Annotated in this window: 55 protein-coding genes; 51 read left to right on the top strand and 4 right to left on the bottom strand. The window is 29.4% G+C overall.

Translation table 11 applies throughout. The features are described 5' to 3' along the window. The first annotated feature begins 70 nt into the window (after positions 1 to 70). The 27 genes from LJD32_RS03290 (at position 71) to LJD32_RS03160 (ending at position 29,124) form a co-directional block, all read left to right on the top strand. The gene (locus LJD32_RS03290; protein WP_117867700.1) at positions 71 to 1,015 is read left to right on the top strand and encodes an NAD(P)H-binding protein; all 945 of its coding nucleotides are present in this window, start codon (positions 71 to 73) and stop codon (positions 1,013 to 1,015) included. Positions 1,016 to 1,477: 462 nt separating this feature from the next. Then, on the top strand, positions 1,478 to 3,079 hold the full coding sequence (locus tag LJD32_RS03285; RefSeq protein WP_032091527.1) for an ABC-F family ATP-binding cassette domain-containing protein: 1,602 nt from the start codon (positions 1,478 to 1,480) through the stop codon (positions 3,077 to 3,079). A 393-nt stretch (positions 3,080 to 3,472) separates the two neighbouring features. Continuing rightward, entirely contained in the window at positions 3,473 to 4,303 is an 831-nt protein-coding gene (gene dapF / locus LJD32_RS03280; protein ID WP_227391773.1) for a diaminopimelate epimerase, read from the top strand. An 11-nt stretch (positions 4,304 to 4,314) separates the two neighbouring features. Next, positions 4,315 to 5,019: a 2,3,4,5-tetrahydropyridine-2,6-dicarboxylate N-acetyltransferase gene (gene dapD, locus LJD32_RS03275; protein ID WP_022002193.1), complete on the top strand. Its 705-nt coding sequence runs from the start codon at positions 4,315 to 4,317 to the stop codon at positions 5,017 to 5,019. Between the two features lie 9 nt (positions 5,020 to 5,028). After that, the gene (locus LJD32_RS03270; RefSeq protein WP_227391772.1) at positions 5,029 to 6,159 is read left to right on the top strand and encodes a M20 metallopeptidase family protein; all 1,131 of its coding nucleotides are present in this window, start codon (positions 5,029 to 5,031) and stop codon (positions 6,157 to 6,159) included. Between the two features lie 2 nt (positions 6,160 to 6,161). Beyond that, positions 6,162 to 7,346, top strand: coding sequence for an aspartate aminotransferase family protein (locus tag LJD32_RS03265; RefSeq protein ID WP_032091525.1), 1,185 nt, complete (start codon positions 6,162 to 6,164; stop codon positions 7,344 to 7,346). 66 nt (positions 7,347 to 7,412) lie between these two features. Next, positions 7,413 to 9,473 carry a cysteine peptidase family C39 domain-containing protein gene (locus LJD32_RS03260; protein WP_052011137.1) on the top strand — a complete coding sequence of 687 codons (2,061 nt, stop codon included), beginning with the start codon at positions 7,413 to 7,415 and terminating at the stop codon, positions 9,471 to 9,473. Next, entirely contained in the window at positions 9,451 to 9,912 is a 462-nt protein-coding gene (ybeY, locus tag LJD32_RS03255) for an rRNA maturation RNase YbeY (protein ID WP_032091524.1), read from the top strand. Before LJD32_RS03260 ends, ybeY begins: the two co-directional genes overlap by 23 nt. Position 9,913: 1 nt before the next feature. Beyond that, positions 9,914 to 10,309 (top strand): cytidine deaminase, encoded by a 396-nt coding sequence (cdd, locus tag LJD32_RS03250; protein WP_022002188.1) that lies wholly within the window; start codon positions 9,914 to 9,916, stop codon positions 10,307 to 10,309. Continuing rightward, positions 10,306 to 11,202 (top strand): GTPase Era, encoded by an 897-nt coding sequence (gene era, locus LJD32_RS03245; protein ID WP_119363078.1) that lies wholly within the window; start codon positions 10,306 to 10,308, stop codon positions 11,200 to 11,202. Before cdd ends, era begins: the two co-directional genes overlap by 4 nt. Continuing rightward, on the top strand, positions 11,192 to 11,941 hold the full coding sequence (recO, locus tag LJD32_RS03240) for a DNA repair protein RecO (RefSeq protein ID WP_227391771.1): 750 nt from the start codon (positions 11,192 to 11,194) through the stop codon (positions 11,939 to 11,941). Before era ends, recO begins: the two co-directional genes overlap by 11 nt. 78 nt (positions 11,942 to 12,019) lie before the next feature. Further along, positions 12,020 to 13,852, top strand: coding sequence for a YgiQ family radical SAM protein (locus LJD32_RS03235; RefSeq protein WP_119363080.1), 1,833 nt, complete (start codon positions 12,020 to 12,022; stop codon positions 13,850 to 13,852). After that, on the top strand, positions 13,852 to 14,763 hold the full coding sequence (locus LJD32_RS03230) for an alpha/beta fold hydrolase (protein WP_227403802.1): 912 nt from the start codon (positions 13,852 to 13,854) through the stop codon (positions 14,761 to 14,763). Before LJD32_RS03235 ends, LJD32_RS03230 begins: the two co-directional genes overlap by 1 nt. Positions 14,764 to 14,885: 122 nt before the next feature. Further along, positions 14,886 to 16,259, top strand: a complete 1,374-nt coding sequence (locus tag LJD32_RS03225; RefSeq protein ID WP_147579915.1) for a glycine--tRNA ligase — start codon at positions 14,886 to 14,888, stop codon at positions 16,257 to 16,259. A 14-nt stretch (positions 16,260 to 16,273) separates the two neighbouring features. Next, positions 16,274 to 18,025 (top strand): DNA primase, encoded by a 1,752-nt coding sequence (gene dnaG, locus LJD32_RS03220; protein WP_032091519.1) that lies wholly within the window; start codon positions 16,274 to 16,276, stop codon positions 18,023 to 18,025. A 3-nt stretch (positions 18,026 to 18,028) separates the two neighbouring features. After that, positions 18,029 to 19,270 (top strand): RNA polymerase sigma factor RpoD, encoded by a 1,242-nt coding sequence (rpoD, locus tag LJD32_RS03215; RefSeq protein WP_032091518.1) that lies wholly within the window; start codon positions 18,029 to 18,031, stop codon positions 19,268 to 19,270. After that, a complete protein-coding gene (locus tag LJD32_RS03210) occupies positions 19,270 to 19,959 on the top strand; it encodes a tRNA (adenine(22)-N(1))-methyltransferase (protein WP_227391769.1) in 690 nt (229 codons plus the stop codon). The genes rpoD and LJD32_RS03210 overlap by 1 nt, the downstream gene beginning before the upstream one ends. After that, on the top strand, positions 19,946 to 20,704 hold the full coding sequence (locus LJD32_RS03205) for a Nif3-like dinuclear metal center hexameric protein (protein ID WP_227391768.1): 759 nt from the start codon (positions 19,946 to 19,948) through the stop codon (positions 20,702 to 20,704). Before LJD32_RS03210 ends, LJD32_RS03205 begins: the two co-directional genes overlap by 14 nt. 62 nt (positions 20,705 to 20,766) lie before the next feature. Beyond that, positions 20,767 to 21,222, top strand: coding sequence for a DUF3267 domain-containing protein (locus LJD32_RS03200; RefSeq protein WP_227391767.1), 456 nt, complete (start codon positions 20,767 to 20,769; stop codon positions 21,220 to 21,222). 311 nt (positions 21,223 to 21,533) lie between these two features. Next, positions 21,534 to 22,964 carry a pyruvate kinase gene (gene pyk / locus LJD32_RS03195; protein ID WP_119363088.1) on the top strand — a complete coding sequence of 477 codons (1,431 nt, stop codon included), beginning with the start codon at positions 21,534 to 21,536 and terminating at the stop codon, positions 22,962 to 22,964. A 108-nt stretch (positions 22,965 to 23,072) separates the two neighbouring features. After that, positions 23,073 to 24,047, top strand: a complete 975-nt coding sequence (gene bsh / locus LJD32_RS03190) for a choloylglycine hydrolase (protein WP_227391766.1) — start codon at positions 23,073 to 23,075, stop codon at positions 24,045 to 24,047. Between the two features lie 164 nt (positions 24,048 to 24,211). Next, the gene (gene rsxC / locus LJD32_RS03185) at positions 24,212 to 25,528 is read left to right on the top strand and encodes an electron transport complex subunit RsxC (protein ID WP_227391765.1); all 1,317 of its coding nucleotides are present in this window, start codon (positions 24,212 to 24,214) and stop codon (positions 25,526 to 25,528) included. 9 nt (positions 25,529 to 25,537) lie between these two features. Further along, a complete protein-coding gene (locus tag LJD32_RS03180) occupies positions 25,538 to 26,455 on the top strand; it encodes an RnfABCDGE type electron transport complex subunit D (protein ID WP_175301186.1) in 918 nt (305 codons plus the stop codon). After that, on the top strand, positions 26,452 to 27,054 hold the full coding sequence (locus tag LJD32_RS03175; protein ID WP_227391764.1) for an RnfABCDGE type electron transport complex subunit G: 603 nt from the start codon (positions 26,452 to 26,454) through the stop codon (positions 27,052 to 27,054). Before LJD32_RS03180 ends, LJD32_RS03175 begins: the two co-directional genes overlap by 4 nt. Before the next feature lie 4 nt (positions 27,055 to 27,058). Further along, positions 27,059 to 27,757 carry an electron transport complex subunit RsxE gene (rsxE, locus tag LJD32_RS03170; protein ID WP_052011134.1) on the top strand — a complete coding sequence of 233 codons (699 nt, stop codon included), beginning with the start codon at positions 27,059 to 27,061 and terminating at the stop codon, positions 27,755 to 27,757. Then, positions 27,754 to 28,326 (top strand): electron transport complex protein RnfA, encoded by a 573-nt coding sequence (locus tag LJD32_RS03165; RefSeq protein ID WP_032091510.1) that lies wholly within the window; start codon positions 27,754 to 27,756, stop codon positions 28,324 to 28,326. The genes rsxE and LJD32_RS03165 overlap by 4 nt, the downstream gene beginning before the upstream one ends. Positions 28,327 to 28,338: 12 nt before the next feature. Beyond that, positions 28,339 to 29,124 carry an RnfABCDGE type electron transport complex subunit B gene (locus LJD32_RS03160; protein ID WP_227359959.1) on the top strand — a complete coding sequence of 262 codons (786 nt, stop codon included), beginning with the start codon at positions 28,339 to 28,341 and terminating at the stop codon, positions 29,122 to 29,124. Positions 29,125 to 29,138: 14 nt separating this feature from the next. Here the strand turns inward: LJD32_RS03160 and LJD32_RS03155 are convergent, their stop codons facing one another. Continuing rightward, positions 29,139 to 30,113, bottom strand: a complete 975-nt coding sequence (locus LJD32_RS03155; protein ID WP_227359961.1) for an FAD:protein FMN transferase — start codon at positions 30,111 to 30,113, stop codon at positions 29,139 to 29,141. Between the two features lie 41 nt (positions 30,114 to 30,154). Between LJD32_RS03155 and LJD32_RS03150 the strand changes: the two genes are divergently transcribed. The 10 genes from LJD32_RS03150 to LJD32_RS03105 all read left to right on the top strand — a co-directional run bounded on the left by LJD32_RS03150 (position 30,155) and on the right by LJD32_RS03105 (position 40,055). Then, positions 30,155 to 30,514 carry a NusG domain II-containing protein gene (locus LJD32_RS03150; protein ID WP_227391763.1) on the top strand — a complete coding sequence of 120 codons (360 nt, stop codon included), beginning with the start codon at positions 30,155 to 30,157 and terminating at the stop codon, positions 30,512 to 30,514. After that, a complete protein-coding gene (locus LJD32_RS03145; protein ID WP_147579907.1) occupies positions 30,498 to 31,007 on the top strand; it encodes a Gx transporter family protein in 510 nt (169 codons plus the stop codon). The genes LJD32_RS03150 and LJD32_RS03145 overlap by 17 nt, the downstream gene beginning before the upstream one ends. Positions 31,008 to 31,258: 251 nt before the next feature. Further along, the gene (locus LJD32_RS03140) at positions 31,259 to 32,059 is read left to right on the top strand and encodes a MurR/RpiR family transcriptional regulator (RefSeq protein ID WP_032091505.1); all 801 of its coding nucleotides are present in this window, start codon (positions 31,259 to 31,261) and stop codon (positions 32,057 to 32,059) included. A 137-nt stretch (positions 32,060 to 32,196) separates the two neighbouring features. Continuing rightward, on the top strand, positions 32,197 to 33,486 hold the full coding sequence (locus tag LJD32_RS03135; protein ID WP_119363098.1) for a PTS sugar transporter subunit IIC: 1,290 nt from the start codon (positions 32,197 to 32,199) through the stop codon (positions 33,484 to 33,486). Beyond that, positions 33,479 to 34,846 carry a glycoside hydrolase family 1 protein gene (locus LJD32_RS03130; protein WP_227391762.1) on the top strand — a complete coding sequence of 456 codons (1,368 nt, stop codon included), beginning with the start codon at positions 33,479 to 33,481 and terminating at the stop codon, positions 34,844 to 34,846. The genes LJD32_RS03135 and LJD32_RS03130 overlap by 8 nt, the downstream gene beginning before the upstream one ends. Continuing rightward, on the top strand, positions 34,843 to 36,531 hold the full coding sequence (locus LJD32_RS03125; RefSeq protein ID WP_227391761.1) for a glycoside hydrolase family 3 protein: 1,689 nt from the start codon (positions 34,843 to 34,845) through the stop codon (positions 36,529 to 36,531). The genes LJD32_RS03130 and LJD32_RS03125 overlap by 4 nt, the downstream gene beginning before the upstream one ends. Further along, the gene (gene pgmB / locus LJD32_RS03120) at positions 36,528 to 37,166 is read left to right on the top strand and encodes a beta-phosphoglucomutase (RefSeq protein ID WP_227391760.1); all 639 of its coding nucleotides are present in this window, start codon (positions 36,528 to 36,530) and stop codon (positions 37,164 to 37,166) included. The genes LJD32_RS03125 and pgmB overlap by 4 nt, the downstream gene beginning before the upstream one ends. A gap of 182 nt (positions 37,167 to 37,348) precedes the next feature. Continuing rightward, positions 37,349 to 37,825, top strand: a complete 477-nt coding sequence (locus tag LJD32_RS03115) for a heme-binding protein (RefSeq protein WP_227391759.1) — start codon at positions 37,349 to 37,351, stop codon at positions 37,823 to 37,825. Positions 37,826 to 37,912: 87 nt separating this feature from the next. Further along, positions 37,913 to 38,410: a hypothetical protein gene (locus LJD32_RS03110; protein ID WP_227391758.1), complete on the top strand. Its 498-nt coding sequence runs from the start codon at positions 37,913 to 37,915 to the stop codon at positions 38,408 to 38,410. A 172-nt stretch (positions 38,411 to 38,582) separates the two neighbouring features. Continuing rightward, positions 38,583 to 40,055, top strand: coding sequence for a family 1 glycosylhydrolase (locus tag LJD32_RS03105; RefSeq protein ID WP_119363102.1), 1,473 nt, complete (start codon positions 38,583 to 38,585; stop codon positions 40,053 to 40,055). Between the two features lie 25 nt (positions 40,056 to 40,080). Here the strand turns inward: LJD32_RS03105 and LJD32_RS03100 are convergent, their stop codons facing one another. After that, the gene (locus LJD32_RS03100; RefSeq protein ID WP_147579901.1) at positions 40,081 to 40,962 is read right to left on the bottom strand and encodes a LysR family transcriptional regulator; all 882 of its coding nucleotides are present in this window, start codon (positions 40,960 to 40,962) and stop codon (positions 40,081 to 40,083) included. Positions 40,963 to 41,069: 107 nt separating this feature from the next. Between LJD32_RS03100 and LJD32_RS03095 the strand changes: the two genes are divergently transcribed. Next, complete coding sequence (locus tag LJD32_RS03095) at positions 41,070 to 42,341, top strand: serine dehydratase subunit alpha family protein (protein WP_175301193.1); 1,272 nt, start codon at positions 41,070 to 41,072, stop codon at positions 42,339 to 42,341. Here LJD32_RS03095 and LJD32_RS03090 read toward each other — a convergent pair. Continuing rightward, positions 42,319 to 43,137, bottom strand: a complete 819-nt coding sequence (locus LJD32_RS03090) for a ThiF family adenylyltransferase (protein WP_227391783.1) — start codon at positions 43,135 to 43,137, stop codon at positions 42,319 to 42,321. The genes LJD32_RS03095 and LJD32_RS03090 overlap by 23 nt on opposite strands. A 200-nt stretch (positions 43,138 to 43,337) precedes the next feature. Here LJD32_RS03090 and LJD32_RS03085 point away from each other — a divergent pair, with 200 nt between their 5' ends. The 3 genes from LJD32_RS03085 (at position 43,338) to LJD32_RS03075 (ending at position 45,559) form a co-directional block, all read left to right on the top strand. After that, positions 43,338 to 43,805 carry a DUF2798 domain-containing protein gene (locus LJD32_RS03085; protein ID WP_227391757.1) on the top strand — a complete coding sequence of 156 codons (468 nt, stop codon included), beginning with the start codon at positions 43,338 to 43,340 and terminating at the stop codon, positions 43,803 to 43,805. A gap of 67 nt (positions 43,806 to 43,872) precedes the next feature. Beyond that, a complete protein-coding gene (locus LJD32_RS03080; protein WP_227391756.1) occupies positions 43,873 to 44,673 on the top strand; it encodes an MBL fold metallo-hydrolase in 801 nt (266 codons plus the stop codon). Positions 44,674 to 44,686: 13 nt separating this feature from the next. Beyond that, complete coding sequence (locus LJD32_RS03075; protein WP_147579897.1) at positions 44,687 to 45,559, top strand: MurR/RpiR family transcriptional regulator; 873 nt, start codon at positions 44,687 to 44,689, stop codon at positions 45,557 to 45,559. A gap of 11 nt (positions 45,560 to 45,570) precedes the next feature. Here LJD32_RS03075 and LJD32_RS03070 read toward each other — a convergent pair whose 3' ends face one another. Then, entirely contained in the window at positions 45,571 to 45,927 is a 357-nt protein-coding gene (locus LJD32_RS03070) for a hypothetical protein (RefSeq protein ID WP_147579896.1), read from the bottom strand. A 182-nt stretch (positions 45,928 to 46,109) separates the two neighbouring features. Here LJD32_RS03070 and LJD32_RS03065 point away from each other — a divergent pair, with 182 nt between their 5' ends. The 10 genes from LJD32_RS03065 to LJD32_RS03020 all read left to right on the top strand — a co-directional run bounded on the left by LJD32_RS03065 (position 46,110) and on the right by LJD32_RS03020 (position 57,514). Then, entirely contained in the window at positions 46,110 to 46,913 is an 804-nt protein-coding gene (locus LJD32_RS03065) for a metal-dependent transcriptional regulator (RefSeq protein WP_032091490.1), read from the top strand. A gap of 136 nt (positions 46,914 to 47,049) precedes the next feature. Beyond that, positions 47,050 to 47,412 (top strand): YbaN family protein, encoded by a 363-nt coding sequence (locus tag LJD32_RS03060; protein ID WP_032091489.1) that lies wholly within the window; start codon positions 47,050 to 47,052, stop codon positions 47,410 to 47,412. Next, a complete protein-coding gene (locus tag LJD32_RS03055; RefSeq protein WP_032091488.1) occupies positions 47,405 to 47,728 on the top strand; it encodes a nitrous oxide-stimulated promoter family protein in 324 nt (107 codons plus the stop codon). The genes LJD32_RS03060 and LJD32_RS03055 overlap by 8 nt, the downstream gene beginning before the upstream one ends. Continuing rightward, positions 47,721 to 49,424: an ABC transporter ATP-binding protein/permease gene (locus tag LJD32_RS03050; protein ID WP_227391755.1), complete on the top strand. Its 1,704-nt coding sequence runs from the start codon at positions 47,721 to 47,723 to the stop codon at positions 49,422 to 49,424. The genes LJD32_RS03055 and LJD32_RS03050 overlap by 8 nt, the downstream gene beginning before the upstream one ends. Further along, positions 49,414 to 51,027, top strand: coding sequence for an amino acid ABC transporter ATP-binding/permease protein (locus LJD32_RS03045; protein ID WP_227391754.1), 1,614 nt, complete (start codon positions 49,414 to 49,416; stop codon positions 51,025 to 51,027). The genes LJD32_RS03050 and LJD32_RS03045 overlap by 11 nt, the downstream gene beginning before the upstream one ends. A 71-nt stretch (positions 51,028 to 51,098) precedes the next feature. Further along, positions 51,099 to 51,326 (top strand): DUF6110 family protein, encoded by a 228-nt coding sequence (locus tag LJD32_RS03040; protein ID WP_022002136.1) that lies wholly within the window; start codon positions 51,099 to 51,101, stop codon positions 51,324 to 51,326. A gap of 2 nt (positions 51,327 to 51,328) precedes the next feature. Further along, complete coding sequence (locus tag LJD32_RS03035) at positions 51,329 to 53,422, top strand: heavy metal translocating P-type ATPase (protein WP_227391753.1); 2,094 nt, start codon at positions 51,329 to 51,331, stop codon at positions 53,420 to 53,422. A 91-nt stretch (positions 53,423 to 53,513) separates the two neighbouring features. Beyond that, the gene (locus LJD32_RS03030; RefSeq protein ID WP_175301203.1) at positions 53,514 to 54,353 is read left to right on the top strand and encodes a Cof-type HAD-IIB family hydrolase; all 840 of its coding nucleotides are present in this window, start codon (positions 53,514 to 53,516) and stop codon (positions 54,351 to 54,353) included. 103 nt (positions 54,354 to 54,456) lie between these two features. Beyond that, positions 54,457 to 55,155, top strand: a complete 699-nt coding sequence (locus LJD32_RS03025) for an ABC transporter ATP-binding protein (RefSeq protein ID WP_227391752.1) — start codon at positions 54,457 to 54,459, stop codon at positions 55,153 to 55,155. 1 nt (position 55,156) lies between these two features. Continuing rightward, positions 55,157 to 57,514, top strand: a complete 2,358-nt coding sequence (locus LJD32_RS03020; protein ID WP_227391751.1) for an ABC transporter permease — start codon at positions 55,157 to 55,159, stop codon at positions 57,512 to 57,514. Positions 57,515 to 57,671 lie beyond the last annotated feature (157 nt).

Raw genomic sequence — 57,671 nt, 5'->3', positions numbered from 1 at the left:
TTAATAAATAAGGGCTATGATTATCTTGTGAAAATGTTATCATATTACTGTAAAATAGGAGGAAGAATCAATGGGTAAATTATTATTAACTGGTGTTGATGGTAACTTAGGTCAATTAGCTGCTGATGTTTTATTAACACTAGAACCAGTAGAAAACTTAATTTTTTGTGGATATAGTGAAGAATCACTAAAGAAATATGCTGAAAAAGGAATTGAAACACATGTCACAAACTTTAATAATCCAGATGGATTAGCTGAAGCTTTTAAAGGAGCAGATGCTCTAGCATTGATTTCTATGCCATTTGTTGGTGCTAAAAGACAAAACGCGCATAAAAATGCAGTAGATGCTGCTAAAGCTGCAGGTGTTAAACAAATTATTTATACATCTTTAGTCAATGCGGATGATGAAACAAATCCATCAGTAGAAAAGAAAGATCATATTTATACTGAAAAATATATTCAAGAAGTTGGTTTAGATTATCAATTTATGAGAAACTCTCAATATGCTGAAGCAATGGTTACAAACTACTTTACTTATGCACATATGAATGCACCACTTACAAATTCACAAGGTGATGGTTTGATGGCTTACATTTCACGTAAAGACTGCGCGAAAGCATTAGCTTATGCTTTACATCGATCAAATGAATTCCATCAAAAAGTATGGAACATTAATGGTTTAGAATTAATGACAATTTCAACATTCTGTGCTATTGGAGATGTCAGTACTGGAAATCATGTTCCATTTGTGAATGTGACTGATGAAGAAAACTATCAAATTTGGGATGCTATGGGTGTTCCTAGAACAACTGATGGTGTATTCCAAAAAGATTCAGAAGCACCATTTTCATCAGATGGAATGGTTACATTTGCTCAAGCTATTAGAGAAGGTAAAATGGATATTCATACAAAAGACTTTGCTGAACTTACAGGAGATACACCTATTTCAGTAAGATATATGTTTGATCATCAAGAAGAATTCCAAATTGGTGAAAGACATTCTCAAGATAAATAAGATATTTAATAAAAGTGAATCGATAAAGGATTCACTTTTTTTATGTTCAAAAATTAAATTTCTATATATAAATAATGGATGTTTTATTTTAATGTCATAATTTAGAAAAACGGGGCAATATAGCATAAATGAAAGTGTTCCTTCATTTATAGAAAGGGTTAGATTGTTGTTAGAAAATGACTTGAAAGTTCAAATAGGAAACTTTTAGTAATTAATGCAAGACAAGTAGGAAAAATATTATGAGAGATGAAAGAAAAAAGCGGATACGCTAAATTACAGAGGATATCAATTTTATAAAGAAAACCCGTCTTTGATGATATGGAAAGTCATTGAAAAAATATTTCAAGATTGTCATTTATAATTAAATAAATATATTGAAAATCCATTTTATCTACTTTTAATAGACATTTTTTGTGTTTTATGTCATAATACCAAAGCTACTTAAAAGAAAGGAATGACGATATGATATCAACACAAAATGTCTCATTAAGATATGGAGATAGAGCATTATTTGAAAATGTTTCTGTTAAATTTACAGAAGGTAACTGTTATGGAATTATTGGTGCCAATGGTGCTGGTAAATCTACATTTTTAAAAATCTTAGCAGGAGAAATTGAACCTAATAAAGGGGAAGTTATTATTGAACCTCATAAAAGATTATCTGTTTTAAAACAAGATCACTTTGCTTATGATGAAAATAAAGTTGTTGAAACTGTTATTATGGGTAATAAAAGACTTTATGAAATCATGCAAGAAAAAGAAAGATTATACGCAAAAGAAGATTTTAATGATGAAGATGGTATTTTACTTGGTGAATTAGAAGGTGAATTTGCGGATATGGATGGTTGGAACGCTGAAGCTGATGCTGAAACAATGCTTAATGGTTTAGGAATTACTTCTGAGTTTCATGATATGTATATGAAAGATTTAGATGGAAATCAAAAAGTAAAAGTTTTATTAGCGCAAGCCTTATTTGGTGACCCAGATATTTTATTATTAGACGAACCAACAAACCACTTGGATTTAAAAAGTATTAATTGGTTAGAAAACTTCTTGTTAAATTTCAAAAATACTGTTATTGTTGTTTCTCATGACCGCCATTTTTTAAATAAAGTTTGTACACATATTGCTGATATTGACTATAGCCGTATTCAATTATACGTTGGAAACTATGATTTCTGGTATGAATATAGTCAAATGCAAATTCAACAAGCGAAAGATCAAAATAAAAAAGCTGAAGCAAAGAAAAAAGAATTGGAAGAATTTATTGCAAGATTCAGTGCCAATGCTTCAAAAGCCAAACAAGCAACTTCTAGAAAGAAATTATTAGATAACTTAGAAATGGTCGATATTAAACCATCTCTTAGAAGATATCCATTTATTGGTTTTAAACCAGGAAGAGAAGTTGGAAATATTGTTTTAAATGTTGAAGGTCTTACAAAAGTTGTAGATGGAGAAAAGCTTATTAATAATGTTTCATTCTCTATTCAACCAAATGAAAAAGTTGCTTTTGTAGGAGATGATAAAGCAACTGAAGCTTTCTTTAAAATTATTATGGGTGAAGATGAAGATTATGAAGGAGAATTTAAATGGGGTGTGACAACAAGCCAATCTTATTTTCCTAAAGATAACTCAAAATATTTTAATGACTGTGAATTATCACTTGTTGATTGGTTAAGACAATTTACGGATGGAACAGTATATGAACAAGATTTAAGAGGATGGTTAGGAAGAGTGTTATTCTCTGGAGAAGAAGCTTTAAAGAAAGCCAATGTTTTATCTGGAGGAGAAAAGGTAAGATGTATGCTTGCTAAAATGATGATGGAAGATGCTAATGTTCTTATTTTTGATGAACCAACAAACCATTTGGATCTTGAATCAATTCAAGCTTTAAACCAAGGTCTTATTCAATTTAAAGAAAATATTTTATTTACATGTCATGATCATCAATTTGTACAAACAATTGCTAATAGAATTATTGAATTTAATAAAGATGGTATGATTGATCGTTTATCAACATACGATGAATATTTAGAATATAAAGAAGAATTAGAAACAAAATAAAGGATCCAAGAAGGATCCTTTATTCGTTTACGATATATAATGTTTTATAAGGGAAGGAAATTTGAAAAAAATTTTTTCTAAGAAAGATGTTTAAATATTATTTATCTTTCTTGCTATTATCATAATAAACAATTGTGAACTGAATATTTCTTATTAAACAAAAAAAGCCTTTTTTAAAGACTTTTTTGTTTAAATAATAATTGGGAAGGGAATATGAATTTATTATTTAATGAAAGATGATTGATCTTTCATGGTTATAATATAGATGAAAACTATAATAGAACAATGGTTCAATCATGTGTTTTTATGTGATGTCATAAAATTAAATGATAAAGAAGATTGAAAAAAATTATCATTTTGGTAAAATTGTTTTAAACAATGTGAGGTGATAAAGTGGAATTACATTTTACAAAAATGGAAGGTATTGGAAATGACTATATTTATGTTGATGGAATCCATCAAGAAGTACCGATGGATGCTGAATTTATTAGTCGTATTTCTAATCGCCATTTTGGTATTGGTGGAGATGGGATGATCGTTATTTTAAAGTCTGATCAATATGATTTTAAAATGCGTATGTTCAATCTAGATGGTAGTGAAGGAATGATGTGTGGAAATGGAATTCGTTGTTTTGCTAAATTTTGTTATGACCATCATTTAACAGATAAAAAGGTTTTAAATATTGAAACAAAGGCAGGTTTACGTATTGTAGAACTTATTTTTGATGGGGATGAAGTTGTTGGCGCAAAAGTAGATATGCAAGAACCAATTTTAAATTGTAAAGACATTCCTGTTATTTTTGATCAAGAAAAAATGATTAATGAAAAAGTGATGATTGGAGATCAAGAATATGCTTTAACAGCTGTTTCTATGGGGAATCCCCATGTCATTACGTATGTTGATTCATTAGATTTTGATATTGAAACAATAGGAAAACAATTTGAACATCATCAAATATTTCCAGAATCAGTCAATACTGAATTTGTTGAAGTAATCAATGATCATTATTTAAAAATGCGTGTATGGGAAAGAGGCAGCGGTGAAACAATGGCTTGTGGAACAGGTGCCTGTGCCGTTATGTATGCAAGTTATTTGAATGGTTATTGTAAAGAAAAAGCAACAGTTGAGCTTCTTGGAGGAAAGTTAGATATTGAACTTCAAGAGGGACATATTTTTATGACAGGTCCAGCAACAACTGTGTTTGAAGGAAAAATAAAAATATAAGGAGGAAATTTATGTTACAAACAGCAGAAGAAATTATTAAGTATATTGGTGATGCAAAGAAACAAACACCAATTAAAATGTATTTAAAAGGTGAAAATTTACCTGATACAGATGCATTCCATTTATTTGGAGATAGTCATTTTAAAATTGCTATTGGAGATTTAGATGCCATCAATGCTTATGTTGAAGAAAATAAAGATTTAATCAAAGATTCATTTATTGAACAAGATCGTCGTAACAGTGCGATTCCAATGTTAGATATGAGAAATATCAATGCACGTATTGAACCAGGATGCTTCATTCGTGAAAATGTTTCTATTGGAGATAATGCCGTTATCATGATGGGTGCTGTTATCAATATCGGTGCTAAAATTGGTGAAGGATCAATGATCGATATGGGTGCTGTTTTAGGAGGACGTGCTGAAGTTGGAAAACATTGTCACGTTGGAGCTGGAGCAGTGTTAGCTGGTGTTATTGAACCACCTAGTGCTTCACCTGTTATTCTAGAAGATGATGTTTTAATTGGTGCAAATGCGGTTGTTATCGAAGGTGTTCATATTGGTAAAGGTGCAGTTGTAGGGGCAGGAAGTATTGTTACTCAAGATGTACCTGCTGGTGCGGTTGTTGTTGGAAATCCAGCAAGAATCATCAAAGAACAAAAAGATGAAAAAACTGAAGGTAAAACACAATTAATGGATGATTTACGTAAAATCTAGGATACGATTATGGAACAATTATTAGATCAAATAAGGACATGGCGTCGTCATTTACACGCCATTCCTGAAATCGGTTTTCAAGAATATAAAACATCAAAGTACCTTTATGAAGAATTAGAAAAAATGGGGTATCAACCTTTAAAAATAACAGAGACGGGAATCGCTGTTTATCTTGATTTTCATAAAGAAAAAACACTTGCTTTTAGAAGTGATATCGATGCTTTAGAAATTGAAGAACAAACAGATGTATCATTTAAAAGTACACATCAAGGAAAAATGCATGCCTGTGGTCATGATGGACATATGACAGCACTTCTTGGACTTGCTTATAAGCTAAAAGATGTTCAAGATCTACCACATAATGTTTTGCTTATTTTTCAACCAGGAGAAGAAGTGGTCAATGGGGCACCATCAATTATTAATACAGGTATTTTTGAAAAATATCATGTTAAAGGAATTTATGGTTTACATATGTTCCCAGATGTTGATGAAGGAAAAATTGCTTGTCGTAAAGGTCCTTTAATGGCTGAAAGTGGTGAATTGGATGTAACGGTTCATGGTAAAAGTGCACATGCAGGTAAGTATCATGAAGGAATTGATTCAATTGTGATTGCGAGTTTTTTGATTAGTAATTATCAAAGTATCATTTCACGAATGATTTCGCCTATGCAACCTTGTGTTTTAAATATAGGTGAAATACACGGGGGAACGGTCAGAAATATTGTGGCTAGTCAAACAAGTTTCCATGGAACTCTTAGAACGTATAGTGAAGAAGTTTTTTCACGTATTGTAGAAGCAATGAAAGGGTTTAATCAAGGAATGGAACAAGCATATCATTGTCAAATTGATTTTGCCTGTCAACCTTTTAACCCACCTGTTTTAAATGATGCACATTTATATGAAGAACTTAAAAAGAATGTTGGCGCAAACTTCGAAGAACTTGAAGAACCTGTGATGTTAGCAGAAGACTTTGCTCATTATCAAAAAGTGATTCCTGGTGTTTTCTTTTATGTGGGGACAAGATGTAAAGAATATACTTCAGGTCTACATACACCAACTTTCAATTTTCATGAAGAGGTTTTAGTACAAGCTGTTGAACTTTATGAAAAACTTGCAAGAAATGTACAATTGGGGGACTAAAAATGAATTATTATGATAGATCATTGGATGCTTTAATGCATGCCTATGGAAGATATAATGTCACATTTGATCATGGAGATGGCATTCATTTATATGATGTAAATCAAAAAGAATATATTGATTTCTTTTCAGGAATTGGTGTTAATTCTTTTGGTTATAATTATCCAGCTTATGTAGAAGCCATGGAAAAACAATTACATAGATTAATGCATATTTCTAACTACTTTAATACTGTTGAAACAATTGAAGCAGCTGAATGTGTTAAAAAAGCTACAAAATTAGATAAAGTATTCTTTACAAATTCAGGAGCTGAATCAACAGAAGGTGCTTTGAAACTTGCACGTAAATATTATTATCAAAAACATGGAAAAGCGGATAGTGAAATTATTTCTTTAAATCATTCTTTCCATGGAAGAACAACAGGATCTGTTAAACTTACAGGAAACGCACATTATCAAGAAGCGTTTGGACCTTTAATTGAAGGTGTTAAATATGCAAATATCAATGATTTAGAAAGTGTTAAAGCATTAGTAAATGAAAAAACAGCAGCTATCATCGTTGAACCTGTTCAAGGTGAAGGTGGCGTCTATGTTTGTTCAAAAGAATTCTTAACAGGTTTAAGAATTCTTTGTGATGAAAAAGATATTGCTTTAATTTTAGATGAAGTTCAATGTGGTATGGGTCGTACAGGAACAATCATGACTTATTTCCAATACGATATCTTACCTGATATTTTATGTTTAGCTAAAGGAATTGGGGCAGGTTTTCCAATGGGAGCTTTTGTCGCAAATAAAAAATTTGCTGCTGCGATGGAACCTGGAGATCATGGTTCTACTTATGGTGGAAATCCAATGGCTGGTCAAGCATGTAGAACGGTCTTTAAAATCTTAGAAGAAACAAAAATGCTTGATCATGTTCAAGATATCAGTGAATATTTAATTGAAAAATTAGATGATTTAAAAGATAAATATTCTTGTATTAAAGAAAGACGTGGTTTAGGATTGATGATTGGTTTAGAATTTGATCGACCAGTTAAAGATATTGTTCAAACTTGTTTAGATAATGGACTTATTGTTGTCATGGCAGGAGCGAATGTTATAAGAATGTTACCACCATTTATTACAACTGAAAAAGATGTTGATCAAGCAATTGCTATTTTAGATCAAGCAATTGAAAAAAATATTTAAAAAATTGAAAAAATTAAAAGAAAAATAGGATGTTTTTGACATATATAATGATGAGGTGATAAATATATGTTGAAATATCCTATTTTTTTACAAGATAATGAAAACAGTTGTGGGGCATACTGTATTAAAATGCTCTTAAGCTTTTATAAAAGAGATGATGAAATTAAAAATATTAAAAAGCGTTGTCGTCTTACAAAAGAAGGCATTACGGTTTATGGATTGATACAAGTTTTAAAGAAATATCATCTAGAAGCAAAAGCTTATCAATGTGAGTTTAAACATTTATTTGAAGAAGTCAATTGTCCAGCAATCGTGCATTTAAAACAAGATGATCTCTATCATTATGTCATCCTCTATAAAGTTAAAGATGGATATTTTTTAGTAGGAGATCCAGCTAAAGGACTCATAAAAATGTCTTATGAAAGTTTTTCAAAGCAGTTTACAGGAATTATTATCATGATTGATCATGTAGGAATGCCAATTACTAAAAGAACGAATTATACTTTTCAAAATTTTTTAAAAGATCATTTTAAACAGCATTATCAAACAATCATTAAGATGATGATTAAAACCATTATTATTTCAATGCTTACAATGATTTTTTCTTATTATTATCAATTGATGATTGATTCTTTTTCAAAGTATCCAATCTATCAAATTGTTTTCATTTCTCTTGGCTTTACAGTGCTCTATGCCTTTAAACTTTTATTAGATTATTTAAGAAGACAACAAATTTTAGAATTAAGCAGAGAACTTAATCAAGAATATGCTTTAAAAACCATGCAAAATCTTATTTATCAAGATTATGATTACATGGATGGTTTAGAAAAAGGAACATTGTTATCAAGATCACAAAATTTATTTGAATTAAGTCAATATTTTATAGAATTTTATCATGTGATCTTTATTGATAGTATTTTAATGCTTTTCATTTTGATTTTTATTTTATCGATTCAATTCTTTTTGTTTTTGATTGTTTTATTGATGATGGTTATTATTTTTTTAGTATTTTATTTTTATAGTAAAAAACTACATATTGAAAATAAAAAAATATTAGAACAAAAAGAACATTTAAATGATGGCCTATTAGAATTTCAAGAAAACTATTTTCAAACAATTCAGTTTAAAGTTAAAAAAATGATGAAAAATAAACTAGGATATCTCTATGATACTTACTTTATGAATGTCTATCATCATGATGAAATGACCAATATTCATCAAGTTCAATTAGAAGCCTTGATTCAAATTATGATTATGGCTGTCTTATTATTGGCAATCATCATTTATAAAAAGCAACAAATGACCCTTGGAACAGTGATGCTTGTTTATTTATTACTTTCTTATATGATCAATCCTTTAATGAAAATATCAGTCTTTATTGCGATGCATGATGAATTACAAATTATTTTTGAAAGATATAAAGAAATGTTACCTGAAAAAAGAGAGAGGAAAAAGAAAATCAAAAAGATAAAAAGCATTGAATTAAAACATGTAAGTTTTAGTTATGGTTATACCCGACCTCTTTTTGATCATTTTCAATTAAAAATAGAACGTTCATTATTTATTCAAGGTAAAACAGGAAGTGGTAAATCAACACTTTTGAAACTTATCATGAATCAATTACAACCAACAAAAGGAGAAATTGTTATTAATGGAATCAATCTACAAGAACTTGATTTAAATAGTTATTATAGTCATATTAAATATTTAAATAAAACTCCCGTTTTTTATAAAGAATCATTAAGAACGAATATGATTTTTGATCGTTTGTTTTTAGAGGATAAAATGATAGAATTATTGCATTATTTTATGTTGGATGATTTAGTAAATGGTTTAGATTTGAAACTGGATGAACAGGGTGGTTTTTTATCATCGGGACAAGGACAACTCGTGATGATTATTCGTGCACTATTAAGTGAACCTGATGTTTTGATTTTAGATGAAGCATTTAGTAATATAGATCAAGAAAGATTACAATTATTGATCAATTATCTAAATTTTCAAAAGATCATCGTGATTATTGTTTCTCATCAAATAAATATGATGAACTGCCAGTTTGACTGTGTTATAATTGATTCAGGAAAAATAGTGGGTGAGGAAGATTATGGAAATAGATTTAGCACTTAATAATGAAGTAGAAGATTTTAAAGAAGATTATGAAAGTATTTATTTAGAAATTATTAAAGAAGCATGTAAACAATTAGATATTCATGATGATTTAGAATTATCAGTTATTTTTGTAGATGATCAGCGTATTCATGAAATCAATAAGGAATATCGTAAAATTGATCGTAGTACAGATGTTATTAGTTTTGCTTTAGAAGATAGTGAACAATATTATATTGAAGGTATGCCAAGAGAAATAGGAGATATTTTTATTTCAATTGATCATGCTAAAATGCAAGCAGAAGAATATGGTCATTCATTTTATCGAGAAATGTGTTTTTTATTTACACATGGTTTATTACATTTACTTGGATTTGATCATATGAATGAAGAAGATGAAAAAGTGATGTTTTCAAGACAAAAAGAAATATTGAATGCTTTAAATATTGAAAGGAAATAATATGGATCAAAATAAATTAATCGATTTAGCTTGGAAAGCAAGAGAAAATGCGTATGTTCCTTATAGTCATTTTAAAGTAGGAGCTTGTATTGCTTTAAAAGATGGAACATTTGTTCAAGGATGTAATATTGAAAATGCTGCTTATGGGTCAACAATGTGTGCAGAAAGAAATGCTGTCTTTGGCGCTTATTGTAAAGGTTATCGCAAAGAAGATATTATTGGACTAGCAATTGTTGCTGATTGTAGTCCGATTGCTTCTCCATGTGGGGCATGTCGCCAAGTATTATCAGAACTTGTTGATTTAGAAATGCCCATCTTTCTAGCAAATAAAGAAAAAGTAGAAAAACATACAATTGGTGAATTATTACCAATGGTATTTATAGGAGAGAGTTTATGAGTTTTAAATCAGGATTTGTCAGTATTGTAGGACGTCCAAATGTTGGAAAGTCTACCTTATTAAATCAAATATTAAAAACAAAGCTTGCAATCATGTCAGATGTTGCTCAAACAACACGTAATACAATTCAAGGTATTTATACAGATAATGAAGCACAAATCATTTTTATGGATACACCAGGAATCCATAAACCTCAAGATGGTTTAGGAAACTTTATGAATACGACGGCTTTAAATAGTATTTATGGAGTGGATATGGTTTTATTTATTGCACCAGCAAATGAAACGATTGGTAGAGGAGACCGTTTTATTATTGAAAGATTAAAAGAAGCGGATGGACCGGTTTTCCTTTTACTTAATAAATGTGATCTTGTTTCTAAAGATGAAGTTATTAAAAAATTAACAGAATGGAAAGAACTTTTTGATTTTAAAGAAATCATTCCTATTTCAGCTTTAGAAGATCAAAATGTGGATACATTGATTTCTACAATTAAAACATATTTAAATGAAGGAATAATGTATTATCCAAAAGATCAAATGACAGATCATCCAGAAAGATTTGTAATGGCTGAATTTATTAGAGAAAAGATCCTTTATTTTACAAGAGAAGAAGTTCCTCATAGTGTTGCGATTGTTGTTGAAAGAATGGCAGAATTAGAGGATGGCAGCGTAGAAGTTATTGCGACAATTGTTGTTGATCGTAAATCTCAAAAGGGTATTTTGATTGGTAAACAAGGAAGTATGATCAAAAAAATTCGTCAAAATGCACAAAGAGAAATGAAACGTTTTTTACAAACAACAGTGCATTTGGAATTGTTTGTTAAAGTTGAAAATAATTGGCGTAATAAACAAAAATATTTAAAAGAATTTGGTTATAACGAAGATGACTATTAAAAAAGAAGAAGTTGTTTCTTTAGGTATTGTTTTAAAGACGCATCCTTATAAAGAAAGTGATTCTTTAGTCACTGTGTATTTTAAAGATTATGGAAAAATGACTTTGATTGCTCGGGGTGTAAAAAAATTAAAAAGTAAAAATGCTTCGGCTTGTCAAAGTCTTACACTTTCAGAGTTTACTTTTATACCTAGAAATGGTTTATCAACGATGATTAAAGCAAGTTCGGTTGATTTTTATCGTTATATTAAAGAAAATCTTGAATTAGAAGCTTATGCAAGTTATTTTATGGAATTTATTTTAAAGAATGAAGAAGATAATCAACCGGATTTAGAAATCTTTGATACTTTAAAAAAATCATTAGATGCTCTAAATCATGGTTATCCCTATCCATTGGTTTATCTATTATATAATGCATTTATTTTAAAAAGATGCGGGATGGCTTTACAAGTTGATGGCTGTGTAAGATGTTTAAGACAAGATCATATAGCAGGAATCAGTTTAGAAGATGGGGGCTTTGTCTGTCATGATTGTTTATCACTTCATGATAAACAATTAGATAAGGTAACATTAAAGGCTTTTCGTCATATTAATAAATTAACGATTGATTCTATTGATCAACTTAAAGTACCGGATGAATCTATTGATTTATTAATGGAAATTATGGATTATTATGTTGATGAGATGACAGGGATTTTATTTAAAACAAAGAAAATGATTCAAAGTCTTTCAAAAATATGACAAAAGTAGACACTTTTGTCTTTTTTTATAAACATATTTTGACTATAATAGAAACAAAAGTAAGGGGAGGATTTATAGATGGGACAATTTTTACCGATAAATAGAAAAGAAATGGAAGAAAGAGGATGGCAAGAGGTAGATTTTGTCTATATTTGTGGTGATGCTTATGTAGATCACCCTTCATTTGGAGCAGCTATTATTTGTCGTACATTAGAGGCAAATGGTTTTAAGGTTGCTTTTTTATCGCAACCAGATTGGCATAAGGTAGAAGAATTTAGGCAATTTGGGAAACCTCGTTTGGGTTTTTTAATTTCTTCAGGAAATATTGATTCAATGGTCAATCACTATACTGTTTCTAAAAAAAGAAGACATAAAGATTCTTATACATCAGGTGGTGAAGGTTTTAAAAGACCAGATAGGGCGGTTATTGTTTATAGTCAAATGGCAAGACAAGCATTTCCTGATGCTAATATTTTAATTGGAGGAATTGAAGCTTCTCTTAGACGTTTAGCTCATTATGATTATTGGAGTGATAAGGTTAGAAAATCGATTATTATTGATGCCAATGCAGATTTATTAATGTTTGGAATGGGAGAAAACAGTATTATTGAAGTTGCAGAAGCATTAGATAGTGGATTAGATATTAAATATTTAACGTATTTAGATGGAACAGTTTATAAAACAAAAAATATCGATGATTTAAATGAAGCTGATTATATAATGCTTCCTAGTTACGAAGAAATTACAACATCTAAAAGAAAATACGCGGAATCTTTCCAAAAACAATATTTAAATACCGATCATTATAATGCTAAAATCTTAGTTGAACCTTATCAAGGATGGTATGTAGTTCAAAATAAACCGAATAGACCACTTACCCAAAGAGAATTCGATAGAGCTTATGGTTATGATTACAATCGTGATTATCATCCAAGTTATCAACACGTTCCAGCTATTGATGAAGTTAAATTCTCACTTATTTCAAATAGAGGGTGTTTTGGATCATGTAATTTCTGTGCTTTAGCGTTCCATCAAGGAAGAATTATTCAAGCAAGAAGTCATGAATCAATTATTGCAGAAGCTAATAAAATGGTTTGGGATCCAAATTTTAAAGGATACATTCATGATGTTGGTGGACCAACAGCTAACTTTAGAGATACTGCTTGTGATAAACAAAAAACCAAAGGGGCTTGTCCTACAAAACAATGTTTATGGCCAGAGCCTTGTAAAAATTTAAAAGTTGATCATGAAGATTATTTATCATTACTTACAAAATTAAGACAGCTTCCAAACGTTAAAAAAGTTTTCGTACGTTCAGGAATTCGTTACGATTACCTCATGTATGATAAAAATGATCATTTCTTTGAAGAACTTGTTCAACATCATATTTCAGGACAATTAAAAGTTGCCCCTGAACATATCAGTAATCATGCTTTAGACAAGATGGGCAAACCAAGACGTGGGCTTTACGAAAAATTTGTTGATAAATATTATCGTATTAATGAAAAATATAATAAAAAACAATTCTTAGTGCCTTATTTAATGTCCTCTCATCCAGGATGCCGTTTAGAAGATGCTATCGAACTGGCGGAATATTTAAGAGATATTCATCATCAACCAGAACAAGTACAAGATTTTTATCCAACACCAGGAACGCTTTCAACAACGATGTATTATACAGGGTTGGATCCTCGTGATATGACACCTGTTTATGTTCCAAAAGATCCTAAAGAAAAAGCGATGCAAAGAGCCTTGATTCAATATAAGAATCCTAAAAACTATGACCTTGTATATGAAGCCTTGATCAAAGCTAATCGAAAAGATTTGATTGGATTTGGTAAAAAATGCCTAATTAAACCACGTACCAAAAGGCAAAACTATAACAGATCTTATACAAGGGGGCATAAATGATGAAACTTACAGAAACGTATACCTCCTTAACACAAACACATATTAAATTTGATATTTATCAACCAAATGTGATATTAAGATATAAGGGAATCATTCAACTTCATCATGGATTATGTGAACATTCAGACCGTTATCAAAAATTTGCGGAATATTTAAGTCATGAAGGTTTTATTGTAGTCGTGCCTGATTTTCCTGGGCATGGTACATCACTTTATCATTTTGAACAAGGCTATTTTGGAAGCGGAAATGCTCTTGATACTTTGATTGAAGATATGCAACGTTTAAGACATATTATCGCTAAAAGATATGAAGACCTTCCTTATTTTATGATTGGTGTTGATTTTGGTTCGCTTGTATTACTTAAATATGCCATGACGTATGGAGATTATATTAATGGAATGATTTTGCTTGGAACATGTCTGAAAAATAATTTTTATTATCGTATGAAAACGATTGTTGATTTAAATATTTTACTACATGGACCAATGTATCGTTCAAGAGTTATTAAAAGAGCGGTGGATTTATTTTTACAAAAAAATTTAAATAGTTGTTATAAAATGAGTAATCAAAAAGAAGTACAGCTTTATCAAGAAGATCCTTTAAGTGATTTTGTTTATACAAATCAAGCCTATCATGATATATTGGAATACATAAAATATGTAAGTGATGAAGATCATCTAAAACATATACCTGATTATTTACCTGTTTATTTATTATCAGGTGGTTTTGATAATCTTACTAAAAATGGAAAAGATACTATAAAACTTTATCAAATATTAAAAGGAAATGGTCTAAAAGATCTCCAATATAAGATTTATGATAATAAAAGACAAGATATTTTACATGATAATAATTATCGAGATGTCTATCATGATATTATGCATTGGTTAGACGAAAGAACCTATATATAGTACCCTTATAGTTGGTTGACAAATATCCACTATAAGGGTATTTTATTTGTACGCGAAAAAAAGATAGAAGACTTGGAAAGCCAAGTCTTTATTCATTTATATCGTAAAAAAAGGAGAAAATTATGGCAACTAAAGATATGGATAAATTAGTAAATCATGCAAAATCAACTGGTTTTGTATATCAAGGTTCAGAAATCTATGATGGACTAGCAAATACATGGGATTTTGGACCATTAGGTGTTGAAATGAAAAACAATATTAAACGTTTATGGTGGAAAAGATTCATTCAAGAATCTCCTTACAACGTTGGTTTAGATTCAGCTATTTTCATGAATCCAAAGGTATGGGAAGCTTCAGGACATGTTGGTGGTTTCTCTGATCCATTAATTGACTGTAAAGAATGTAAAACAAGACATCGTGCAGATAAATTAATTGAAGCATATGATCCTTCTGTACATAGTGAAGGTTGGTCTAATGAACAAACAATGTCTTATATTAAAGAACATAATATTGTTTGTCCTAACTGTGGAAAAAGTAATTTCACTGATGTTAGACAATTTAAATTAATGTTTGAAACACATATGGGTGTTGTTGAAGATGATAAATCTGTTGTTTATTTACGTCCAGAAACTGCACAAGGAATCTTTGTAAACTTTAAAAATATTCAAAGAACTTCTCGTAAAAAAGTACCATTTGGTATTGGTCAAATTGGTAAATCATTCAGAAATGAAATTACACCAGGTAACTTTATTTTTAGAACAAGAGAATTTGAACAAATGGAATTAGAATTCTTCTGTAAACCAGATACTGATTTAGAATGGTTTGATTATTGGAAAGCTTATTGTAAAAAATTCTTATTAGACTTAGGATTAAAAGAAGAAAATTTAAAATTCAGAGATCATGAAAAAGAAGAATTATCTTTCTATTCTAAGGCTACATGTGATGTTGAATATAAATTCCCATTTGGATGGGGTGAATTATGGGGTATTGCTGATCGTACTGATTATGACTTATCTCGTCATATGGAACATTCTAAAAAATCTTTAGAATATTTAGATCCTCAAACAAATGAAAAATATATTCCATATGTTATTGAACCATCTGTAGGGGCAGACCGTTTATTCTTATCTATTTTCTGTGATAGTTATCAAGAAGAAACATTAGAAAATGGAGATACAAGAACAGTGATGAAATTACATCCTGCCATTGCTCCATATAAAGTAGCAGTTTTACCACTTACTAAAAAACAAAGTGAAAAAGCTGAAGAAGTTTATGCAACACTTGCTAAACATTTCTCTGTTGAATTTGATGTTGCAGGTCAAATTGGTAAAAGATATCGTCGTCAAGATGCTATTGGAACACCATATTGTGTAACTGTTGATTTTGATACAATGGAAGATAATGCTGTTACTGTTCGTGATAGAGATACAATGGAACAAGTACGTTTACCAATTGATCAATTAGTAGATTATATTCAAGATAAAATTACTTTCTAATAAAGGAGATCATTATGCCAAGACTTTCAAATGAAAAAATCAATGAAATAAGACAAAGCGTTGATATCGTTGATGTTATTGGCAATTATCTTCCTTTAGAAAGAAGAGGACGTAATTATTTAGCAAGGTGCCCATTTCACAATGATGATCATCCATCAATGTCTGTTTCACCTGAAAAGCAGATCTATAGATGTTTTGTATGTTCACACGGTGGAAATGTGTTTACTTTCTTACAAGATTACTTAAAAATTTCCTTTATGGAAGCTGTCAAAATGGTGGCTCAAATGGGAAATGTTGATTTAGGTGATTTTACATTTTATGAAGAAAAACCACATGTAAATCAAGAATTAGAACCATACTATTTAATGCATGAAGAAGCAAATCGTATTTATAAACATTATTTAACGACGAAGCTTGCTTTAGAAGCAAATAGTTATTTAAGTCAAAGACATTTATCTAAAGATATTATTGACTATTTTGAAATTGGTTATGCACCGGAACAAAATATTTTATTAAAGGCTTTTGAAAAATCTGGTTTTTCAAGAATGCAAGCTTATGAATCAGGGCTTGTTATAGAATCTGAAGTAGGATACGATCGCTATTCCAATCGTATTATGTTTCCTTTACATAATAGTGAAGGACGTGTTGTTGGCTTTAGTGGTCGTATCTATCAAAAAAATCAAAAAGAATCTAAGTATATGAACTCTCCTGAATCTAAAATTTTTATTAAAGGAGAGACCTTATACAATTACCATCGTATAAAAAATGATGTTAGAAATGAAGGTAAAGTCATTATTCTAGAAGGTTTTATGGATGTAATAGCATTATATAAAGCGGGTATTAAAAATACTGTCGCAATTATGGGAACAGCTTTAACTTCACAACATTTAAAAATGTTAAAACGATTATCAAATGATATTGTTTTATGTCTTGATGGTGATCAAGCTGGAAAAAATGCGATGATCAAATGTGTGGATGCTTTAAATAATGAAGGATTTCATACATCAATCGTGGTTATTCCTGATGCAATGGATCCAGATGAATTTCTAGAAGCTAAAGGAAAAGATGAATTAATAGCACTCTTTAAAAATCCAATAAGTGCTGTTGAGTTTAAATTAAATTATTATTATGAACGTATCAATGTTGATAATTATGAAGATCGAAAAAATTATTTAGAATCCATGGTTAAAGTCATCATGCAATTGGATGATATTGTTGATCAAGATTATTATATTGGTCAACTTGAAAAAAAATCAGGATTTTCTAAAGAAACAATTCATCATTTAATGAGTCAACAAACTCTTGTAAAAAAACCAATACCTTTTAGACCAGTGACTTATGATCATGTTTCAAGATTGATTGATAAGTATCAAAAGGCTGAAAGAGATTTGTTATATTATATGATGCAGGATAAAAAGTATGCGATGCAATATGAAGCAAAAGCAGGCTATATGTATGATAAAGTTAATCGCTTAATTGCTTCCTATATTATTGATTATTATCGTCAGTACGTCATTTTAGAAGTTGCTGATTTGATTAATATGATTGATGATCAAGATATTGTTAAAAGAATTTTAGAAATATCATCTTTACATTTACCTCAATTAGAATCAAATCAAGCAATTGATGATTATATCAAAATAATACAAGAAAAACTTAAAATTGAACGAATTAAACAACTTGAACAGGAGCTATCACAAACATATGATCCTCGTCAACAAGCAAAAATTCTTCAAGAAATTATAGAATCAAAAGATAAGGAGTAAACTATGGCAAAGAAAAAAGTACAAGCAGTTTCATTTGATGATTTAAAAAAATTAGTTGTAAATGAAGCAAAAAACAATAACAATGTATTAACCCAAGAACAAATTGATGAATATTTAATGAATTATGATTTAAGTGATGAACTCGCAGAAGAATTACTTGAATATATTCAACAAAATCAAATTACTATTTCTGATGATGATTTAGATTCATTAGATGTAGATGATGATATGTTACTTGCAGGCGTTCCTGCAATGGATGATGATTTAGACCTTGATATAGATGATGCAGATGATACTCCTGATCTAGATTTTGATGGTGATTTCGATATGATGACAGGGGATACATTACATATGTATCAAGAACATGATGATGATAAAGAAAGCGAAAGCACTCAACTTGGAAGTAATGTTAAAATTAATGATCCTGTAAAAATGTATCTTAAAGAAATTGGGCGAGTTGAATTATTAAATCATGATCAAGAAATTGAATTAGCTAAAAGAATTCTTGAAGGAGATGAACAAGCTAAAAAAGAACTTGCTGCAGCAAACTTAAGATTAGTTGTTTCCATCGCTAAAAGATATGTTGGACGTGGAATGTTATTCTTAGATTTAATCCAAGAAGGAAACATGGGGTTAATTAAAGCAGTAGAAAAATTTGATTATACAAAAGGATTTAAATTCTCTACTTATGCGACTTGGTGGATTAGACAAGCAATTACACGTGCAATTGCCGATCAAGCCCGTACAATTCGTATTCCAGTACACATGGTAGAAACAATCAATAAATTAACACGTATTCAAAGACAATTAATTCAAGAATTAGGTAGAGAACCATCTGCTGAAGAAATTGCTGAAAAAATGGATGGTATGACACCTGAAAAAGTACGTGAAATTCAAAAAATTTCATTAGAACCCGTTTCATTAGAAACACCAATTGGTGAAGAAGATGATTCACATTTAGGTGATTTTATTGAAGATGAAGGAGCAATGTCTCCAGATGATTATGCTGCTAATGAATTATTAAAAGATGAATTGAATGATGTTTTATTAGAACTTACAGATCGTGAAGAAAAAGTATTAAGACTTCGTTTTGGTTTGGATGATGGAAGAACAAGAACTCTTGAAGAAGTTGGGCGTGAATTTAACGTTACACGTGAACGTATTCGTCAAATTGAAGCAAAAGCATTAAGAAAATTAAAACATCCATCTCGTTCTAAAAGATTAAAGGATTTCTTAGATCGTTAATGAAACTATCAAAAAGATTAGAATTACTTGCTTATTTGGTAGAAAAACATAAAAAAGGAAATATCTTGGCAGATATTGGAACAGATCATGCTTATTTGCCATGTTATTTAATTGAAAAAAATATTATAGATAAAGCTTATGCTTGTGATGTCGCAAAAGGTCCTTTTGCGGCGTCACTTTCTACTATTAGGCAATATCATTTCGAAGAAAATGTTGAAGCTTTATTAGGAGATGGATTAGATCCTATTCTTGATAAAGAAGTTGATATAGTAACGATTGCTGGAATGGGATCATTTCTAATTGTAGAAATATTAGAAAAAAATAAAGCGTATTTAAACAAAGTTAAACAATTCTATTTACAACCTAACGCTAATACGGATCATCTAAGAAAATATTTATTTAAAAATCATTTTAAAATTATTGATGAAAAGATGATTAAAGATGGTCATCATGTTTATGAAATGATGGTTGTAGAAAATACAAATCAAGATATTCAATATAATCAAGAAGATATGATGTTTGGTCCAATTTTAAGAAAAAATAAAGATGAATTATTTATTCGTTATTGGCAAAAACAATATCAAACATATTTAAAGATTATGAAAGATTTGCCATCAAATCATCCAAGATATTTAGAATTAGAAAAACAAAAACAATTAATTGAAGGTGAACTTAATGAAAGCTTATGAAATTATGAATCATTTGGAGAAATATTTTCCTTTAAATCTTCAAATGGATTTTGATTGCTGTGGCCTACAAATTGGAAGTAGAGAAAAGGAAGTTAAAAAAGTTTATATTGCTTTAAACGCTGATAATGAAACATTACAAGCCTGTATTGAAAATAATTGTCAAATGTTAATTACACATCATCCTTTTTTATTAGAAAAAATAAAAAACCTGGATACATCTTTACATCAAGGAAAATTTATTGAAAGAGCTATTAAACATGGCATTGTTGTTTATAGCTTACATACATGTTTAGATAGAGGACAAAATGGGATTTCCATGAATGATTGGTTGATTCAAAAATTAGGTGTTCATGATGTTGCTTGTTATGATCATTATGAAGTAGGAAAGAAAGCTACTTTAAATCAAGCAATGGAAGGACAAGATTTTATAGAATATGTAAAAGATAAATTTCATTTGCAACATTTAAAATATAGTAAAAATACAAATAAAATGATACATACAATTGCTATTTGTGGGGGAAGTGCAGCAGACGACTTAGAAATTCTTACTGGTCAAGTAGATTGTTATATTACAGGTGATACTAAATATCGTCATGCTAAATATGCTATTGATCATGATTGTTTATTAATTGATCCTGGTCATCATTTAGAAGTTATAATTGAAGAAAAACTTCCTGAATTATTAGAAGATTTATCAATTCAAATACAAATTCATGAAAGTCTTGATTATTTTAAATATGAATAAAACTCTTGGGATGACTCAAGAGTTTTTTCATATTTGATAGGCTATAAGAAAGGAGCTTTATTATGAAATTACATTATCAAGGAAAATATAATTTAGATCCTGAAATATTACCGAAAAGAAAACATCAACCCAATGCTGTAAAATTTAAAGAAGTCAGTTCATCCAAAGAACTTGCTGTTATTGCTAATACAATAGGACTTGTATTAATGGTCATCTTATCTATTCCTATTCTTTTAGTATATAAAAATGATTTACTGCTTTATTTTGATGATGTGATGCTTGCTTTTATTTTTCCAATTTTAACAATGTTTCCTCATGAGCTTTTACATGCCCTTTGTTTTAAAGAAGACGTTTATCTTTATACAAATTTTAAACAAGGAATGGTTTTTGTTTTAGGAACTGAAACAATGAGTAAAAAAAGATTTATTTTTATGTCTCTTCTATCAAATTTAGTTTTTGGTTTTCTTCCTTACTGCTTATCTTTTCTAGGAACTAAATATTTGATGTTTGCTTTATAGGGAGTTATTGCTGTAGCGATGGGGGCAGGAGATTATTATAATGTTTTCAATGCTCTTACACAAATGCCTAAAGGAGCTAGAACCTATTTATATCAGATGAATTCTTATTGGTATATACCTGAAAATAAATAAAAATAAGTTTCAAAAAATTAATTTATTTTATTTTATCTTTTTTTGTAACTCTTTTTTCATAAAATAATGAAAGAAAAAATATTTTTTAAGTGGATGTGCTTACATTGATTTTATGCATTGTTATCTTAAAAAAATAGGTTTATACTAAAAGATGTAGAGAGTAAAGGAAGGCAAGAATTATGAACAAAAACGAGATTATGTCAAAAACAAAAATTGTATGTACTATTGGACCAGCTTCAGAAAGTAAAGAAATGCTTACTAAATTAGTAAAAGCTGGAATGAATGTCATGAGATTAAACTTTTCTCATGGAACTCATGAAGAACATGAAGAAAAAATCAATACTTTATTAGAAATTAATAAAGAATTATCGACAAATGTTGCTATTTTATTAGATACAAAAGGACCTGAAATTAGAACTGGTGATTTTGTTGGTGGAAAAACAACTTTTAAAAAAGGACAAACTTCAACTATTTGTGTAGAAGATATTGAAGGAACAAGTGAAAGATTTACAATTACTTATAAAGATTTATATAAAGATGTTAAACCAGGTGGTTTTATCTTAGTAAACGATGGTCAAGTTGAATTATTAGTTGATCATATTGAAGGAACAGATATTGTTTGTGTTGCAGCAAATGATGGAGAAGTAAAAAATAAACGTGGAATCAATGTTCCAGGGATTAAATTAGGATTTGATTATTTATCACCTAAAGATATTTCAGATTTAACATTTGGTGCAAATCAACCTTTTGACTATGTTGCTGCTTCATTCTGTCGTAGAGCACAAGATATTATTGATATTAAAAAATTATTAATTGAAAATGGTAGAAATGATATTCAAATTTTAGCGAAGATTGAAAATCAAGAAGGTGTTGAAAACGTTGATGAAATTCTTGATATTGCTGATGGTATCATGGTTGCTCGTGGTGACTTAGGTGTAGAAGTTCCTGCTGAAGATGTCCCACTTATTCAAAAATCAATTATTAAAAAATGTAAACAACGTGGTAAAATCGTTATTACTGCCACTCAAATGTTAGAAAGTATGCAACAAAATCCAAGACCAACACGTGCGGAAGTATCTGACGTGGCTAATGCGATTTATGATGGTACAGATGCAATTATGTTATCTGGTGAATCTGCAAGTGGATTATATCCTCAAGAAGCAGTTTTAATGATGTCAAAAATTGCTCATAAGATTGAATCTAGTTTAGATTATCAAAGCTTACAAAGACAAGCCATTCGTACAGCACCAGATGATACAAGCGAAGCTATTTGTATGTCTGTTGCAGAAATTGCTTATAAATTCAATGTAGCAGCAATTATTGCCTTTACAGAATCTGGATTTACAGCTCGTAAAATGGCTCGTTATCGTACAAAATCTCGTATTATTGCTGCAACTCCATCACTTAAAACTGTTAAAGCTTTAGCTTTAAACTGGGGTGTTAAAGCAGTACCTTGTAAACAATTAAACTCACGTATTTCAATGATTGATTATGCAAGTATTATTGCTAGAGAAAATGGTGTAAAACCTGGTCAAAAAATCTTAGTTACTGGTGGAACACCAGGAGTTAAAGGTGCAACAAGCTATTTAGAACTTGTAGAAGTTAAATAATATTCGAAATACACTCTTAGGAGTGTTTTTCTTTTCTAATTCATAAAGATGAAATAAATGGGTTATACTATATAATAGCAAAACAATGAAAAGAAAGAGAGATTTTATATGTGTACAGCAGCAACTTATCAAACAAAAGATTTTTATATGGGTAGAACTTTGGATTATGAATTTTCCTATGGTGAAAAAATAGCTATTATGCCGAGAAACTATCCTTTACAATATAGACATGGATCAAAAAATATTGAACATTATGCCATGATTGGTATGGCTCATGTATTAGATGAATATCCTTTATATTATGACGCTGTTAATGAAAAAGGTTTAGGAATGGCAGGATTAAATTTTGTCGGAAATGCTTGTTATCAAGAGGTTAAAGAAGGAGCAGTCAACGTTGCTCAATATGAATTCATTCCTTGGATTTTAAGTCAATGTGCAACGCTTAAAGAAGCTAAACAACTTATTCAAACAATCAATTTAGTGAAGACACCTTATAACGAACATTTACCAGCCGCATCATTACATTGGATCATTGCAGATCAAAGTGGATGTATAACTGTTGAATCAGTCGAAGAAGGATTAAAAATCTATGAAAATCCAGTCGGTGTTCTTGCAAACAATCCCTCATTTGATAAACAATTATTTAATTTAAATAATTATATGTCTTTATCACCTAAACAACCACAAAATTATTTTTCTAAACAACTAGATTTAAAATCCTATTCTAGAGGAATGGGAGCTCTTGGATTACCTGGTGATTTATCTTCAATGTCACGTTTTGTAAGAGTTGCATTTACTAAAATGAACGGACAATCAAAAGATAATGAAAGAGATAGTGTTAACCAATTTTTCCATATTTTAGGTTCTGTAGAACAACAAAGAGGATGTTGTGAAGTAGATGATGGAAAATATGAAATTACGATTTATACGTCATGTTGGAATAGTCAAAAGGGAATCTATTATTATACAACATATAATAGAAGACAAATTACTGCCGTTAATATGCATAAAGTAAATTTAGATGGTCAACATCTTACTAGTTACCCAATGCTAGATGATGAAGAATTTTATGAACAAAATTAGTGTTTTTAAGATAGCGAAAGCTATCTTTTTTTTATATTTAAATGTGATTAAAATCACATAATTTTCATATATTTCAAAGAAAACAAGTTAATTTTTTAACTTGTTGTAAACGCTTTCAATTTGAAAATAATAGGACTAAAATAGGGTTAAAGGGGATGGAAGTTATGAGTTTAAAATCATTTATTGGAGGCATACATCCAAAAGATCAAAAACAATATACAAAGGATTTACCTATTATTAAAATAAAAGCAAGTGATGAAGTTGTATTTCCCTTAAAACAACATATTGGTGCACCTTGTCAACCAATTGTTAAAGTAAAAGATGAGATAAAAGTTGGGCAAGTTATTGCTTGTAGTGATGCTTTTGTTTCAAGTCCTATTATTTCTTCAGTTTCAGGTGTAGTAAAAAAAATAGAAGAAAGAATGGATGTCAGTGGGAAAATGCAAGAATCAATTGTTATTGCTAATGATGGATTATATCAAAAAGTTGAAAATAATAATAATAATAATAATAAACAAGAATTAACTTATGAAGAAAAAATTGAAAGAATTAAGGCAGCAGGTATAGTTGGTCTAGGAGGAGCAGGGTTTCCTACACATGTAAAATTATCTGTTAAAGATCCAAATCAAGTTCAATATTATATTGTTAATGGTGCGGAATGTGAACCCTATCTTACAAGTGATTATCGCTTGATGCTTGAAAAAACAGATGAACTAATAGCAGGAATTCATGTTTTATTAGAAATGTTTCCAAAAGCTCTTTGTTATATTGCCATTGAAGATAATAAAAAAAAGGCTATTCATTTATTAAAAGAAAAGTGTAAAGATGAAAAAAGAATTGCTGTGAAAGAACTAAAAACAAAATATCCTCAAGGTGGAGAAAGAATGCTTGTTAAGGTTTTAACAGGAAAGACATTAAATTCTAAAATGCTTCCTTTAGATGTAGGATGTATTGTTGATAATGTAGCTACAGTGATTGCTATTAATCAAGCGGTTCGTTATAATCAACCTTTAATTTCTAAAGTAATGACGATTTCGGGTGATGGAATAACACCTAGCAATATTGAAGTTCCTATAGGAACGAGTTTTAAACAGATCGTTGAACAATTAGGAGGTTTCAAATCTGAAGTTCAAAAACTTATTTGTGGAGGTCCAATGATGGGAAGCGCCCTTATTCATTTAGATATACCTGTAACTAAGACATCAAGTTCTTTACTTGCACTTGTACAAGATGAAGTATCCCTTTTTGAACCTTCTGCATGTATTCGTTGTGGTCGATGTAAAGACGTGTGTCCGAGTTTATTAGTTCCTCAAAAACTTTATCAAATAGCAACAAAAAATGATACAGAGGCCTTTATTTTAAATGGTGGAATGGAATGTATAGAATGTGGTTGTTGTAGCTATACATGTCCAGCAAAAAGAAATATGACACAGGCATTTAAGAAGATGAAATATTTAGTCTCTGTTAATAAAAGAAAGTAGGTGTTATTCATGAATCAATTACTACATGTTTCTGCTTCACCGCATATTAAAGATCGTGTTACAACATCTTCTATTATGTTAGATGTCATTATTGCTTTAATACCAGCTACTTTATTTGGAATTATTCAATTTAAAATAAATGCTTTATTGATTATTGTAACAACGATAACAACATGTGTTTTAGCAGAATATTTATATGAACGTTTTATGAAAAAAACAATTACCATCAAAGATCTATCAGCAGTTGTCACAGGACTTATTCTTGCTTTAAATTTACCATCAACAGTTCCTTTATGGCTTCCTGTTATTGGTGGTCTCTTTGCTATTATTGTGGTTAAACAATTTTATGGAGGATTAGGACAAAATTTTATGAATCCAGCGTTAGCTGCAAGATGTTTTTTATTGATTTCCTTTACTGGAAGAATGACAAATTTTGTATTTGATGGGATGACTTCATCAACGCCACTTGCAATTTTAAAAAATGGAGAAAGCTTTGATTTAATAAGGATGTTTATTGGAAATACTGTTGGAACAATTGGAGAAACTTCTGCAATTGCACTTTTAATAGGTGCAATGTATTTGATTGTTAAAAAAGTTATTAAAGTAACCATTCCTTTAACATATCTTTTAACATTTTCTATTTTTACATTGATTTTATCACCATGTCCTTTTGATGCTTATTATTTAGCTTGTGAGTTATGTGGTGGAGGTTTGATCTTTGGTGCCTTTTTCATGGCTACTGATTATGTAACAAGCCCAATGGATCAAAAAGGACAACTTATTTATGGTATTTTATTAGGTGTATTAACAGGATTATTTCGTTTTTTTGGAACAAGTGCAGAAGGTGTTTCTTATGCCATTATTATTTCTAATTTATTAGTACCATTAATTGATAAACTCACATTAAAAGGTGGTGTTGTCAAATGAAAAAAATAATAAAAGATATTTTAATTTTATGCGTGATTACTATTATTTGCGGAGGACTTCTTGGTTATGTTTATCAAATAACAAAGAATCCTATTCAACACCAATCACAACAAAGTAAGCAAGATGCTTATTTAAAAGTGATGAAAGAAGCAACTTCTTTTAAAGCTTATAAAGAAAATGATATCAAAAAATTATCTAAAAAGCTTAAAGGGGATTATGGTAAAAATGGTCTTGAAATAGAAAATGCTTTAAAAGCATATCATCAAAAACAAACTATCGGTTCTATTATTCAAGTGATTGATCATGATGGTTTTGGTGGTGATATTGAAATCATTATTGGTATCAACCTTCAAAAAGAAATTACAGGAGTTGAAATTTTATCAATTGATGAAACAGTAGGACTTGGAATGAATGCTAAAAATGAAGAGTTTAGAAATCAGTATGTAGGGAAAAAAGTAGATCATTTCCAAGTCGTTAAAAACGGTAAACAAAATGAAGATGAAGTAGATTCTTTATCAGGAGCAACCATTACTTCTAAAGCAATGACAAATGGAATCAATGGAGCCTTAGATTTTTATGATTTATTGAAAGGAAGATGAAAATATGAAGAAATATTTAAAACCTTTATATAATGGAATCATTAAAGAAAATCCTACCTTTGTATTAATGCTTGGTATGTGCCCAACTCTTGCGGTTACAACTTCAGCAATGAATGGAATGGGAATGGGACTTACGACGATGGCGGTTTTAATTATGTCGAATTTTGTTATTTCAGCACTTAGAAATATTATTCCTAGTCGTATGCGTATTCCTGCTTATATTGTCATTGTTGCTTCTCTTGTTACAGTTGTACAATTATTATTACAAGGATATATTCCATCTTTATATGATACACTTGGTATTTATATTCCTTTAATTGTTGTCAATTGTATTATTTTAGGAAGAGCAGAAGCTTTTGCTTCTAAAAATAATCCACTTTTATCAATTATGGATGGTCTTGGTATGGGGCTTGGTTTTACTTTTGCTTTAACTTGTATAGGTTTAGTAAGAGAAATATTGGGTGCAGGAACATTCTTTTCAATGTCATTACCAATTTCATTTGAGCCAATAACGATTTTTGTGATGGCACCAGGAGCATTCTTTATACTTGCTTTGCTAACAGCTATTCAAAATAAATTAAAATTACCTAGTGCAACGAATGTTTCTCATTCATCTTTAAAGTGTGGGGGAGATTGTATGCATTGTCACGGTAATCAATGTCAAATAAATAAATCTTTGTTAAAGGAGGATCCTGAAAAATGAAAACACTTATTTTAACACTGATTAGTGTTTCTTTAGTTAATAATGTCGTTTTATCGCAGTTTTTAGGGTTATGTCCATTTTTAGGAGTTTCAAAACAAACCAAAACCGCAATGTCTATGGGTGGTGCAGTTATTTTTGTAATTACAATTGCGTCAGCTGTAACTCATTTATTGTATCGTTTACTTGTTTTGTTACATGTTGAATATTTAGAAACAGTCGCTTTTATTTTAATTATTGCAGCACTTGTTCAATTTGTAGAACTCTTTTTAAAAAAATATTTTCCACCTTTATATAATTCATTAGGTGTTTATTTACCTCTTATTACAACCAACTGTGCTGTTTTAGGTGTTGCTTTAACAAATGTACAAAATAATTATGATTTTGTAACAAGTGTTGTAGCCGGTTTTGGGACAGCTTTAGGATTTACAATTTCAATTACAATTTTAGCAGGAATAAGAGAAAGAATTGCCGATAATGATATTCCTCATGTTTTACAAGGCTCACCAATTGTTTTAATTACAGCAGGTTTGATGGCTATTGCCTTTATTGGCTTTTCAGGCTTGATTTAAGGAGGAAATACGATGAATACAGTCATTATTGCAGTTATTGTTGTTGGGAGTATAGGATTGTTTATTGGAATATTCCTTTCACTTGCCAGTGTTAAATTTAAAGTAGAAGTCAATGAAGATGAAGAAAAAATTAGAGCGGTTCTTCCTGGAAATAACTGTGGAGCTTGTGGTTATCCTGGATGTGATGGCCTTGCATGTGCAATTGCTAAAAAAGAAGCCCCAATTAATCAATGTCCTGTAGGTGGTAATGAAGTTGCTAAAAAAATAGGAGAAATTCTCCATTTAGAAGTAGAAGAGAATACACATTTAGTAGCTTATGTTAAATGTAAGGGAACGTGTGATAAAATACAAAGACAATATCAATACGATGGTATTCATGATTGTTTAAGTGCAGCCGTTGTCCCAGGAAGTGGCGATAAAAAGTGTCGTTTTGGTTGTATGGGTTATGGCAGTTGTGTAAAGGCTTGTGCTTTTGATGCCATTCATGTTATTGATGGTGTTGCTCAAGTTGATAAAGAAAAATGTAAATCATGTCAAAAATGTATGGATGCTTGTCCGCAGCATCTTATTGAAATGGTTCCTTATGACTCTACTTATCATGTAAGATGTAATAGTCATGATAAAGGACCAGTAGTTAATAAAAACTGTAAGGCAGGATGTTTAGGGTGTATGATGTGTCAAAAAGTTTGCCCAACAGGAGCAATTACAGTTGAAAACTTTTTAGCACATATTGATTATTCTAAATGTGTTCATTGTGGTAAATGCAAAGAAAAATGTCCAAGAAAGATTATTGAATAAAAAGAAAAAGGACATTAGTCCTTATTTAAATAGTGCTTAAAGGCTTTACTATAACTTACTTGATTGTTTTCATCAATAAAACAACCAGAAACACCTTCAAGTGAGTTAAGTAATTCAAGTCCTTTTTCTTTTCCTAAAGAAAAACAAACCGTGCTCAAAGCATCTCCTTGAATTGATTTTTTAGAAATGATCGTTACTGAGCTTAAACCGTTTTCATAACTATAACCTGTTTTTGGATTTAAAATATGATGATATCTTTTAGAATCAATTTCAAAAAATCTTTGATAAGTTCCACTTGTAACAACAGATAAATCATTGATTTTTAAACTAAACAATGAATCAGATGTTTGTTGTGGGTTGGTAACTCCAATAATAAAAGGATTCTCTTGTTTTTTACCAACACATAAAATATTACCTCCTAAATTAATAAGGGCACTCTTGACATTTTCTTTAAGTAAATAGTTTTTGATTTGATCGGCGATGTATCCTTTTGCAATTGCCCCTAAATCAATCATTGTTTCTGTATTTAGAAAACGTATCTTATGATTTTCTAAAATAATATTTTTATAAGAAACATCGTGAAGATGGTGTTGAATCAACGGATCTTCAGGAAGTGTGTGCTTTTTAAAATCCCATAATGAAGAAATCGAACCAATGGTAATATCAAAGCTTCCTTTTGATAAATCACTATAATAAAGCCCTTGTTTAATCACTTTATAGAGATCATCAGATAATTCTTGAGCTTCTAATTTGTTGGAAGAATGATTGATTTTATAGAGTTCACTTTTTTTATTATTGGCAGAAAAGATACGCTCGTATTTCTTGCATAAATCAAAACAGTTATTTAAAATATTTTTAGAAGAAGAATCATAAAGGGTTATTTGGATAATTGTATCTAGACAAAATTCTTTATTAGAAAGAGGAGTTGTGTTTTTACAACCGCAAAGGATAAATGAAAAAATAAGTAATGAAAGTATTGATTTTTTCATAGGTAACCTCCTTTTTTTATATTATAGCATGGAGTAAGAAGATGAAAAATAAAACGTTAAGAAATGATTTGATTATTCTTGGCATTCTTGTTGTTTTGATAGGAGGACTTTTTCTTTTTAAATCAAAACAACAAGGAGCAAAAATTGTCATAAAAAAAAATGATCAAATTGAAGGTTATTATTCTTTAGATGATGATCAAATCATTAATATTGATAATAAAAATAAAATACAAATTAAAAATCATGAGGTTTTTATGATAAAAGCAACTTGTCCAGATCATTTATGTATTAAACAAGGGAAAATAAATAAAAAAGGGGCAACGATTGTTTGTTTGCCTCATCATTTAGTTGTGGAAGTAATTGAAGGAAATGAAGGAAAAGAAGATGGAAAAGTCTATTAAAAAATTATGCTATTTGGCTTTATTTTGTGCAATAGCAATTGTTTTAAGTTATATAGAATCATTAATACCTCTTTATTTAGGCGTTCCAGGAGCTAAATTAGGGCTTGCAAATGTCGTTACTTTGACATTACTTCTTTGTTTTGGCTTAAAAGAGGCTTTTATTGTCATGTTTTTAAGAATTTTGATTGTTTCTATGACTTTTACGAATTTCTATATGTTTTTATATAGTTTATCAGGAGGATTGCTTTCTTTAATAATCATGTATTTATTTTTAAAAACAAATTTATTTTCTGATATCATTATTTCCATTATGGGTGGTATTTTTCATAATGTAGGACAATTATTGGTAGCAATGCTTTTTTTTAGTTCAACAGTATTTATGTATTATTTACCGTATCTAATGCTTTTTGGTATACTATCGGGTATTGTAATAGGCATTTTAGGTGAAATCATTTATTTAAAAATAGGAAATCAATTAAAGAAAAGAGGTTAGAAGTATGTTTATTGTTCAAAAAATAGAAACAATGCAACGATTAAAAGAAAACTATTTCCAATCTTAGTAGCAAAAATACAAGAAGAAAAGATGAAAGAATGGGTTAAATGTTATACAAGTGATGTTTCAATTAATTGTTGTGTTTGTAAAAGATGACTTAAAATAGGTGATATTCAGCCAATAATTAGTAGCTGAAAATTTATAATTAATAGAAATTGTGTTAAAATACATATGTTAGATGGAGGAAAGTTATGAATACAGATTCAGTATTATCAACATTGCTAAGATATGTAAATGGACAATATAAAAAAGATACGAATTATGATATAGCACTTGCATTACTTACTCATTATAGTGTTATACCAGAAAAAACAATTAATGAGTTATCAGAATTATGTTTTGTATCACCAGCATCAATTTCACGTTTTGTTAAATTGATAGGATTTCATTCTTTTCAAGAATTTAAAAATGCTTGTTTAAATACACTTGATATATCTAAAACAGATTATTCTCCTCAAATTATAAAAGCTGATAAAAAAGATGTTAAAGAAATTTTTCAAAATTATACAAAACATGTTATTGATAATATTCAATTTACATATGATCATCTTGATTTTGAGCAACTAGATCATGTATGTAAATATATCCATGATAGTTTAGAAGTTTTAGTGTTAGGTTTAGAGTTTTCAACATTACTAGCACAACATATACAAAATAGATTTGCTTTGATGAATAAATATATTACGGTAGCAATTTCCAATGATGAACAATTAGAAGCGGCGCATAATCTTAAAGAAAATAGTGTTGTGATTATTTTAAGTGTAGAGGGAGGTTATTTTTATAGACATAGTGAAGTTATTCAAATACTTCTTGAAAAAAATATTAAACTTATTGTTTTAACGATGAATAATCATAATAAGATGATTAATGAATTTATTGATAAAGAAGTCATTTTATGTAGCCAGGATAATACAAATACTGAATCTAGGATGTCATTATTATATAGTTTAGAAATTATTATCATGTATTATTGTATTTATTTTACATATTAATTCTTATTTTCAATATCTGAAAAACAGTGTGTATTTTTGAAAATCGCACTGTTTTTTTGACGACTTATTCTTTACATATTCTTGTTATACTAACGATAGACAAAGGCCAATGTCATATACATACAAGGAGAAGTAAAATGGAAAAATTAATATCAATTATTGAAAAGACACTTGTTCCAGTAGCTAATAAGCTATCTCAAAATAAATATTTGAGTGCGATTAGTGGTGGATGTATGTCTACATTAGGAATTATTATGGTAGGTGCCGTTTTTACAATTTTAACAAATATATCATGGCAACCTTATACAGATTTATTAGCTTCAACAGGATTAGATCAATTATTTACAGGAGTGCAAAATGTAACAACAAATTTATTAGCTGTTTATATGGCGTTTGCTGTTGGTTATAGAGGAGCAACTGTTTTTGAAAATAAAAAATATACTTTAACTTCAGGATTTTTATCTTTATTTGCATATATGTTACTTGTACCTTTAGATACAACAACATTAGCTGACTCAGGAATTAGTTTCTTTAATATTTCTTATTTAGGAACAAAAGGAGTTTTTGTGGCATTACTTGCAGGGCTTATTGTATCTAGATTGTTAGCGTTAATCACTGAAAAAAACATTGTTATTAAATTACCAGATTCTGTACCTGAAATGGTAAGTGAATCTTTATCATCATTATTAGCAGGAGTTATTATTACGATTGTTTTCTTAATTTTTAGAGCTTTATTTGCAGTGACACCTTATGGAAATGCAACAGATTGTATCTATACAATTATTCAAACACCATTACAATCATTAACTGGTAACTTGCCTGCATTCATCATTATTATTTTAATCGCACAATTATTATGGTTTTTTGGAATTCATGGTTCAATGACAGTATTACCAATTTTATTCCCAATTTGGTTAAGTTATATTGGTGATAATACAGCAGCAATGGCTGCAGGAAAAACAATTCCACATGTTTTAAATATTGGATTATGGGATTTAGCTAATTTAGGTGGATCAGGTGCAACAATTGGACTCGTTATTTTAATGTTCTTTAAAGCAAAAAGTAATCAATACAAATCATTTGGTAAATTAACATTGCCTTGTGGTATCTTTAGTGTTAATGAACCAGTTATCTTTGGTTTACCAGTTATTTTAAATCCAATTATGCTTATTCCATTTATTATTTGTCCTATTGTTTTAGTTTGCTTAGGATATGCTTTAATTCAATTTGGAATTGTAACAGCACCAATAGGAATTTTAGGTTTAGGATCAATGCCACCACTTATTTCTGGAATCATGCAAGGAAGTTTATCTTGGGGAATTTATCAATTAGTAGCTGTTGTTATTTCAATTATTATTTATTATCCATTCTTTAAAACAATTGACAATCAAGCATTAGCAAAGGAAAAAGGTGAACAAGGTGAATAACTTTTTATGGGGTGCTTCTACAAGTGGATTTCAAGTAGAAGGTGGTTATAACTTAGATGGAAAAGGATTATCAACAACAGATGTTCGACAAGTAAAAGAAGGTATTGCAGATTGCAAAGTAGCAAGTGATCATTATCATCATTTTAAAGAAGATATTCTTTTGATGAAAGAATTAGGTTTAAAAGCTTATCGCTTTTCATTCTGTTGGGCAAGAATTATGCCAGATGGGCATCATGTTAATCAAAAAGGATTGGATTTTTATGATCAAATTATTCATTTATGTTTAGAAAATCACATAGAACCTATTCCAACTCTCTATCATTTTGAAATGCCACAAGCATTAGTAGATGAATTTGGTGGTTGGAAAAACAGAAGATGCATTGATGCTTTTGTTGAATATGCGAGAATATGCTTTACAAAATGGAAAGGTATTGTTAATTATTGGGTAACGATTAATGAACAACTTATTGCTATGGCAGCAAGTGATTTAAATGGTAATCATGAAAGTGATAAAGTATTACAAACAAAAAATATGTACCAAATGTCTTATCATGCTTCTTTGGCAGAAAAAAAAGCTATGAAATTATTAAAAGAAATTGATCCAAAAGCTAAGATTGGTGTTGTTAATGCTGTACAAAATGTATATCCCTATAGTTCTTCACCAGAAGATGTTTTGGCAGCGATGGATGCGGAAGAACTTATGATGTATATGCTTTTAGATATGTCTGTAAAAGGAGAATACTCATTTAGAGTTAAAAATATTTTAGAAAAAATGAATTGTTCTCCTGTTAAAGAAGATGGTGATGATGAGATTTTACATGCTGTTCAACCTGATTTTATAGGAATCAATTATTATTCATCTATTTGTGTAAAGGAAAATAAAACAGCAACTGTCAATTATCAATTACCACCATTTTTTAGAAGCTCTATGTTTGAAGTATGTCCAAATGAACATTTAAAGAAAACAAAATGGATGGCAAATGGTATAGATTCACTAGGAATAAGAAGTATTATTTATAAAATTTATAACCGATATTCTTTACCGATAATTATTACAGAAAATGGAATGGCTTATAGTGATGTATTAGAAAATAATCAAATACACGATGATTATCGAATTGACTATTTAAAATCTCATATTAAAGAAGTATTAATTGCGAAAGAAGAAGGGTATCCAATTTTTGGATACTGTCCATGGTCATTTATTGATGTGGTAAGTTCACATCAAGGATTTTCTAAAAGGTATGGTTTAGTGTATGTCAATAGAACAGATGAAGATGTAATGGATTGTAAACGTATTAAAAAGGATTCATTTTATTGGTATCAAAAGGTTATTGAAAGTAATGGTGAAAAATTATGATAGATTTAAAGAGTAAACCTTTTTATCTTAACGATCAACAAATTAGAAAAGTACAAAGTATTTTAGATTCTATGACACTTGATGAAAAAATAGGACAAGTATTTTGTCCTATTGGATCATCTTTTGAAGAAAAAGAAATTGTAGAATTTATTGAAAAATATAAACCAGGAGCGATGATGTATCGACCTCTGGAATCAACAAAAATTAAACAGATTCATGAAACAATTCAAAACTATAGTAAAATACCTTTAATGTTAGCTGCTAATTTGGAAAGTGGCGGAAATGGAATTTGTATAGATGGTACTTATTTTTCTAGACAAATGGGTGTTGCTGCGACGAATGATTTAAAACAAGCATATCATTTAGGCATGATTGCAGGAAAGGAAGCAAATGCGGTTTTATGTAATTGGTCGTTTGCTCCTATTGTAGATATTGACTTTAACTATTTAAATCCGATTACAAATATTAGAACTTATGGTTCTGATAAAGAAAAAGTAATTGCTTATGCTAAACAACAAATCAATGCCTTGAGAAAATATAATGTTATCCCTTGTATCAAACACTTTCCTGGAGATGGTGTTGATATGCGTGATCAACATTTAGTAAGTAGTGTTAATGATTTAACGGTAAAGCAATGGGATGAAAGCTATGGAAATATTTATTCATCATTTATTGATGAAGGAGTAGAAACTATTATGGTCGGTCATATGTTATTACCTCATTATGTTAAATATTTTAATCCGACAATTAAGGATGAAGATATTTTACCAGCAAGTTTATCAAAAGAAGTTTTAACGAATCTATTAAGAGAAAAACTTTCTTTTAATGGATTAATTGTAACGGATGCAACGGCGATGATTGGGTATAATGTTGCTTTACCTCGAAGTCAAGCAATTCCTTTAAGTATTGAAAATGGATGTGATATGATTCTTTTTAATAAAGATATCGATGAAGATTATACATTTATGAAAAAAGGTTTAGAAAATGGTCTCTTGTCATTGGAGAGATTAAATGAAGCAGTTCTTAGAATTTTGGCAACAAAGATGGCAAATGGTGTATTTGAAAATAAAAAACCATTAAATGAGATTGATGTAGTTGGTTGTAAAGAACATCAAGAACTTGCTTATCAATGTGCAAGCAAAGCAATTACTTTAGTTAAAAATAAGCAAGATATTTTACCGATAACACCTCAAAAGTATAAAAATATTCGCTTGTATCATTTAACAGATACCTCAAAGGGTGGTTTTAAAGAATCTGGAAGTCAAAAGAAAATAGAAGATTATTTAAATGATCTAGGATTTAATGTAGATGTTTATGATGAAAATCAACTTGATTTCCATGAAATTTTTGAAACAGGTGTTTCATATTTAAAAGATAAATATGATTTAGTTATTTATGTTGCTGATTTTGATACAGCAAGTAATTATACAGTAAGACGTGTTGAGTGGATTAAATTAATGGCTGCCAATGCTCCTTGGTTTGTACAAGATATACCAACGCTCTTTATTTCGCTTGCCAATCCATATCATTTATTAGATGTTCCAATGATTAAAACATATATCAATGGTTATAGTCATAATGATGTAGTTATTCAATCATTAGTTAATAAACTGGTAGGTAAAGAAAAGTTTGTAGGTGTGAGTCCAGTTGATGCATTTTGTGGAAAGTGGGATACCAAAAGATGATAGATACAATTATATTTGATTTAGATGGCGTGATTTGTTCAACAGATCATTATCATTACTTGGCTTGGAAGAAACTTAGTGATGAACTTCATATTTCATTTGATGAAAAAGATAATGAAAAATTAAGAGGAGTTTCACGTATGGAAAGCTTAGATATTATTTTAGAAAAAAGCAGTCAAACTTATTCTCAAGTAGAAAAAGAAGGATTTGCGAATAAAAAGAATACTTTATATCAACAGTATCTTAAACAAATGACACCTAGTGATCTTTCTGTTGAAGTTAAAGAAACACTTGATCAATTAAGAAATAAAGGATATAGATTAGCAATCGGTTCATCAAGTAAAAATACAAAACTTATTTTAAAACAACTTGGTTTAGAAAACTATTTTGATGTTGTTTGCGATGGAACAATGATTCAATACTCTAAACCACATCCAGAAGTATTTATGAAAGCTGCTGATTTATTAGAAAAAAATTATAAGAACTGTTTAGTTGTGGAAGATGCTCTTGCGGGATGTATCGCAGCAAAGAGTGCTTCAATGCATGTTGCAGCTATTTCCAGTGCTTATGGAAGTCCTTATGCAGATTATCATTTAAATACTTTCAAGGATTTATTAGAAATAAATAATAAATAATAGATTTTCCAAAGATTCCTAGTCCAAAATACCTCCATAAATAGTTTAGGAAATTTTTGGGAAATATTAAGGATATGATGCTGATCATATTCTTTTTTGTTTTACTTATGAATTTGATATGTAATTGAAATTGTCTTTTTTATGATTCCTTTTAAAATAGAAATCAAAGGAATAAAAGAACTATGAAAGATTACTATCACTATTTTGTAAATAAGGGAAATCACCCAAATAAAAATAATATATTAAAACAAGAAGAATATTGCTTTAAAACATTTAATCAAAATACTGCACTTCAAATTATTCAACAAATCATAGAGGCTGCTAAAGCGTATGATAAACCTTTTGCATCAAGAATTGTTTATAGAGATAAAATCATTGCTGAATACAGTGAACTAGAAAATACATCGTGGTTAAATCGAAAAGAAAAAGTTTGTTATGAAACGAAACATTCTTCGTATTATATCTTCTTAGATAATATGCAATTTCATCTTTACGATTATATGATTGATGATGAAAGTTATGGGATCTGTGGAGGAAGTTTTCCTCTTTATGAAAATGATGCATTTGTTGGAACAATTACTTTTACGGGATTAAGACCACAGGAAGATCATGGAGTAATTATTCAAGTGTTAGAAAAGGTATTTCAAGAAAGAAATTGAAATATCTTTTTTTGTAACATATATAATGCTTTTTATATTTATCTCTTATTTTTAATTTGTTAGAGTTAACTGATGGAGGATGATGATATGAATCAATATAAAAAATTATTTGAACCAATCACTATTAGAAATATGACATTAGATAATCGATTAGTCATGGCACCAATGGGAACAAACTTTGGTGAACAAAATGGTGAGATGAGTTTTTTACATATGAATTATTATGAAAGACGTGCTAAAGGAGGCTATGGTCTTTTAATTGTAGAAAATGCTTGTGTGAAATATCCAGAAGGAAGTAATGGAACAACACAATTACGTATAGATGCCGATAATTATATACCTCGTCTTTATAAACTATGTGAAGCCATTCATCAATATGGTACGAAAATAGCTATTCAATTAAACCATGCAGGAGCAAGTGCCATGGAAAGTCGTATTGGAATACAACCTGTTTCTGCGAGTGCAACTCCTAATAAAGCAGGAGGAGCGATTCCTCATGCTTTAACAGTAGAAGAAATTTATAGTATTGCAGATGATTATGCAACAGCTGCTAAAAGACACAAACCATTGGTTTTGATGCAATAGAAATTCATGCGGGACATTCTTATTTGATTTCTTAATTTTTATCACCCTTACCTTTGTTTTTGCTATAACGAATTCTTTTTCATTTGAAAAATGAGTTTTCATTTTATGAAAAAATGAAACCGAATACAATAAAATGAATATAATAAGTAAAGAACAAACAGGAGGAATTCAAATGGGATTTAAAGAAGGATTTTTTTGGGGTGGCGCAACAGCTGCTAACCAATATGAAGGTGGATATTTAAGCGGTGGTAAAGGTCTTGCTATTCAAGATGTCATCACTGGTGGAGATGGAAGAAATAATATTCCTAGACGTATGGCTTTAAAGCTTGCTGATGGATCAACAAAATTTATTGATCGTCGTGGAACTGAAGTACCTGATGGTGCTGTACCATATGTGGATGAAGATACATATTATCCAAGCCATGTGGCAACTGATTTCTATCATCATTATAAAGAAGATATTGCATTATTTGCAGAAATGGGATTTAAATCATTCCGTATGTCTATTAACTGGACAAGAATTTTCCCAAATGGGGATGAAAAAGAACCTAATGAAGAAGGTTTAAAATTCTATGATGATGTTTTTGATGAAATGTTAAAATATGGTATTGAACCACAAGTAACAATTGTACATTTTGATTTACCACTTCATTTAGCAACAGAATATGATGGTTGGTATAATAGAAAAACAATTGATTTCTATATGAATTATGTAGAAACAATTTTCAATCGTTATAAAAATAAAGTTAAATATTGGTTAACATTTAATGAAATCAATTTCTGTAAAGATTACACAAACTTAGGAATTACAGAAGCTTTATCTAGACCAGATAAAGTTGCACAAGCTGTTCATCATATGCTTGTTGCTGCAGCAAAAACAGTAATTCGTGGTCATGAAATCAATCCAGAATTTCAAATTGGGATGATGATCAATTATTCAGAAATTTATCCAGAAGATTGTAATCCAGAAAATATGTGGAAACGTATTACTGAAAAAAGATTACGTACATTCTATACAGATGTTCAAAATAAAGGATTCTATCCAGAATGGAAACTTATTGAATATAAAAATGCTGGTATTGAATTAAAAATGGAAGATGGAGATTTAGAAACATTAAAAGCTGGTACAGTAGATTATATTGGATTTTCTTACTATTCAACAAGTGTTGCTACTGTAAACGTAGATGCTAAAAGAACAGCTTCTAACTTAGAAAGTGCTGTTAAAAACCCTTATTTAAAAGCAAATGATTGGGGATGGCAAATTGATCCAGTTGGTCTTCGTATTGTATTAAATGAATTATGGGATCGTTATCATAAACCATTATGGATCGTAGAAAATGGTTTAGGAGCTATCGATACAGTGGAAGAAGATGGTTCAATTCATGATCCTTATCGTATTGATTATATGAAACAACATATCATTGAAATGAAAAAAGCAGTTGATGAAGATGGTGTTGATTTAATGGGATATATGCCTTGGGGATGTATTGATGTGGTTTCAGCAGGAACTGGTGAAATGAGAAAACGTTACGGATTTATCTATGTAGATATGGATGATGATGGAAATGGTGATTTGCACCGTGCACGTAAAGATTCTTTCTACTGGTATCAAAAAGTATGTCAGTCTAACGGAGAAGAATTATAAAAGAATTGCAAAATGCAATTCTTTTTTAATATTTTTCTTTTATTAATTGAAAGAATGATTTCATTTCATGAGAAAGCCATTTGTTTTTATGGCAGAGAAGTTGACGATAGACATCAATTTGGTAATCAGGAATATTAATTTGAATGATTGTTTTATTTTTTAAATCATTTTCTAAAATATATTTTGGTAAAAAACTGATATATTGATCAAGTTTCAATAGTTCTAAAAGCAAATCTGTATTTTTAGATTGGATAAAAGGCTTAATTTCTAAATTGTCTTCATGAAGCTTTTCTTCGAGAAGGCGACGATAACTGGCATTTTTTTCTGTTAAAATAATAGGATAAGTTAGGATATCTTGAATTGTTGGCTGTTTGATTTTACAGATTGGGTGATGACATGATGCTACAAAAGTAACTTCTTCTTTAGATTGATATATTTTTAGCCAATCTGTATCTAAAAGTTGTTTATCAACTAAGTATGCAAAATCAATATCGTTATTTTTAAGCATTTTTAAAAGTCCTTCAATTGTATCTGTTGTAATCGAAACAGATACATGAGGGTGGTATTGATGATATTTACAAATAAGCTGAGGAACTATGGAAGAACATAATGAATCAATAGTTCCAATTGTAAGATGACCATTAAGTTCTAATGAAGGATTAATGGCTTCTTTCGCACATGAAATATCATCAAGTATCTTCAAACAGTGCTGATAAAATGTTTTACCATGATTTGTAAGAGTAACCTTTTTACCTAAACGATCAAACAATTGTACACCAAGTTCTCTTTCAAGATTTTTGATATGAACGGTGATAGATCCTTGACAATAATCTAACTTTTTAGAAGCTTTTGAAAAACTACCTTGTTGAACAATTGTTGTAAATGAAATAAGTTCTTGTATTTCCATAAGAGTCTCCTATTAAAAAAATTAAACATATCTATTAAAATCATTTAATTTACTTGATAATACATTCATATTAAACTAGAGTTATCAATTAATCAAGGAGTATTTATATGAAAAAGACAGAACAAAAATATCAAACATATGTTCAAATATTAAAAGAAGAATTGATTCCTGCTATGGGATGTACAGAACCGATTTCATTAGCGTATGGAGCAAGTCTTGCTAGAAAAGTGTTAAATCATCTACCTACAAAAATTGTTGTAGAAGCAAGTGGGAGTATTATAAAAAATGTAAAGAGTGTCATTGTTCCTCATACACATCATTTAAAAGGAATTAAAGCAGCTGTTTGTGCTGGAATCATAGGAGGCAATGATGATAAATATTTAGAAGTATTAAGTCAAATTGATGAAAAAACAAAGAAAGAAATTGATCAATATATAGAAAAAGTAGATTTTGAAGAACATTTTTTGGATAGTTCAAAAGTATTTGATTACATAATAACGGTTTGGAATAAAAAAGAGTATGTAAAAGTGAGAATAAGTGATTCTCATATGCATGTTGTTTGTATAGAAAAAAATGGAAAAATACTTCAAAAAGAGAAAAGTATTATAAAAAAGGAAAAAGCAGATCGCTCATTATTAGATATAAAAGATATTTATGACTTTATAACGACTGTCGATTTGATCGATATTCAAGAAATTTTAGAAAGACAACTAGATTATAATTATGCGATAGCTTGTGCAGGTTTAAATGATAATTATGGAGCTAATATTGGAAAAGTTCTTTTAAAATCTTTTGGCAATGATGTAAAAAATAAAGCGAAGGCTTATGCTGCAGCTGGTAGTGATGCGAGAATGAATGGTTGCGAATTGCCGGTTGTTATTAATTCGGGTAGTGGCAATCAAGGTATGACATGTTCTTTGCCTGTTATTATCTATGCTCAAGAATTAAAGGTTTCAAAAGAAAAAATGTTTAGAGCGTTAGCTCTATCTAACCTTGTGGCGATTCATGAAAAAAGTGGTATTGGAACTTTATCAGCTTACTGTGGGGCAGTAAGTGCCGCTACTGGAGCTGGTGCAGGAATTGCTTATTTATACGATGAAGATTATCAAGCTGTCATTCATACAATTGTTAATACACTTGCCAATGTTTCGGGGATAGTTTGTGATGGAGCCAAAGCTTCTTGTGCAGCAAAAATTGCTTCTAGTATTGATGCGGCTATTTTAGGATATCATATGTACAAAAATGGACAAGAATTTAAATCAGGGGACGGACTTGTGATGGAAGATGTTGAGGCAACGATTCAAAGTGTCGGGCGATTAGGTAGAGAAGGAATGAAGGAAACAAATAAAGAAATTATCAAGATGATGATTCATGAATAATAGACAATATGGAGTATTGATTTGTCAATACTCCATATTTTTTTTTTGAAGTTAAATCTTTAATAGCCTCACTGGCAATAATGAGACCTACAGTTGAAGGAACAAAGGCATTGCTTCCAGGAATATTTCTTTTGGCAGTACATTTTCTTTTGGTTCCTGGTGGGCATATACAATGTGTTCGGCAACTGATGGATAAATCATCAATTGGGCGAATTGATTTTTCTTCAGAATAAACAACTTTTAATTTTTTAACATGTCTTTTTTTGAGCTCTTTACGCATGACTTTTGCTAGAGGACATACTTTTGTTTTATAAATATCTGTGATTTTAAATTGGGTAGGATCAACTTTATTTCCAGCTCCCATACTTGAAATAATGGGAATATTGTGTTCTTGGGCATTTAAAACAAGTTCGATTTTTGCAGAAACTGTATCAACTGCATCTATAATATAATCATAATCTTCAAATGAAAAATCAGTAGCATTTTCTGGTAAAAAGAAACATTGATGTGTTTGAATGTTGACTTTTGGGTTGATTTTTAACATTCTTTCTTTCATGACATCTGTTTTATATTGACCAACTGTATCAAATGTAGCGATGATTTGACGATTGAGATTTGTTGGACAAATTTTATCATCATCTATTAAATCAAAAGAGCCAATTCCATTTCTTATAAGCGCTTCGCCTACATAACCGCCGATACCACCTAGACCAAAAATGGCTACATGGCTATCTTGAGGTTTATTTATGGCTTCTTTTCCATATAATAATTGTGTTCTTGAAAATTGGTTTAATATAGGTTCTTCTTAATCATAGTAAAACACTATGAAATATAGTAATCACTTATAGGATGAAGTCAATATTTTTTGTTGACTTTAAAAAAATATTTTTGTAGAATAACACTCGGCTTTAAATTAAATATTTGGTATCTATTGGAAACGCACACTCCTTGAGTGATAACGAACAACACAATTCATTATCATAAGGAGGTTTTTTTATGCCAAAAACAAAATTTCAAGAAATTATTTTTACAATTATGATGGTTTTCATGATGGTTTATTTTATGATTTGTTATAACATTGCCTTAAATGTAGGAGGTATGACAAATCAAGTATTCTTAGATGCTTTTCATGAATTAGTGATTATGGGACCCGTTGCTTTTATTTTAGATTTTTTCATTATTGGACATTTAGCTAAAAAGAAAGCATTTCAAGTTGTTGATTTAGAAAATGATCATCCATTTCATTTAGTAATTGCGATTTCAGTGGTATCTATTATTTTAATGTGTCCATGTATGTCATTTGCAGCAACACTTTTATTTAAAAATGCAGGAAGTCAAATCATTGCTGTTTGGTTACAAACAACAGTTTTAAATTTCCCAATGGCATTTTTCTTACAATTATGTTTTGCTGGACCAATCGTAAGATTTGTCTTTGGAAAAATATTTAGAGAAAATAGGGCTTAGGCTCTATTTTTATTTTACAAAGAAAAATTCTTTCGCTAAAATAAAAGAGGATGAGGGGGGGATTTACTTGAAATTAACAATGCTTGGAACAGGAAATGCACTTGTGACAAAGTGCTATAATACTTGTTTTGTCATTGAAAATGAAAATGATTATTTGATGGTTGATGCTGGTGGGGGCAATACAGTTTTAAATCAACTTGAAAAAGCAGGGATCAATTGGAAAGATGTAAAACATATTTTTGTCACACATAAACATATTGATCATTTATTAGGGATGATTTGGATGATTCGTTTGATTTGTCAAAATATGGCAGCTGGTAAATATGAAGGAGAAGCTTATATTTATGGTCATCAAGAAGTGATTGAGATGTTAGAAACGATTTCTCAAATGCTTTTACAAAGTAAGCAAACAAAATTTATTCATGACCGTTTACATCTTGTGGTTGTAAACGATGGTCAAACGAAAGAAATTATTGGTAAGAAAGTAACTTTCTTTGATATTCATTCAACGAAAGCTAAACAATTTGGTTTTATGATGGAACTTGATCAAGAAAGAAAATTAACATGTTGTGGGGATGAACCTTATAACGAAGAAAATGAAAAATATGCTTTAAAGAGTGATTATTTATTACATGAAGCTTTTTGTTTATATGATCAAGCAGATATTTTTCATCCTTATGAAAAACATCATTCAACAGTTAAAGATGCGTGTCAGCTTGCTGAAAAATTAAAAGTAAAAAATGTGGTTTTATATCACAGCGAAGATCAAAATATTGAAAATCGTAAAGAACTTTATACAAAAGAAGGAAAAGATTATTTTAGTGGGAAGATTTATGTTCCTAATGATTTAGAAACAATAGAATTATAGAAAGGAGATTTTTATGCTCATTGTCAATCAAATAGAAAATACACATTTTTCAAAAACAGAGAAGGAAATTGTTGATTATATTATTGATCAAGGAATGAATATTGAAAAAATGTCTGCTAATGAAATAGCAAGGAATACGTTTACAAGCGCTCCTTTGCTTGTAAGAATTGCTAAGAAGTTAGGATATAGTGGTTTTAATGAATTTAAAAGTGCTTATTTAAAAGAACTTTCTTATATGTTAGAAGAAACAGATGTAGATGCTTCTATTCCTTTTTTATTAAGTGATGATTTGATGACAATTACAAAAAATCTTGCTCTATTAGAAAAAGAAACCATTCAAGATACACAGCAACTTAATCATCATGATGATCTACAAGAAGCGGTTCGCTTATTACAAAAAGCACAAGTTATTGATGTTTATGGTGTTCTCGATCATGTTTTACTAGCGAAACATTTTAAAACATTAATGATGTATATTGGTAAAGATGTTCAAGTCATTGATCAAGTAACGGGTCAAAAAAGAAGTGCCTGTCTTGCCGATGAGAGTCATTGTGCAATCATTATTTCTTATTCAGGACAAACAAGAGAAATGGTGGAAGTTGCAGAAATTTATCATAAAAGAAATATTCCATTTATTTCAATTACTTGTATGGCAGAAAATTCTATTTCAAGATTGGCGGATGTTCATTTGTATCTTTCTTCAAGAGAAATGTTACATATTAAAATAGGTGATTTTGCTTCAACAACCTCTTTAAAATATTTATTTGATATTTTATATGCAGGTGTCTTTTCGTATGATTATAAAAAAAATCTAGAAACGAAAATTGTAGTTGCTTCATATGTTGATGATCGTCAAAGTGAAGATGAATATATAAATGAAAAATAGGTCGAGTTGACCTATTTTTTTAAAGATTTATTTTTTAATTCATTGACATATTCCATTTGATGTTCAGCATTTTCATGAAGTTCTTTTTCCATTTCTTCAACAGTAGTATGTTTTACTTCTGCTGCTTCATCAGTTTTCCCATAAACCGCTTCATAAGCTTCTTTAGCGTTATGTTGTAATGCATGACGCATTTGATGTAATTCTTCTAATTTCTTTTCTTGTTCTTTGATTTCATCATCAACTGATTGATACATTTCTTCAATTGTTAATTGTTTTTTAGTGTCATCATCATGTTGGATGTCTTGACTGTCCTTAAAATATTTTTTTAAAGATTCTTTTGCTTGTTCATTAATTTCATTGATACTCATATTTTATTCCCTCTTTCTTAATACAAGTATATTATAGAATGAATGATAAAAAAGATAAAGCATTTAGATATCATTTTAAATCCCATTAACAAATTCCTAAAAATGTAAGAGCTTTAAATGTTAATATCATTAACATTGACATATTAGTTAGCTTATGCTAATTTACAATATGAGGGATTAAAATGACAACAGAAAAAATAAAAAGCTTATTATTAATGAATGAAAATAAAAAAATAACAGTCACATTACTAGCTAAAAAAATGAATGTTTCAAAAGCAACAATGTCAAGAATGATCAATACTTTTTATGAACAAGGATTAACTTTAGATAAAGGTAAATGTCAGCTTTCAAAAAAAGGACAAGAATATATTGAAAAAATTCAAGAAAAAATAAAGAATCTAACCTATTGGCTACAAGAAACAAGTCACCTAAATGAAGAAGAGGCTCGTCAAGAAGCTATCAAACTCTATACGACACTTAATGATGAAACCATTGAACGCATTTGTAGTCGTATTCATTTTAATAAAGTTTTTGATCAACTAGGAGACCTTGTAGAATTTTCAGGACATTATTTAGAACATCATTTAGAACCAGGTAAATATAATTTTTCTTTTACATTATTTCATTATAAAGATGCAAATGTTCATTCAATGGCTAATCGAGGTTTTGAGCATCCTGCCTATCTTTTAATTGAGCACCATCAAGGATTTCTTGTATTTCAACCAATTGAAATGAAAAAAGAATTATTAAAAGAAAGAATTACGATTTCTTCTAAATTAAAATCGATGAAATATCTTATTCAGAATAAGGAATGTGATTGTTTTGAAAAAAATGATTGTTTCTATATACCTATTACAGATTTAAATTTCTTTTATACAAAAGAAGAAAGATTGATGCAAACATCGCTTACGGTTAAATTAAAGGTTAATTTATTAAAAGGACATATGCCAGAAAATCTTGCCCTTTTAAAAATACTGTTTCATTGATGAAACACGAAAAAGTATTATAAAACATGAAAAAAACAGCATTTTGTTTCATGGGTGAAACAAATCAAATGCTTGTTTTTTTATTTTAAACAGATATGATGATAATAGTTAGGTATAACTAACTACAGGAGGAAACATGAAAATATTATTTATTATATTTGGAATTATATCATTTATTTTAGGAGCGATTGGTGTGGTTTTACCAATATTGCCAACGACCCCATTTTTACTTTTAAGTGCTTTTTTATTTTCAAAAAGTTCAGATAGATTTCATGAATATTTAATTCAAACAAAACTTTATCAAAAATATATCAATGAAATGGTCATTGAAAGAAAGACAACCAAAAAGAAAAGGAATCAGTCATTATTTACAGTAACACTTATTTTTTTGATTGCTGTAATGATTACACCTGTATGGATTGGAAAGATATGTTTATTGATGGTAATGAGTATTCATCATTTTATTATGTTAAAGAAAGTAGAGATTATTAATGAATAAAATAGATCAAAAAAGAGAAAATGAAAAAAGAATATTAAAGGTAATGATTGATATTTATCAAAGAAAACATCCTCAAGAAAGTAAGATGTGTGAAGATCTTTATAAGTACGCTTGTTTGCGTATTGATAAATGTCCTTTTATGGAAACTAAAACTTTTTGTAGTGGATGTAAAGTTCATTGTTATCAAAAAGAATATCGAAGTCAAGTAAAAAAAGTGATGCGCTTTTCTGGAAAATATATGCTTTTTTACCATCCACTTCTTACAATCAAACATGGATGGCTTTCACTTAAAGAAAGGAGAAGAAAAAATGTTTAATAAAAGATTATTAAAAACTTTTAAAGCGGAAATGAAAAATGTTTATGGGTTAGTTTTGATTCAATGGTTGGTTTTAGTTTGTCATATTCTACTGACATTTTTACATAGTTATGTTTTATCTTGTCTTTATCTAAAACAATCTTTTTCACTTGTTTTTTATTTATTAAGTGTGATTTGTTTATTTGCTTTAAAATGTTTTTTACAAACAACACAAAATAAACAAGCATTATCTTTAACTGAAACGATTAAAACAAAGTTAAGAAAAAGTGTTTTTGATAAGATATATCATCAAAAACAAACAACAGTTTTTAAAGAATCGACGCTTACTCAACTTACAAGTGAAGGTATTGATCAATTAGAAATTTATTTTTCTAAATATATACCACAATTCTTTTATGCCATGTTGGCACCACTTACTTTATTTATCGTTGTTGATTTTATGTCTTTAAAAGTAGCGCTTATCTTGCTTTTATGTGTACCACTTATTCCTGTTTCTATTGTTGTTGTACAAAAAATAGCTAAAAGGTTATTAGCGAAATATTGGAATAGTTATACAGGATTAGCGGATTCTTTTTTAGAAAATTTACAAGGACTTACAACTTTAAAATATTATCAAAGTGATTTATATTATCAAGATAAAATGGATAGGGAAGCAGAAGATTTTAGAAAGAAAACCATGCGTGTTTTAATTATGCAACTGAATTCGATTAGTGTGATGGATCTGGTAGCTTATGGTGGTTTTGGTCTAGGAGTTGTTTTGGGTTTACAAGAATATTTAAATCAACATATTACTTTTATGATGTTTGTTTTTATTGTAATGATTTCTATTGAATTCTTTTTACCTTTAAGAATGTTAGGAAGTTATTTTCATATTGGACAAAATGGAAACGCGGCAGCAGATAAAATTTTTAAACTATTGGATAGCTTGGATGATATTCAAGAAAGTTATCAAGAATCGATTTCAACTTTATCTTTTGAACATGTAACTTTTGGCTATGATGAAAAAATTATTTTAAAAGATATTTCATTTTCTTTATCAAAGGGAACGTTTTTAACGATTGTAGGAGAATCGGGTTCAGGGAAAAGTACGATTGCTTCACTACTAATGAATTTATATCCAATTCAAAAAGGTAAAATTCTTTATAATCAAGAAACAATATCAGAAACAATGACACTTTATCAAAAAATAACGTTGATCAAAGATGAAACATATATTTTAAAAGGGACAGTCTTTAATCATCTTGCAATGTCAGGATGTATTGATGAAGAAAAAATGATGGCTGTTTTAAAAGAAGTAAAACTATTTGAGGTCTTTGAAAATCAAGGAGGATTAAAGTTTCAACTCAATGAAGGAGCTAAAAATCTATCAGGTGGACAAAGACAAAGATTAGCTCTTGCAAGAGCGTTATTGCGTGAAAGTGATGTTTATATTTTTGATGAAGCAACGAATAATGTTGATCGTGAAAGTGAAGAGATTATTTTAAAAATTATGAAACGTTTAGCTAAAGATAAAATTGTTATTTTTATTACACATCGCATGGTCCATTGTAAAGAAAGTCAACTTACTTTTGTGATGAAAGAGGGAAGATTGATTCAACAAGGAAGTTATGAGGAATTATTTAAACAAGCTAATTTATTTAGAGAGCTTGTGGAAAATCAAAAGAATTTAGAAAGGATTATTGAAAATGAAAGATAAGACAAAATTAATTATTTCTTTATTAAAATTAGTACGTCCTTTTTTAATGATTATGTTATTGGCAATTATTTTAGGTGTGTTAGGGCATTTAACAGCAACCTTTATTACCGTTTTTATCATTCTCGCTTTTTGTAAAGTAATTTCCTTTTCACTTGTTGTTAAATTAATTATTCTTTGTGCATTTTCAAGAGGAATCTTACGATACATAGAACAAGCATGTAATCATTATATTGCCTTTAAAGTATTGGCCCATATTCGTCATTTAGTCTTTGAAAAATTAAGAGAACTGGCACCAGCTAAATTAGAAAATGAAGATAAAGGAAATATTATTGCAATGTTGACAAGTGATGTTGAACTCTTAGAAGTTTTCTTTGCTCATACTATTTCGCCGGTGATGATTGCCTTTATTTATAGTGTAATTATGATTTGTTTTATAGATTCTTATCATTTTGTTTTTGGGATACTTGCTTTTGTTTGTTATGGTATCATGGGTATATTGATTCCATATATCACTTATAAAGTGAGTCAAAAAGAGGGAAGTAATTATCGTTTTTTACTTGCTAATTATAATACTTTTGTTTTGGAAACAGTCTTAGGAAAAAGAGAAATTATACAATTTAGTCAACAAGAAACACGCTTTGAACAGATGATGGATTATCAAAATAATTTAACCCAAACACATCAAAAATTAATCAAACATCAAAGTTTTCAACAAATACTTTCTGATGGGCTGATTATTTTATCGATTGTTATTTCTATTTTATTGATCAAGAATCATGTTTCTAAAGAATTGTTGATTCCAATGATGGCTCTATCATCTTCTTTTGGACCAACGATTGCCCTAGCAAATCTCGCAAACAATTTGAATCAAGTATTCCCTTGTGCAAGACGTATTTTAAATCTATTAGATGAAGAACCATTACTTAAAGAAATTACAAATAAAAATACCACTTTAAATTTACCAATCGAAGTAAAAAATCTATCATTTCATTATCCAAATACATCTACTGAAATTTTACATCAAATCAATTATACCTTTGAATTTGGTAAAACCTATGGTCTTCTTGGTAAAAGTGGCTGTGGTAAATCAACTTTATTGAAATTATTGATGCGTATTTATCAAGGTGAAGGTGAGATTTTATTTGATCATGAATCCATTGAAAATATCAATAGTCACACTTTAAAAGAAAATATCAGCTATGTTGATCAAGAAACATTTTTATTTAAAGATACGTTATATCATAATATTACTTTATTAAATCCTGCTTATAGTCAAGAAGATGTAATAGAAGCTTGTAAACAAGCACAAATTCATGATTTTATTATGTCTTTACCACAAGGCTATCAAACGATTTATGATGAAAATATTTCGGGTGGTCAAAAACAAAGAATTGGTCTAGCACGTGCTTTCTTAAGAAAAACACCGATTCTTTTATTAGATGAACCAACAAGTCGTATTGATAGTTTAAATGAAGCAGCCCTGTTAGAAAGTTTAAAACAAATTAAAGATGAAAAATTGATTATTATTGTTAGTCATCGAAAGTCATCTCTTGCTTTATGTGATGAAATTATTGAAATAGAGCAAGGAATGATAAAAAAATAGAAACGAAATAAAAAATTATTTATTTTTTTAGAAAATATCGTATAATGTAAAAAAGAATGGAGGATTTTAAGATGAAAGAATTTTTTAAAAGTAAAGAATTATGGACATTTGTAGGAGGAGCAGTTACTGCTGTTGTCACTTCAAAGTTCGCTAAAAGCAATAAAGCAAGAGAATTAGCTGTTAAAGGATTAGCTAGTGGAATGCAAGTAAAAGATAACGTAGAAGCAACTGTTACTTCTATTAAAGAAGATGCTCAAGATGTCTATGCTGAAGCAGTAGAAAAAAGTAAGGCACAATAACGATGAGTAATTTTAAAATAGTTCATGAAATCGATGGAAGATTACGTGTTCGTTTTGGACAATATGCTTTTACAAATGAACAAGCAACTATTTTAAAAAGCGATTTTTTAAAACTTGAATATGTAAGATATGTAGAAGCACATTATAAAAATGGAAGTCTTCTATTGGTTTTCGATGAACATTATAAAAATGAAGTATTTGGTTATTTAAAAAGTTATGATTTAAGTACTTTACAAAATAGAGAAATTCCTAAAAATTGTTCTCAAAATTTACAAGTACTTGATCAAAGCTTTAAACATGAATTAATTAAAATTTTTGCTAAGAGATATGCTGTTAAGCTCTTTTTACCAAATGTTGTTGGTAAAGGAATTGCCATCTATAAAGCACTTGCTTATTTTAAAGCGGGGATTGCTTCACTTGGAAATAAACGTATTGATGTTCCAGTTTTAGATGCAACAAGTATTGGGATATCTTTATTACGCAAAGAATTTAATACAGCAAGCAATATTATGTTGATGCTTAAAATTTCTGAATTATTAGAAGATTACACACGTCAAAAAGTTACTTTACAATTAGGTGATAGCTTGATGAATAAATTTGATAAAGTTTGGATTTATAAAGATGAACAAGAACAAGAAATTGCGATGTCTGATTTAAAACAAGGACAAACTGTTATTGTTCAAACAGGCAGCATGGTTCCTATTGATGGGGAAATCATTGATGGTGAAGCCATGGTTAATGAATCAAGCTTTACAGGTGAACCATTAAGCAAACGTGTGACATTAAATGATACGGTTTATGCGGGAACGTTAATTGAAGAAGGAAAGATTTTTGTTAAAGTTAGAAACTTACAAGATGAAAGTCGTATTGCTAAAATTATTGATATGATTGATACCAATGAATCATTAAAAGCATCCATTCAATCAAAAGCAGAACATATGGCTGATGCCATTGTTCCCTATAGTTTCTTAGGATTCTTTGGTGTTTGGGCATTTACAAGAAATCTCACAAGAGCTACTGCTCTTTTATTGGTGGATTATTCTTGTGCGATTCGTTTATCAACATCAATTTCAGTGATTTCAGCAATGCAAGAAGCCTCAATGCATAATGTTTTAGTTAAAGGTGGAAAACATTTAGAAAGCATGAAGGATGCAAATGTGATTGTTTTTGATAAAACAGGAACTTTAACACATGCCAAACCTGTTGTACTAGATGTCGTTCCTTTACAAGATTATACAAGAGAAGAAGTTTTAAAAATTGCGGCTTGTCTAGAAGAACATTTCCCACATAGTGTGGCTAATGCCATCGTTCATCAAGCAGAAGTTGAAAACTTAAAACATCGTGAAGAACATGCGGAAGTAAAATATGTGATTGCTCATGGTATTTCGACAAGCTTAAATGGTGAAGATGTTATTATTGGAAGCAGTCATTTTGTCTTTGAAGATGAAGGTGTAGAAATGACACAAGAAATTAAAGATTTGATTTCTTCACTTGAAAGTAAAGGTTCAAGTTCCCTTATTTATCTAGCTATTGCTAAAAAGCTTGCAGGTATTATTAGTATTTATGATCCTTTAAAACCAGAAGCTAAAGAAGTTGTTCAAGAACTTCGTGATATTGGTTTTGATAAAGTCATTATGCTTACAGGGGATAGTCCTAACTGTGCAAAAGCAATTGCGAAACAATTAAATTTAGATGATTTTAGAGCAGGAGTTTTACCAGAAGATAAAGCAAGTTATATTGAAAGTTTAAAGAAAGAAGGAAATACCGTTGTGATGGTAGGAGATGGTATTAATGATACACCAGCCTTATCCATGGCAGATGTTTCGATTTCACTTCAAGATAGCTCAGACATTGCGCGTGAACTTGCAGATATTACACTTGTATCAAATTCATTAAATGATATCGTTGCTTTAAGAATGATTTCAGAAGGCTTATTTAAACGTATTCATAGTCAATATCGTTTGATTGTTGGGTTAAATACATCCTTTATTGTTTTAGGAGCATTAGGTTTACTTACACCACAAATGCTCGCCATGCTTCATAATGGAAGTACATTCTTAATTGCTTCAGGTTCAACACGTTCATTATTACATTAGAAACAGATATTTTCTGTTTCTTTTTCTTTTTATGAAAGTATGTTGAAGTTGTAAAAGTGCTTTATTATACTAATAGAAAAGGAGATAGATTATGGCAATTAAAGTAATAATTATGGATATTGATGGGACTTTAGTCAATGATGAAAAAGTCATTACACCACTTACTAAAGAAACCCTTTTAAAAGCACAAGATAAAGGGGTACGTTTGGTTTTAGCTTCAGGAAGACCAACAAGTGGATTATTAAAACTTGCTGAAGAATTAGATATGGAAAATCATCATGGTTTATTTGTATGTTTCAATGGTTCAAAAGTAGTTGATTGTCAAAGTCATGAAACACTTTATAATCATGCGATTTCAGTAGAAGATAGTAAAGCTGTCTTAGAACATTTAAAGAATTTTAAAGCAAGACCAATGTTTGATAAAGATGAATATATGTATGTTAATGATGTTTTTGATAATACAATTACATATAAAGGAAAACCATTTAATGTGATGCAATATGAATCAAGAGGAAATAACTACATCTTATGTGAAAAAAGAGATTTAGCAGCCTTTGTTGATTTTGAAATCAATAAAATTCTTACATTTGGTGATCCAGACTATTTACAAGCACATTATAAGGAAATGATGGAACCATTTAAAGATCGTTTAAACTGTATGTTTACATCTGATTTCTATTTTGAATATACTGCAAAAGGTGTTGATAAGGCCAAAGCTTTAGATAGTGTTTTAATTCCTATGGGTTATAAAAAAGAAGAAATGATGGCTTTTGGGGATGCTCAAAATGATAAATCAATGGTTGAATATGTTGGCTTAGGTGTGGCTATGGGAAATGCTTCAGATGAATTAAAAGCAGTAGCTAATGAAATTACAGATACAAATAATAATGATGGTATTGCCAAGGCCATTATGAAACATATTGAGTTATAAAAACGGAGAAATCCGTTTTTTTCTTTGAGATACTTGAAAAAAAAGGAAAGGGATAGTATTCTATAGTTAGTTAGATTAGGCTAACTATAGGAGGGGGGATATTATGTTTTTATCAATCAAGGATCTTAAAAAAAGCTTTGGTGAAGATGAATATAAGACAGAAGTTTTAAAAGGTATTGATTTTGAAATAGAAAAAGGTGAAATTTGTGTTTTACTTGGGCCTTCAGGTTCTGGTAAATCAACACTGCTAAATATTATTGGAGGAATTGATCAACCAGATAGTGGCACAATTATGATTCAAGGGAAAACAATTTCAACATTAAAAGAAAAAGATCTAACAGATTATCGTCGCAATCATTTGGGATATGTTTTTCAAATGTATAATTTGATTTCACATTTAAATGTTGAACAAAATATTGATGTAGGAAAATATTTAAGTAAAAATCCATTAGATAAAGAAGAACTTTTACAAACACTTGGTTTAAAAGAACATCGTTATAAACAACCAAACCAATTATCTGGTGGTCAACAACAAAGAACTTCAATAGGACGTGCAATCATTAAAAATCCAGATTTATTGCTTTGTGATGAACCAACAGGGGCTTTAGATTATCATACATCAAAAGATATTTTACAATTGATTGAAGATGTTAATAAAAAATATGGTAATACAACTATTATTGTAACGCATAATGATGCAATTAAAGATATGGCTGATCGTGTGATTTATTTACATGATGGGCGTATTCGTGAAAATATTAAAAATACACATAAAATTCCAGCAAAGGATTTGAATTGGTAAAATGAAGAATCCATTATTTAAAAGATTACCATATATTTTAAAAGATGAAATTGCGAAATATTTAATTATATTTTTGTTTATGGCAGGATCTATTGGCCTTATCTCAGGATTTTTAGTGGCTGATGGCTCAATGATCAAGGCTTATAATGACAGTTTTGATAAATACAATATTGAAGATGGACATTTTCGTTTAAATGATTCTCTTTCAAAAGAAAATAAAAAGACTTTAGAAAAAGAAGGTGTCACAATTTATGATCTTAATTACATTGAAGAAGAAGTAGAATCTACAAGTACAATTCGTCTCTTTAAACCAAGAAACAAAGTCAATCAAGTATGTATTATGGAAGGAAAACTTCCTCAAAGTAAAAATGAAATAGCAATTGACCGTATGTATGCCGATAATAACAATTATCAAGTAGGTCAAACAATCAAAGTTGGTAAAAAGAAATTAAAAATTACTGGACTTGTCGCTTTATCAGATTATAGTGCTCTCTTTTCAAAAAATAGTGATTTAATGTTTGATGCTATTAAATTTGGAGTAGGAATTGTTTCTAATGAAGGATTTGAAAGCTTTAAAGACGCTAAAATCTATTATAACTACGCTTGGACATATAATGAAGATGTTGATAATGAAGTTAATGCCAGTAATGATTTTTTAAATGTACTTGTTAAAAATGTTTCAGGAATTGATGATTATATTCCTCAATACGCTAACCAAGCCATCCATTTTACAGGTGATGATATGGGTGGAGATGAAGCAATGATGACAGTTTTACTTTATATCATTATTGGAATTCTTGCCTTTGTCTTTGCAATCACTACTAAAAATACTATTGAAAGTGAAGCACCAATGATTGGAACACTTCGCGCTATGGGATATACAAAAAAAGAAATGTTGATTCAATATATGACATTACCTATTCTTGTTTCCTTAGTTGCTTGTATTGTAGGAAATATTTTAGGATATACATATTTTAAAGATGTCATGGCAGGTATGTATTATGGAAGTTATAGCTTACCAACTTATGTAACGATTTGGTCTGGGGATGCTTTCATTAAAACGACAATCATTCCATTTATTATGATGGTTTTAATTAATTATGGTATTTTAATGAAATCTTTAAAATTATCACCTCTTAAATTTATGAAAAGAGATATTAAAAAAGTTAAAAAGAATAAAAAAACATTGGTATTGCATCGTTTGGGCTTCTTTTCTCAATTTAGATTAAGTGTTATTTTAAATAATTTATCAGGTTATATTACATTATTTGTGGGTGTTTTATTCGCAATTATTTTATTAATGTTTGGAATGGATATGCATCCTGTTCTCGATCATTATCAAGATATTGTTGTTAATAATATGACTGCTAAATATCAATATATTTTAAATACACCAGAATCAGTTGATACCACAGCCATTGAACAAGTTTTTCAAACGATTCCTCAAGAATTTAGAGATAGTTTCTTAAGTTTGATTGATGATCAATATGATGAAATGTATGATAACTATAAAACTAAAACCAAAGGGGCAGAAGCTTTTTCACTTTATTCATTAAAAACACTTCCAGAAAGTACAATAGAAGAAGATATTAGTCTCTATGGTTTACAAAATAATAGTCAATATATTCATATAAAATCATTACCAAAAAAAGGCGTTTATATTTCAAAAGATGTTGCTGATAAATATAATTTAAAAAAAGGAGATCGTATTTCTTTAAAAGAAAGCTATAAAGATTTACGTTATACTTTTGAAATTAAAGGTATTTATGATGCACCTGGTAGTATGGCACTTTATATGTCAAAGTCATATTTTAATGAAGTTTTCAACTGTCAAGATGGATACTTCAATGGTTATTTCTCTAATAAAAAAATAACAGATTTAAAAGATGACTATATCGCATCAACCATTACTCAAGATGATTTAACAAAAGTATCAAGACAATTAAATGTTTCAATGGGGGAAATGTTTTATCTGGTTGAAGGTTTTGCGATGATCATGTTTATCATGCTTATTTATCTTCTTACAAAGATGATTATTGAAAATAATAAAGTATCGATTTCCATGGTTAAAATTCTTGGATATACATCAAAAGAAATACAAAAAATGTATGTTCATGCCACAACGATTGTTATTATGATTTCAACGTTACTTTCTTTTGGAATAACAACATGGATCTTATCTTATGCTTTCAAAATTGTTTTTGAAGAATATGCAGGATGGCTTCCTTTCTATGTAGAGGGTAGTGTTTATATCAAGATGTTTATTATGACAGTTATTTCTTATTTGTTTGTCATGATGATTCAAATGAGAAAAATCAAGAAAATCCCAATGGATGAAGCGTTGAAGAATGTTGAATAAAAAAATAAGGGCGCTCTAAATAATCGAGTGCTTTAGCGAAATTCGCTCTAAATTATTAAGGGGGATATTGATGTGGAATCAGTATTCCCTCTAAAATATTCTGTGCTTTTTTAAGAGGAAAATTAGGATGATGTCTGGTCCTGGTTTTCCTCCTTTT

This window comes from Faecalibacillus sp. TM498 (genome assembly GCF_020589955.1).
Lineage (GTDB): Bacteria > Bacillota_I > Bacilli_A > Erysipelotrichales > Coprobacillaceae > Faecalibacillus > Faecalibacillus intestinalis.
Note: the sequence above shows the minus strand (reverse complement) of the source record. Positions and strands in the feature narration are given on the sequence as shown.

Coding starts and splice junctions, on each gene's coding strand:
- LJD32_RS03270 (WP_227391772.1), top strand. CDS start 5,029: ATGGAACAATTATTAGATCAAATAAGGACATGGCGTCGTCATTTACAC.
- LJD32_RS03035 (WP_227391753.1), top strand. CDS start 51,329: ATGAGTAATTTTAAAATAGTTCATGAAATCGATGGAAGATTACGTGTT.
- LJD32_RS03045 (WP_227391754.1), top strand. CDS start 49,414: ATGAAAGATAAGACAAAATTAATTATTTCTTTATTAAAATTAGTACGT.
- bsh (WP_227391766.1), top strand. CDS start 23,073: ATGTGTACAGCAGCAACTTATCAAACAAAAGATTTTTATATGGGTAGA.
- LJD32_RS03040 (WP_022002136.1), top strand. CDS start 51,099: ATGAAAGAATTTTTTAAAAGTAAAGAATTATGGACATTTGTAGGAGGA.
- LJD32_RS03100 (WP_147579901.1), bottom strand. CDS start 40,962: ATGGAAATACAAGAACTTATTTCATTTACAACAATTGTTCAACAAGGT.
- era (WP_119363078.1), top strand. CDS start 10,306: ATGAGTTTTAAATCAGGATTTGTCAGTATTGTAGGACGTCCAAATGTT.
- LJD32_RS03030 (WP_175301203.1), top strand. CDS start 53,514: ATGGCAATTAAAGTAATAATTATGGATATTGATGGGACTTTAGTCAAT.
- LJD32_RS03200 (WP_227391767.1), top strand. CDS start 20,767: ATGAAATTACATTATCAAGGAAAATATAATTTAGATCCTGAAATATTA.
- LJD32_RS03160 (WP_227359959.1), top strand. CDS start 28,339: ATGAATACAGTCATTATTGCAGTTATTGTTGTTGGGAGTATAGGATTG.
- LJD32_RS03155 (WP_227359961.1), bottom strand. CDS start 30,113: ATGAAAAAATCAATACTTTCATTACTTATTTTTTCATTTATCCTTTGC.
- LJD32_RS03205 (WP_227391768.1), top strand. CDS start 19,946: ATGAAAGCTTATGAAATTATGAATCATTTGGAGAAATATTTTCCTTTA.
- LJD32_RS03285 (WP_032091527.1), top strand. CDS start 1,478: ATGATATCAACACAAAATGTCTCATTAAGATATGGAGATAGAGCATTA.
- LJD32_RS03105 (WP_119363102.1), top strand. CDS start 38,583: ATGGGATTTAAAGAAGGATTTTTTTGGGGTGGCGCAACAGCTGCTAAC.
- LJD32_RS03145 (WP_147579907.1), top strand. CDS start 30,498: ATGGAAAAGTCTATTAAAAAATTATGCTATTTGGCTTTATTTTGTGCA.
- LJD32_RS03065 (WP_032091490.1), top strand. CDS start 46,110: ATGACAACAGAAAAAATAAAAAGCTTATTATTAATGAATGAAAATAAA.
- LJD32_RS03095 (WP_175301193.1), top strand. CDS start 41,070: ATGAAAAAGACAGAACAAAAATATCAAACATATGTTCAAATATTAAAA.
- LJD32_RS03235 (WP_119363080.1), top strand. CDS start 12,020: ATGGGACAATTTTTACCGATAAATAGAAAAGAAATGGAAGAAAGAGGA.
- rsxE (WP_052011134.1), top strand. CDS start 27,059: ATGAAGAAATATTTAAAACCTTTATATAATGGAATCATTAAAGAAAAT.
- LJD32_RS03290 (WP_117867700.1), top strand. CDS start 71: ATGGGTAAATTATTATTAACTGGTGTTGATGGTAACTTAGGTCAATTA.
- LJD32_RS03225 (WP_147579915.1), top strand. CDS start 14,886: ATGGCAACTAAAGATATGGATAAATTAGTAAATCATGCAAAATCAACT.
- LJD32_RS03140 (WP_032091505.1), top strand. CDS start 31,259: ATGAATACAGATTCAGTATTATCAACATTGCTAAGATATGTAAATGGA.
- LJD32_RS03050 (WP_227391755.1), top strand. CDS start 47,721: ATGTTTAATAAAAGATTATTAAAAACTTTTAAAGCGGAAATGAAAAAT.
- LJD32_RS03210 (WP_227391769.1), top strand. CDS start 19,270: ATGAAACTATCAAAAAGATTAGAATTACTTGCTTATTTGGTAGAAAAA.
- LJD32_RS03150 (WP_227391763.1), top strand. CDS start 30,155: ATGAAAAATAAAACGTTAAGAAATGATTTGATTATTCTTGGCATTCTT.
- LJD32_RS03020 (WP_227391751.1), top strand. CDS start 55,157: ATGAAGAATCCATTATTTAAAAGATTACCATATATTTTAAAAGATGAA.
- LJD32_RS03075 (WP_147579897.1), top strand. CDS start 44,687: ATGCTCATTGTCAATCAAATAGAAAATACACATTTTTCAAAAACAGAG.
- LJD32_RS03115 (WP_227391759.1), top strand. CDS start 37,349: ATGAAAGATTACTATCACTATTTTGTAAATAAGGGAAATCACCCAAAT.
- LJD32_RS03110 (WP_227391758.1), top strand. CDS start 37,913: ATGAATCAATATAAAAAATTATTTGAACCAATCACTATTAGAAATATG.
- dapD (WP_022002193.1), top strand. CDS start 4,315: ATGTTACAAACAGCAGAAGAAATTATTAAGTATATTGGTGATGCAAAG.
- pgmB (WP_227391760.1), top strand. CDS start 36,528: ATGATAGATACAATTATATTTGATTTAGATGGCGTGATTTGTTCAACA.
- LJD32_RS03265 (WP_032091525.1), top strand. CDS start 6,162: ATGAATTATTATGATAGATCATTGGATGCTTTAATGCATGCCTATGGA.
- ybeY (WP_032091524.1), top strand. CDS start 9,451: ATGGAAATAGATTTAGCACTTAATAATGAAGTAGAAGATTTTAAAGAA.
- LJD32_RS03180 (WP_175301186.1), top strand. CDS start 25,538: ATGAATCAATTACTACATGTTTCTGCTTCACCGCATATTAAAGATCGT.
- LJD32_RS03165 (WP_032091510.1), top strand. CDS start 27,754: ATGAAAACACTTATTTTAACACTGATTAGTGTTTCTTTAGTTAATAAT.
- LJD32_RS03085 (WP_227391757.1), top strand. CDS start 43,338: ATGCCAAAAACAAAATTTCAAGAAATTATTTTTACAATTATGATGGTT.
- rsxC (WP_227391765.1), top strand. CDS start 24,212: ATGAGTTTAAAATCATTTATTGGAGGCATACATCCAAAAGATCAAAAA.
- LJD32_RS03135 (WP_119363098.1), top strand. CDS start 32,197: ATGGAAAAATTAATATCAATTATTGAAAAGACACTTGTTCCAGTAGCT.
- cdd (WP_022002188.1), top strand. CDS start 9,914: ATGGATCAAAATAAATTAATCGATTTAGCTTGGAAAGCAAGAGAAAAT.
- rpoD (WP_032091518.1), top strand. CDS start 18,029: ATGGCAAAGAAAAAAGTACAAGCAGTTTCATTTGATGATTTAAAAAAA.
- recO (WP_227391771.1), top strand. CDS start 11,192: ATGACTATTAAAAAAGAAGAAGTTGTTTCTTTAGGTATTGTTTTAAAG.
- LJD32_RS03060 (WP_032091489.1), top strand. CDS start 47,050: ATGAAAATATTATTTATTATATTTGGAATTATATCATTTATTTTAGGA.
- LJD32_RS03055 (WP_032091488.1), top strand. CDS start 47,405: ATGAATAAAATAGATCAAAAAAGAGAAAATGAAAAAAGAATATTAAAG.
- pyk (WP_119363088.1), top strand. CDS start 21,534: ATGAACAAAAACGAGATTATGTCAAAAACAAAAATTGTATGTACTATT.
- LJD32_RS03230 (WP_227403802.1), top strand. CDS start 13,852: ATGAAACTTACAGAAACGTATACCTCCTTAACACAAACACATATTAAA.
- LJD32_RS03070 (WP_147579896.1), bottom strand. CDS start 45,927: ATGAGTATCAATGAAATTAATGAACAAGCAAAAGAATCTTTAAAAAAA.
- LJD32_RS03025 (WP_227391752.1), top strand. CDS start 54,457: ATGTTTTTATCAATCAAGGATCTTAAAAAAAGCTTTGGTGAAGATGAA.
- LJD32_RS03125 (WP_227391761.1), top strand. CDS start 34,843: ATGATAGATTTAAAGAGTAAACCTTTTTATCTTAACGATCAACAAATT.
- LJD32_RS03175 (WP_227391764.1), top strand. CDS start 26,452: ATGAAAAAAATAATAAAAGATATTTTAATTTTATGCGTGATTACTATT.
- dnaG (WP_032091519.1), top strand. CDS start 16,274: ATGCCAAGACTTTCAAATGAAAAAATCAATGAAATAAGACAAAGCGTT.
- LJD32_RS03260 (WP_052011137.1), top strand. CDS start 7,413: ATGTTGAAATATCCTATTTTTTTACAAGATAATGAAAACAGTTGTGGG.